Raw genomic sequence first — 55,783 nt, forward strand, 5'->3', positions numbered from 1 at the left:
TTACGCAGACGCGAACATGGAATGGATCGACGGCAACATCGGCTCCAAGCTGACCATGAAATACCCTGCAGTTATCATGAAAGGCCCACGCGCCAAAGGTACTGTCCTGTCCATCGCGGTAGCAGGCAAAGGCCAGCACCAGGACGCAGGTGCGAAAATGATTCACTTGGCACCGGATTGCACATCGACCATCATTTCCAAATCGATCTCCCGCGACGGCGGAAAAGTAACCTACCGCGGTCTGGCCCAGTTTGGGCGCAAGTCGGAAGGCTCCAAGTCCAACATCAAGTGCGACACGCTGATTCTGGATAAACTGTCCACGTCCGACACGATCCCGTACAACGAGATCATGAACGACAACATCACGCTGGAGCACGAAGCGACTGTCTCCAAAGTGTCCGAAGACCAGCTCTTCTACCTGATGAGCCGCGGCCTGACAGAAGCCGAAGCGACCGAAATGATCGTCATGGGCTTCATCGAGCCATTCACGAAGGAACTGCCGATGGAGTATGCGGTGGAGATGAACAGATTGATTAAGTTTGAGATGGAGGGAAGCATCGGATAGGTAGATGTTAAGCGTATCAAGGGCTGTGTGGTTTCTGTTTCTGGTGTGATACCGATTTGATACCATTCAGCTCTCAAGTACGCTCATGACCCCGTGCTTTCTTTCGACATAAAGATGGGCCGTAGATGTTTGCCGTTTGTTTAATATTATCGACTGTCTTATTAGTTCTTGACCAGGTAAATGTCTACGATTTTGTTTATCAAGTATGACGCATAAAATGTATAATGCGAGTAGTGGTATGGAGCCGCACCAGCAAAAACATAAAATCCATCATTGAATCCGTATATTTTTTGTGCGGATTCTTTTTGTTATTTCCGTTAACATATCCGAAATAAACTGGGGAAATGGAGTGTATCCTACACTGCCTGATGTCCTAGGGGTTGTTATGCTTCTTGTAAAAGGGGAAGGTGAGAGTGCGTAAGTTTACACTTAATTACATAAGTTTACATTTAAGGAATGAACTGCTGTGAAGTTGAGTTATTTAGTAAAATGGATAGTGTAGAACGGGACGTGTCAGTGAGAATCTGGCACTTTTATTTTTTGTTCGAAAAGAGAACGTATGATCTTGTTTGGGAGGGATTTTGTGTTCAGGCCTACTAACTTATCAAATCAAAAGTTTTTGGATGCATTTCTAGCTCAAGAAGACAATCAACAACTATACCAAAGAGTGATTGCTTCACCGGACGATACGCAGAAGAGAAATGAATTGAATAGTAGGATTCAGGAGTTTTACGCTGAGCTTCAACTAATCAAATATATTTCATCACTCATCCGTTTTACAGCTATCGAGTTGGCTGTTCGTAATCAAAAGATAGGCAAGGTATTCCAACCTACAGATGAAATTGAAAGGGTGATAGACAGCCTTGTTAGTGACACTGGCAAAAGTGAGTGGGAGAACAAAGCTAAGTGGGGGGATGTAATAGCTGACAAACGAGTTTTGGATGCTGTTCAAACTCTCACAGAAAAGGAAAGGGAGATACTTGCACTTCTATATTTGAGGAATCTCAAAGAGGCGGAGGCTGCGACCCTGTTAGGCACAAGCCAGCAAGCAGTTTCTAAAACAAAGAAACGAGCGTTACTGAAGCTTAGAAAACAGCTAGAGGGAGGCGAAAATACATGAGCCTGTTAACGCTAGTAAAGCGAGCGCAAAATAATGATGAAAGTGCAATGGTAGAGATCATAGAAAGATTTGAGCCAAAGATTCGCAAGTCGTTGAAATTCACGGATATAGGTGTACGTGAGGACATACGCCAAGAAATAATCTTTCGGATGATTAGAGCTGTCAAAACCTATAGCACAAAAAATTGCTTATGATAAGCAAAGAAAAAATTTTGAGTTCGGGTTGTTATTTTTCACCTTCGATTCACTTTAATGAATACCAAGTTAATCACCGCGCGGAAAATTGCTTGGAATAAATTTTCGGAGGAAGATAAATTATGGCACGTACAAAATTGAAACAATACGTTGATACGATTACTGTTGACCAAGACGACCTTGATGATCTTGCCGAAGCTATGTCGGACGTTCTCAAATACGGTGTAATCCAAATGGATGATAACAAACTGGCGAATATGGCTTCACTTACGGCGTCTGTAATTGGGATCGTATTTAATCTTGCCCGACCTCTCAGCATCGCGGTAGGTGTTGTTGGTTTGGTTGCATCCTTATCACCGAATTTGAAGAAACAATTAGAAGATAATATTCGGATTGCGATCGACGATATGCATGATACTCGGCGTTTCATGAAACGAAATGGATACAGAAAGGCTAAGTTGGAATTCCCATTTATGGACTATGAAGACATTCGACTGATCACAGGTAGAGGAAATATTCTTCGACTACAGGATAAAAATGGTCGTTGGGAACAACCGTAATTAATACAAAAGGAGATATTCGGTTCAATAGCCGAATATCTCCTTTTGTTCTTTGGACATGATCTAAGTATTGCAGGGAGTAATAAGTTGTATGGTGTCAAATTATTTGTTTTTTGCTGAATTGAACACTTCGTGGATTTCTAAGTCAGGATTATTTTCAATTTTATAAACAGGGATATCGTCAGATGATGATTTTCCGTAAAATACCATATACGTAGTACCAGAGAGATAAATTGTCCCTATATCCTGTTTATTTGCATAAACATCAATGGTATACGTATGAACATTTTCTTTTACTTCATTTGTACCAGAGTTATTTGCATCAGACTCCCTTTTAATTCTGCGAAGTTCCATTTTGGAAAAATCATTGAGTACTTTTTGAATTTCTTTTGGGTCAGTAATTTCTACTTTTTCATTTTCTTCATGGTTATGAATAGTAAGCGAGGTTATCTTTTGCTTATCAAATAAGGCTAGTTCATCAAATGCCCAGACTTTCAATCCAGGAAAATAGATGAGGTTACTGAGTGCAATAATTCCGATGAGAGATAAAATAAGGATATTAAATTTTTTCAAGGGTGACATCTCCTTTATAAGTGCATCCCCTCAACAAAAAAGGAAATGCATACTTTTATGGAAAATTAACATATAATTTGAAGTATTACTTAATGTTATCATTTTACAGAAATTATGAAAATACCCCATTTTTCCTAAATCGTAATTTTAAAAAGAACGAAGATGATCTGTTTAGGCATGGAGAAAAAGGACCAAAATTCATGGGCCAGGAAAATGACAGAAAGCCTATTTGTACACAATACCATCCCTAAGGGGAAACTGCTTTGGTTAATGGACCATTCCACTAATGATGGAAGCTTATGCTGTGCTTTAGCAATTTTGCACAACGGTAGTTGTAGTTGTTACAAAGTCAGAAGCTGAAAAGCCAGCACAAAAATCAAAAACAGACTGAGACCAAAAAAAGTGTAAGCTCTGGCTTTATCTTTGTTCCGTGCGAGTGTTCCTAAAGAAAACATGAGAACAACCAAGCCAAACGTATTTAAGATTTCCAAAAAAGGAACATCGAATAGAAGGGAAGTTACTGCAATCACAATGACGATTATTGCAGTGATGGGAAACCAGAGAGGGTACTTGCTCAAAAGAAACACCTACTTCCTTTTTTGGTGAATTATAACATATGTATCAGCATGTTGCATGGGACACAACACATGATTTGTTAAGAACTGGCGGGACGAGAGCGAAATCCTCGCACGGGTAAACAAACAGTTGCTGCGCTCCTTTCCATGCAAGAAAATCGCGGCAGTCACCTGCCAAACTGCCTGTACAGAACGTGACCATTTCCATCCCCTATAGCAAAAGCGATCGCCATTTAATCAAAGAGAAATAAAGATACCATCCAAATGTAACATTCGTGGATGGTACCCGGTTAACCTTACCTAAAGAAGCAGCGACGACGGCGACGGCCACAGCGGCGACGGCGACAGAAACAAGACATGATTCCACCCCCTCATTGCTTGCTTCTATATGTGTACGCAAGAGCTGCCAAAATGATTGGACGAACCATTATGGACATGTAACACAATTTTGCGTTATGGAAAAACAAAAAAAGCCCCAAAAGGGAGGGAAGGGGACAATAGCCCGCGCCGCGCTCTCCGGGGTTTTTCGTGAGGCACACCGCTCACCGCGTAACCTTTCCATCAGATAAGCAACAATCTCTTGCTCCGACTTGCCCTCGCGCAGCATAAAAGCTGCATTACACCGGACACCCATCAGCAGATCGTTTGCTCGTTGCACCTGTAGCAGATTGGTCGTGTCCGGCTTAATCCCGACCTTTGGATAGATCTGCTTTGAAAGCCATTTCTCTGCCTCATCAGCGGGAAAAACGAGTACGTTCGCCAAAAGAGCAAGACCTTCGCTGATGACGAACGGGGGAGAAAGCAAAAAACTGACGTTCTGTTCACCGTAGCTTTTTTTGCACCAGATTTTCTTCTTTTAACACATATTCCGCGAGGTGACCGGGGTAACCTTCGTGGCAAACCACATACAAAAGGTCCGCCACATTGAATGGGACGCTTGTACTAATGAGAATGCTGGAACGATAGTTGCCTTTATAATGAGACAACGCCCGAAAAGGTTTATCTATGAACGTTTCCACCTCAATCTTTTCATTTGCTGGCAACTCTATATAGGCACGCAACCGCTGGCGAGACTCCATCACAGCCATGTGAATAAGCTCAGGCAATAGCTCCATCTTGTCTGTGGGCAACTGATAATGCTCTTTCCATTGTTTCAGGCGAGTTGCCACGCTGCCGTGACCTGGCAAAGCTTCATCGTACATCGAGTACGCCTGTTCGAACGTTGTTTCAGGAATCCATTTGACATCGAGATCAAACAGCAGCGATACTTCCTCGCTCATCGTAAAAACTTCACCATTCAGACGGCGAGACACCGTTTCGAATGCTTTTAGCTGTTTTTTAAAAAAGGTTGTTCTTTGTGGCTCAAATCCTTGGTCGTCGATCGTGCGGGTTTTTATTACCTTGTCGATTCTAAGAGCCAGCGTTACGTAGTTCCTGAAGCCAACTGGTGTTCAAATCACTCACCTCGCCATTTTTTGGAATAATAACACTAATTTTATACGATTCGGGAATGATTGAAAAAGTATTCATTGGCAGGGCAGGCGAGATCGCGTGAGCAATGTTCAGGCGTCATAATGCTGACTTGTTTATTACCTAAGTAAACACTGTTGCAACAGGGGGCACTAAGAACTACCTAAGTTCGATGCACTCGCAAACAAAAGGAGTAGGGCAAGAGCCTCGACGTCTCATAAGGTATGAGCCCGACTAAAAAAATCCCCGCTACTTGTAAAAAGTTGGGGGAGATTATGCAGCCCGGGCCAGGTCGTGTGCTGGTCCCAGGCTGCGTTTTGCTGGCAAGCGACTCTTTTGTTATTTCACGTTGCCCGGCTGAGCAGCCGAGTCTCATTCTTCCATGGTGGACAAATCGCCCGTTGGCAATCCTAGCTCCCATGCTTTCAGCACGCGGCGCATAATTTTGCCAGAGTTGGTTTTTGGCAGTGTCTGTCTCACCTCGATCAGACGCGGTGCTGCATGCGCAGCCAAACGTGTCCTCACGAACTGCTTGATCTCTTCTTTCAGCGCGTCGCTTTCTTCATAGCCAGCCCGCAGCGAGATGAACGCCTTGATGACTTCTCCGCGCAACGGATCAGGAACGCCGATGACGCCTGCTTCCGCAACGGCCGGATGCTCGACCAGCTTGCTCTCGACCTCAAACGGCCCAACCCGTTCTCCAGACGTATTGATGACGTCGTCCACGCGACCTTCAAACCAGAAGTACCCGTCCGCATCTTTGTAAGCGGAGTCTCCTGTCACGAACCAACCGTTCAAGAAGTATTTTTCGTATTTATTTGGATGATTCCAAATTGCGCGAACCATAGCCGGCCATTTCGGCTTGATAGCCAGGTTGCCCAGCCGATCGGGGGGAAGCTCGTTTCCTTCGTCGTCCACAATCGCCATCGTGATGCCCGGCAGCGGTTTCCCCATGGAGCCGGGCCGCATCGGATTGCAGCGGAAGTTCGCGCACATGGAGGAGCCGGTTTCCGTCATCCACCAGTTGTCGTGGATGCGCACTTGCAGCGTTTCCAGTCCCCAGCGGATCACTTCCGGATTCAGCGGTTCTCCGGCGGACAGCACGTGGCGTAGCTTGGACAGATTATATTTTTGCAAAGGCTGGCGGTCGCCCTTTGCCATCAGCATGCGAAAAGCGGTGGGAGCGCTGAACCAGACAGTCACCCCGTACTTTTCCAGCGTCGAGTACCATTCGTCCGCGTCAAAACGTCCTCCGCGGATCACGACGGTCACGCCGTTCAGCCACGGCGAAAGCACGCCTCCGGAAGTGCCCGTTACCCAGCCTGGATCAGCGGTACACCAGTAAATGTCGTCTTCGCGCAGGTCGTACACCCATTGTCCTGCCAGCTTCTGGTGGATCATCGCGTCATGCACGTGCAGGACGCCTTTCGGTTTTCCCGTAGACCCGGATGTGTAGTTCAGAATCATGCCGTCTTCGCGATCTACCCATTCGATAACGTACTCATCACTTGCGCTGTTCACCAGATCACGGTAGAGGATCTGGTTCGCTTCGGCCGTTTCCGGCGCATCGACGAGAATTATATGCTGCAGTTGCGGCAGCTCCTGCGAGCGAATGCGCGAGGCCAGTGCAGCCGTCGTGACGACGACTTTGGCGCCGCTGTCTTCCAGCCGGTCTTTTACCGCTTCTTCCATGAATGCTTCAAACAAAGGACCGGCAATGGCTCCGATGCGGAGAATACCGACCAATGCGATATACAGCTCAGGGCTGCGCGGCATGAAAAGGAAAACCCGGTCGCCCTTTGTCACGCCGAGCGCGCGCAATCCGTTTGCGAAGCGCGAGCTCAGCTCCATCACGTCGCGAAACGTGTAGCTTTCCTCGCGCTGGCGATCCGTGTAATGGAAGGCGATGCGCTCTCCCCGCCCTTCCATTACATGGCGGTCAATCGCCTCATACATGATGTTTACCTTGCCCGTTTCAAACCAGGTAAATTGCCGCTCGACTTGCTGCCAGTCCATCGTTCGTACCGCTTCCTCGTAGTTGTTGAGATTTGCCCGCTCATCCAGCATCAAAATTTGCTCTCTCTCCACTTGGCCCCCTCCTGGTATGCACATGTAACGTTATACGTTCTGTTCTATAACAACACACAGTTATTATATAATAATATTCTGTATTATAGCAGAGAAAATTTCGGCAATTCGGAAATGTGGACTTGTGCTGAGGGCATCGGGGTAGGGAATTTCATGCGACAGAAACGGGAGAAGTTTGGAGAGGAAGGAGATTATCGGGAGAGATAAATAAGAAAAAGCGCATCAATTTCTTGGTGTTTTTGTAGTTTTGGGTATGAATTCTGAAGCCTTCATGCGAGTGGGGTTCCCCTAAAACCCAGCTGCAATATATCTTGCTTTTTTATAGCAGTAGCTTGATCCCTGGGTATCCCATTTGACAGATGAGATCTTGTTATGTAGAACTTGCAGAAAGCTAGATAATATGATGAAGTAATCGGGTTGTCTCAAGAAGGTCAATTGTCGACTGCAATGGTGTTGCCCTGCTTTTGAGGATGATATGTAGGTGGATGTAGAAATGAAAAATGCCAGAGCTGTTAGAGAACCGAGTGAGTAATCGGGCTCTTAAGAACAGCAAGTTGAAAGATAGAATGACAAAACTGGAAAGTATCGAGTGTAAAAATCTTTGTAACGTAACAATAAGAAACCCTGAATATACGAAAGAACACCCGAGTATCATGATATTGTTTGCAAAAAAGTAAAAATAAGTTATTATATTTCTTGGAAAATAATCATACTTTTAGGGAGGGAAATATGAGGAAATTTGGAATGTCACTGCTAGCATTATGCCTTGTATTAGGAGTACTCTCAGGAAATGTAGTAGCTAAGACGACTGGAAGCCATGTGGAAATGCCAAAACAGCGAATATTTAGTGATTTTAATGACTTTAAACTAGCTGTAAAACAAGCAGACGAATATCAGCAGCGCAATGTATCTAAGCAAAATATATCCAAAGCTAATGACATAGAGGATTTGAAAGATATTATGCGAAAAGCAAGTAATGAGAGAGCAAAGAAAAAAGATCTTAATGCATTAACTCAATATATTCTTGAACATGCTGAAGATGCCATAATTTATAATCCAAATTTAAACTCTGTATCAACCTTCTCATCTAATGGGGATGTTTCGGTTTATAGACCAGTAATTGCTTACTATTCATCCTCTAAGCGTACACAGGTTGTGGGCACTATGGTGTGGGATTCCACTACGCACATTCTTGATGGAAACAGCCGAGTCGGGGATGTAGGAGGAAATGACGCGCTAGCTCTTGCTTTTAGCAATGTATCAGATAAGGCTTTAGGCGGAATATTATCCTGGGGTATATTTACGTATGATAGATATGGCACTGAATCATTTGTATCGTATGATGCAACGGAAACAGTTAAAAGCGGTTCGTCCTGGGCAGTGAGTTTTGAAGGACAGGATAGAATTCATAAAAATAAAAATAATGCATTAGATTACACTTGGAACTCTGCGGAGATTGAAGTGTTGTTTGATTCGAATTTTTATAATTTAACTGGTGTTGTGAACATGACATATGCCCATACATGGGATACAACAGAATTAACTGGTTTTTCTATAGCTTCTGGTGATCCACCGATTGTTACTTATAACTTTTCTAAAAAAACCAATGCGTGGAAAAATACCGGGAAATATGGTTCTTATTAATTATTATACAAAAACAGCACGATTGTTAAGCGTGCTGTTTTTTTCTGAAATCGCAAATATTAGTTATATTATAGTGTAACTGGAAAAACAGGTTAGGAAAACTAAAGGAAGTGACAAGCTTGGACGCAAAGAACGCGCATTACTGGATCACTGTGATATTCGCGGGGCTGGTATTTTTGTTAGTGCTCAACTACATCCCCGCCCAAGACACTGTACAAGAACAAATCTTTGCAGAGAGAGGATATAAGATTGTAAGCCAATCAGAAAGCATCGCTACTGAGTTCATTTTCGACCCAACATGGGTTCCCCAAGCAGGAGAAAGCAAAACTATTGACTTCATTTTTTACGATGCTAACAATACTCAAATCTATGTTAGCGAGGTCAAAAATAATGGACAAATGACATATGTAAATTTGAAATTCAGCTCAAATTACAATAAAGAGGGAGGGAAGTTTGTCACTTCTACTGTGATTCACAAAGACAACGGCCAACTGAATTATTCGGGGGTTCTAATCAAGCCGCGCTTTTATGATGTGCAAAACAACGAAGAACTTGCCATGGAGTATAGCACTGGGATAGGGCCAGATGACTTGATAACGCTAGGTTTTGGGAAAAAGGAAATGGAACAGTTTAGCGGGAAGAAAATAGCTGTAAAACTAAGTAATTTAAACTTGGTTCAATATCGAAAAATATAGCTTTTCAAGGAGGAACGGAATCGCTGTCTTGTCAGTGAAACAGTCGCCACCGTTTGACCACAGATGGCGGAAGCAAAACTAAACGGTCCTTTTTTCAATTGTTGCCCACCGAGATCAGAGTTTTAAAGTCATGACTTTAAAACCCCGAATATGCGAGAGTATGTTGCTGCCACTTCCTTCGCAAAGACAGCCCCTTACCAAAAAAAGCGCCAAGAAGAAGGCGCGTTATGCCCCCTCCTGGCGCTCTCCCATCGAAACAACACTACCCCCTGCCCTGCAACCGGCTGCACAGCTCATCCAGCGGTTGAATAATTGATAATAATTGCTCCGAGGATGAATCCAGTTGGTCGGCGGACTGGGAGAAAAGCGTGACTTGCTCCTCGATCTTATGCAGTTGCTGATTGATGCTGGATAGCGATTGGTTGATTTCTTTGGAAGAAGCGTTGGACTTGTCGGCGAGCTTGCGCACCTCGTCGGCGACGACGCCGAAGCCGCGGCCGTGCTCTCCGGCTCTGGCAGCTTCGATGGCGGCATTCAGGCCGAGCAGGTTGGTTTGGGCAGATACGTCGGAGACGAAGCGGCTTAAGCTTTCGATTTCTTCGTTTTGCTGCTTGAGCACGCGCATCGATTGGACGATTTTCTCATTGTATTCCGCTAGCGTGGTGGCGGATTGGGCGAAGACGGAGGAGATTTGCAGCGCGGCTTGGGTAGTCGTTGCCAGTTCGGCGGCCATTTGCTCCATGTTGTTGCGGTAGGCGGCGTTTTCGCGCATCGTTTCGCCGATGTACTGCTCCAAAATGATAGCGGAGTCGAAAAACACCCTTTTGGACAGCGCCTGGTAAAAGGCGTCTGGATCGGGGAGGGCGTGCAGCCGTTCTGCAAATAGCCGCAAATAAAGAGAATAGCCTCCCAAAAACCAGGAGGCAGACAAACCGATCCGGGCATGCGTCGAGCCGATGCGTTGACGGCTGGCGATATAACTTTCGTCAATGACATGGCTCGCCAATGTTTCGATGTAGTCGTACTGCATGCTTTTCAATCTGTCTACCGCGGCATTGGCGTGAATCAGTTGCCGCAGGTGCGAATGCCGCTCCAGCTCCTCGTAAAAACAGTCCACGATTTCGTGCAAGTGAGCCTGAAAAAACCCCTTCTGACTGGCTAACAGATCCAAATCCGCCTCTGTCAAAGCGTAAAACTCCAGTAATTCGCTCCACTTCTGTTCCACTGTAATCATGTTGACGACCCCTTTTTCTTGTCTGCTTGTCTGATATGTTTTGGTAAACACTATTCAAATTCTATCAGAAAATTCATGGGAGAATGAAGGGATTTTGAGAATAGTTTGCTAATTGGTTGAAAAAAGTCCGGGAAAAACGCTTCGGAAGCGTCGAAAAGGGCCAGAAACCGAACAAAAAAAGCGAACCTAAACAAGAATCTAAAGACAAACCAAAAAGCAGGTCATCCGAGGAAGGCATCCCTCCGTGAGCATGTCTTTTTGCGGGAGACACTTGCTTGACCGAGGGCAGCACCAGCGCTTGGCTTGTACATTCCTTTGGGGCAGTGCTAAAATAAATAAGTATGGTTGAACACGCTGCATCGCCAATAAGACACGCACGCAAAGTATACTTACTTTTACGGGCATGCTTTTTTGGGGCGATCACGCTTGAGAAAAATCCATCTCGACATAAAGGCAACGGAGAAAGACGGCGGAGGTCCGGGCAAAAAGACTGGCGAAGCCAAGTTTTCGCCTGGGGAACCGCACATTTTTTTCTTGTTGAAGCGGGGATATACATATGCTAGTAACAGGGCAACTGATGCAACATTGCGAGCGTTTTTGGGGGAGCCGGGGAGAGCTGTATCAGGCGGAAGAGGCGGATGTGCTGATTGGCGTCTATCCGGCGTCGCGCAGGCGCGGATGGTGGACATACGTTACGCTGGAGCTGCACAAAACGGGAGCGAGCGAATGTATGCTGTATTCCTACCGCTTTCAAAAGGAAATGATTGCGCACCTCGCAACGATCGCTTCGCAGGTGATTCGTCAGTGGGAAAAAGAGCGGACGCGCGTGCAGGCAGGAGATGTGTTTATGCTTGCCGACGCTATTGTGGAGGGCTCTGTGCTGAATCACGCGGTTCTTACTCCAGCCTTTTTTGAGGAAGTCGGCTTTGAATATTATACAAACGGTACGGATGTAATCCGGTTTATGATGCTGCATGCGATTGCGGAATCGGAAGCCCGGTATGTAGAGAGCTTTGGACTGGATGCACTGCAGGAACGGTTTGCGGACGTTGGTGTCGATTCCCTGCATGTATTGCGTCCCCCTGCCATCTGAGAAGGGAGCGAGCGGGATGAAAGAGATTCGGTTGAGAGTGACCGTAGTGGTTTGGCATGAAGGCAAAATTTTGGTGATCCGGGAAAAGAGCAAGAAAGGGATTTTTTACAGTTTGCCGGGCGGAAACGTGGAGTATTTGGAAGCGATACCAGATGCGACGAGAAGAGAAGTGTGGGAAGAAACGGGATTGCTCGTCGAAATGGAGCGTCTGCTGTGGGTGGATGACCGGATTGACCAGGAAGGCAACGGAAAGCACACCGTAGGGATTGCCGTGCTGGCCAAACTGGTTGGCGAGGAGACGACGCCAATCCCCGGTGGGCTGGAGGATGAGGAAATCGACTGGGCTGGCTGGGTGACGCTGGAGGAGTGGCGGGCGCTGCCGCAGTACCATAGCGCGCGGCCTGACCAGGTTTTGCAAGCGTTGAGCGACCCGGTTTATCGTCCGGGGTATATGGGGAACATGCTGGATCAGACCAATTGAACGAAAAGACGCGTGAGCACCGTCCTGCAAAAGCGGGACGGTGCTTTTCGTTGTTTCCCGGGTTCTCGCCGAGGAGCTGCTTGTGCGCCCCGCCCCGCCTGACCGGAAGCTACTTGTTATTCGCCGTTTTGCCGTTAGTCGACGGCGCTTTTTGCTTTTGCTGTATGGACGCATTTTTCCCTCTGGCAACGGCGAAAACGACGATGACGGCGGCCAGCACGGCTCCCGGCGTGAACGGCTCGGAGAGGAGCAGCCAGGCGGCGAGGATTGAGAGAAACGGCTGCAAGTACTGGGTCTGGCTGACTCGCGCAACTCCGCCCAGCGCCAGTCCGTGGTACCAGGCAAAAAAGCCGAGGAACATGCTGACGACGCTGATGTAGCCGAAGCCTGCCCAAACGGTCCAGGTGGCGTGCTGCAATTGCTTAAGCAGCGGCCCGGCGATGGGCACGACGAGAAATGGAAAGGCGATGAGCAACGACCAACTGATGACTTGCCAGCCGCCCATTGTTTTGGAAAGCTGTCCGCCAACTGCATAGCCGACTGCAGCGGAGATGACGGCGCCGAGCAGGGCGAGGTCGGCCCATTGCAGGGCGCTGAAGCCGGAGAAGACGGCGTAGCCGATAATCGTCAGGCAGGCGACGCCGCTGGAGATCCAGTACATTTTCGCAGGGCGCTCTCCGGAAAAAAAGGCGGCGGCTCCTGCGGTCGCAAGCGGCAGCAGGGCGATAATGACCGCCCCGTGGGTGGCGGGGACGCGCTCCATCGCCCACGAGGAGAAAAACGGAAAGCCGATGACGACCCCTGCCGAGACGAGGACTAGCTGCTTGAGCTGTGCCCAGGTTGGCAGCGGAACGCGTTTCAGCCAAAGAACGAGGGCGGCGAGCAGCGCGGCAATGAGTGCGCGGCCGAGGCCGGCTGACACGGGCGATAGGGTGGTGACGACGACTTTTGTCGCGGGCAAGGTCAAGCTGAAGCTGCACACTCCGAGCAAGCCGTAGAGCAAGCCTGCTTTTTCGGGGGGCATGCTGTTGCCTGGAATTGGTGGTTTGGATGGCTGGCATGTGCTCGTGCTTGGTAGCATCGTGTCGCTGTTTGACTGTCCCTGCACACCTCTGTCCGCTGCCGACTTGCCACTCAGTTGTGCGGGCAGGCGACTGTTCCATATCGAGTCACCGCTCGACTGCGCCAGCGCACTCATTTTCAACAACTCGCCATCATCCATCACTGCCCGAGCCCCCACACCCGCCACATTCCGCATCCAGCCAGCTCTCCCCAGCGAACCTCCTGCTTTCATCTGTATCCCGTCCTTTGCTTGTAAAAAATGCGAACTGTTTTTCCAGCTTAGTGGAGGACAGTCAGGAACGGTAGAGCCAATTGGCGGCAGGAGGAGTAAGCCAATTTGTCGAAGCAGTGGCACAAAGACATGGGGGGAGGCGTAGGAGGATGGAATGGAAGCCTGACAAACATGCGGGAGCCCCGGTGTATCAGCAAATTACGAAGAGACTGGAGCAGCAAATCGTTTCCGGCGAGCTGCCGCCCGGGGCGTCCCTGCCTCCCGAGCGGGTATTGGCGAGGCGATACGGCGTCAATCGCGGGACGGTGTCGGCGGCCTATGAGGAGTTGCGCGCGATGGGGCTGCTGCAATCGTGGCAAGGGAGCGGGACATGGGTAAGCCGCCATTTGTGGGGAGTCCGGCAGATGCCGAATTGGTACAAGTACACAAATGGCGGGGCGTTTTTGCCTGCCTATCCGCTGGCGAAGCGCATCCAGGAAGCGTGTCTGGACGAGGGGATTATCAATCTGGCAAAAGCAGAGTTGCACAGTTCGATGATCCCGTCGCTGTCCGCAGAAAAATTGGGTGGGCTACAGCACATGAACCTGGAGCTTGGATACGCCCAGCCAAAAGGCGACCCGGCGCTGCGCGAGGTGCTGGTGGCGCATTTGGCGGAGAACTACGGGATCGAGGCATCGAGCGAAGAGATTTTGGTGACCTCGGGTGGGCAGCAGGCACTGCACCTGATTTCGCAATGCCTGCTGAATCCGGGAGATGCCATTGCCATGGAGGGGCCTTCTTACTCGTATTCGCTTCCGCTGTTCAGCTCCGCGGGCTTGCGCCTGTATCGCCTGCCGCAAGATGAGCAGGGCATCATCACAGAGGCGGTTTCGGCGCTGCACCGCGAGCAGCGCATTCGTATGGTGTTTGTCAACCCGACCTATCACAATCCGACCGGGATCGTGATGAGCGAAGCCAGGAGAGCGCAGCTTCTGGCCGTATGCCAGGAGCAGCGGATTCCGCTGGTGGAGGACGACGCCTACGGGGCGCTTACGCTGGCGGGCCAACCCCGGCCTCCCAAGCCAATCAAGGCAATCGACCAGTCCGGCAACGTGCTGTATGTAAACAGTTTGTCGAAGACGATCGCGCCCGGGCTGCGCATCGGCTGGCTCGTCGGGCCGCGCTCTGTGGTGGAGCGGCTGGCCGATGCCAAGCAGCAGATGGATTTCGGCACGAGCAGCATTTCCCAGCAGTTGGCGCGGCATTTTTTGCAGGAAGCATGCTGGCGCGGCCAGTTGCAAAAGCTATCGGCCTACTTGCTGCAGCAGCAAAAAGCGATGCACACCGTACTCGAAACCGAAATCAAACAGTTTGCGGCATGGAACAGGCCAGGCGGGAGCTATCACATCTGGTGCCGACTGCACGAACCGATCGAGGAAAAAGAGCTGCTGGATGCGGCGATCAGAGAAGGAGTCGTCTTTACACCGGGCGGCGTGTACGGCGCCGAGCCAGGCTGGCTGAGGCTGACCTATTCGTGGGAGGACGCGGAAAAGATCGAGGAAGGGATTCGCCGCCTGAAAAAAGTGCTGCAAACAAGCAGGCGTTAAGGAGCGCTTCCCTGGACCATACTAGGAAAATCACACCGGTATGGAAAAGGGGGAGTTCCATGGGATTTTCGCTCATCATCGGTTTTATCGAATCCCTGACCTCGTATTATTTGGCGCTTCTGCTTTGGTAATCGGACTGATCCTGCGTTTTCGCTACTATATCGCCTACCGCAATCGGCAACTGACCCGCGATGCGGCCTTCGCAAAAGGGGGAGGCTACGCGCTCATCATCTTGTCAGGGGTCGTGATTATCGCCCATATGATCGTTATTTGAATTGGCCGAAGCGGCGGAGGTACGTTTGCACATGTACGCGGATTTCCGCCTGCGCGAACAAGTCATCCCACTCGTCTTTGTGCGCTTTCCAGTAAGCGTACTGATGCCTGCGAAATTCTTCGCCAAAGCCGAAGATGTCGGTCGCGTATTTTTTTTGCATCATGGCAATCAGATTTTCCGCCCGATGCTTGAGCGTGTGGTTAATTTGTCCTTCTTTCTTCCTGATTTTTCCAGAGTAGGGCGATGGTCGAAGCTGTTTTCGGCCACGTTGCCCTCGCCGCGAATCAACAGCGTAATTACCGGCTTCCCGTTTTCGACCGATGTTTTGACGGTAGAGCGGGCGCCCTTTACTTCCATCGTAATGAAATGGGGCCTCTTGTCTTTGTCCAGTTGCTTGACGATCACTTCATCGCCTGCCAAAAACGTTCCGTTAATCCAGCGGAGCGTTTTTACTTCCTGATGCCGCTTTACATAATCAAAGCTGCCATTCATTTTCTCTGTGATTTCTTGTTCCCAATTCAAAGCAAAACCTCCTGAAAAGGAATACGAGTAGTGTTTTAACAAGCGTCCAAATATATGCAGGAGAAGAAAAAAGACGCAAGCAGAAATGAACCGCAGCCATTGCAAAAGGCCACGATCGGAGTATAATGAGAAATATAATTTGCTAGGTAAATATTTGCGTCGAAGGCTCGTGCCTATATTTTTTTGTCGAAAAGTTGCCTTCGGGCAAAAAAAGTGACTTGATGCACAAATTGGGGTGAGGACATATGCTAACCAGATCAAATTCGAGCGAAGCGGCCCAAAATCAGCAAGGCTGGAGAAATGAGGCTGCTGCGCCATCGCTGCCGGAGGTCCACCGCTCCATGAAAATCCCGGCCAAAGGCTCCTGGATTCGCAAGTTCCTTGCTTTTGCCGGCCCGGGCTATCTCGTGGCAGTCGGCTACATGGACCCGGGAAACTGGGCGACGGACATTGCAGGCGGCTCGCTTTTCGGCTATTCGCTGCTGTCGGTCATCCTGCTGTCCAACCTGATGGCGATCTTGCTGCAGGCATTGGCCGGCAAGTTGGGGATTGTGACCGGACGGGACTTGGCCCAGGCGTGCCGCGATCACTACAGCAAGCCTGTCGCCATGGGGCTGTGGGTGCTGTGCGAGCTTGCCATTGCGGCGTGCGACCTCGCGGAAGTCATCGGCGCCGCGATCGCGCTCAACCTGCTCTTCGGGATTCCGCTCGTGTACGGGGTGCTCATTACAGCTCTCGACGTGATGATCGTGCTGTTTTTGCAAAACAAAGGCTTTCGCTACATCGAATCGCTCGTAATCGCCCTGATTGTGACGATTGGCGCCTGCTTTGCGTTTGAGATGATTTGGTCGCAGCCGGATATCGCAGGCATTTTCGGGGGCTTTATCCCGACGGCCGAGATCGTGAAAAATCCGGAGATGCTCTACATCGCCATCGGGATTTTGGGAGCGACGGTCATGCCGCACAACCTGTATCTGCACTCGTCCATCGTCCAGACGCGCCAGTACGAGCAGACGACATTGGGGAAAAAAGAAGCGATCAAATACGCGACGCTCGATTCGACGATTGCCCTTGTGTTCGCGATGGCGATTAACGCCGCGATTTTGATCTTGTCGTCCGCGACCTTTCACAAGGCAGGCATGACGGACGTGGCCGATATTGCCGATGCATACCATTTGCTGGCGCCGTTGCTCGGAACTACGCTCGGAAGCATTTTGTTCGGCGTCGCGCTGCTTGCGGCGGGCATGAACTCGACTTTGACCGGGACACTCGCCGGACAGATCGTCATGGAAGGTTTTTTGAACTTGCGGATTACGCCTTGGCTGCGCAGGCTGATTACCCGCCTGATCGCGATTGTGCCAGCCGTCATTGTCACCGCGCTGTACGGCGAGAGCGGGGCCACTGACTTGCTGATTTTGAGCCAGGTCATCCTCTCCTTGCAGTTGTCCTTCGCTGTTGTGCCGCTGGTCCAGTTCACTAGCGACAAGGCGAAGATGGGCGAGTTTGCCAACGCCGGATGGCTGAAATGGCTGGCCTGGATCGTGGCCACAGTCATCATGGGGCTGAACCTGTATTTGCTTTTTCAAACGTTTTTCGGATAAACAACGGAAATCCTCTCTGTTTGCCAGGGAGGATTTTCCTTATTTACGCAACCTTTTCCCGGCTGGCTCGTATGAAAAATAGAAGCATTTTTTGAAAGGAGTGACAGGATATGGACGTGCTTGAAACCGTCTACATGGTTTGCCTTGTGAGTGGCATTATTTATACCGTCATATCGCTTTTATTCGGCGATACGGTCTCGGATTGGCTCGACCAGCTTCATCTGCCGCTGTTTCAGCCAATCACTTTTGTAAGCGGCCTCACCGCTTTTGGCGGCGCCGGGTATATTATGTCCCGGTTTACCTCCTTGTCTGATCTGGTCGTGTTTGCTTTGGCCGTGGTCATTGGGGCGGGGCTTGCGGTCTTCGCGTACTTCCTCTGGGTGAAGCCGATGAGCAAGGCGGAAAACTCGACGGGCTATTCGATGGCCCAGCTAGGCGGAAAGCTTGGCGAGGTAGGTACGACGATTCCGGCAGAAGGCTTGGGCGAAGTGTTGCTGCCCATGATTAGCGGGACGACCTACCACATGGCAGCCAGTCTGGAAGGAAAAAGCATCCCGCAAGGAACCCGTGTCGTGGTGGTCGAAGTGCGCGACCATGTCCTGTACGTAATCCCTTTCTCTACTGACTCATAAAAAGGAGCTGAGCGAACATGTTTGAACCTGGCATTTTGACAACGGTCGGTGTCGTCGTCGCAGTCTTTCTCGTGTTAGGTATCGCGTTTTGGGCGCGGTATAAAACGGTTGGCGCCGATGAAGCCATGATCGTGACGGGAAGCTACCTGGGCACGAAAAACGTGCTGAGCGACGAATCCGGCCGCAAGATGAAGATCGTCCGCGGGGGCGGCGCGTTTATTCTTCCGATTTTTCAACAGGCCAATTTTTTGAGTCTTCTGTCTCATAAGCTCGATGTGTCCACTCCGGAGGTTTACACCGAGCAGGGCGTACCCGTCATGGCGGACGGCGTGGCGATCATCAAGGTAGGCGGCTCCATTGAGGATATTGCCACCGCAGCCGAGCAGTTCATGGGCAAATCAGACGAAGCGCTCCGCGCAGAGGCGCAGGAGGTGCTCGAAGGCTACCTGCGCGCGATTCTCGGCAGCATGACGGTAGAGGAAATTTACAAAAACCGTGAGCGCTTTGCCCAGGAGGTTCAGTCGGTCGCGGCGAAGGACCTGAAAAAAATGGGACTGTCCGTCGTCAGCTTCACGATCAAGGATGTTCGCGACAAAAACGGCTACCTGGCGGCGTTGGGGATTCCGCAGATCGCGGCCGTGAAGCGGGACGCGACGATTTCCCAGGCCGACGCAGACAAGGAAGCGCGGATCAGACAGGCCCAGGCGGAGGAAGAAGCGCGCAAGGCCGAGCTGTTGAAGGAAACGAACATCGCCGAAGCGGAAAAAGAAAAAGAATTGAAGGTGGCCGCCTTCAAGCAGGAGCAGGACAAAGCGCGTGCCAGTGCGGACCAAGCCTACAAGCTGCAAGAGGCTGTCGCCAAACAGCAGGTAACGGAAGAGGAAATGAAGATTGATCTCGTGCGCAAGCAAAAAGAGATCGAGCTGGAGGAAAAAGAAATTTTGCGCCGCGAGCGGCAATATGACGCGGAAGTGAAGAAAAAAGCCGATGCGGACCGCTACTCGGTGGAGCAGGCGGCAGAAGCGGAAAAGGCGAAAAAGCTGAAAGAAGCGGATGCGCTCAAGTACCGGATCGAGGCAGAGGCAAAAGCGATGGCGGAACAGAAGCGACTCGAAGGTCTGGCGATCGCGGAAGCCGAAAAGGCGCGAGGAACCGCCGAGGCAGAAGTTACCCGTCTCAAGCTGGAAGCCGAAGCGGAAGGGAAGGAAAAGCTGGCGGCAGCATTCGAAAAGTTCGGGCATGCGGCCGTCCTGGACATTATCGCCAAGATGCTGCCTGAGCTGGCTGCGAAAATTGCCGAGCCGATGAAAGCGATCGACAAGGTGACGATTGTGGATGCAGGCGGCGGCCAGGGCGACGGCGTCAACCGGCTGAGCGGCAACGTCACCAAGCTGATGGCGCAACTGCCAGAGATGCTGAAAGACGTCTCCGGTCTAGACATGAACAAAATGATTAGCGATTTCATGCAAAAGGGCTCTGCCCCAGCCAATCCTGCTGCCGCTCCTGGCCAGCCATCCGCTCCATCCGTCTCTAACCTGCTGGCGGGAAAAGCCGCAGAAGACAAGGCGCAAGCAGCCAAACCGACGGATCATCAAGCATAGAAACCAAGGCATAACCCAAGCATAGAGAGCCACATCAAAATGCATCAAAACGCATCGCAAAAATCCCCCTTCGCTTACAAGGGGGATTGCTGTTTTTAATCGGCCCTGTCCACCTGCTTCAAGTTGCCGGAGTGCTTCATCAGCTCACTGACGGTCACGAAGCGGTAGCCGCGTTTTTGCAGCTCGGGCAAAATCTGTTCCAGCGCCTGTACGGTCTGCTTCCGGTTTCCGCCGTAGTCGTGGAACAGGACGATGTCGCCATTGCGGGCGTTGCCCAGCACCTTGTCGACGATTTTTTTGACGCCGGGGTCTGTCCAGTCGCGCGTATCCTGGTGCCACGACCACATGACAATCAAAAAGCCGGCCTGCTTCGCGGTATGGACGACAGACTCGCTGTAGTATCCCCCAGGCGGACGGAACAGTGTAGGCCTGACTCCGGTTGCGGAGAAAATCGCCTCCTGCGTTTTTTCTACCTCGTCGCGCAGCCGTTCGGGAGTGAGCTTGCGAATGTCGGGGTGGTTGAAGGTGTGATTCGCGATCTCGTGCTGATCCTGGGCGAGCGAGCGAACCAATTCCGGGTATTGGCTGACGCGCGAGCCGACTACGAAAAACGTCGATTTTGCCTCATACTTTTTCAACAGGGCAGCGATCTCCGGGGTGTACCTCGGGTCGGGGCCGTCGTCAAAGGTGAGGGCGATCACCTTGCTGTTTGTCGGCACCTCCCAGACGATTTCGCCGCGCGTCTCGTAGTATTCGCGATTTTTTTCACGCAGCGCCAAAGCGGACTGGCTATAGGTAGTAACGAGCAAGACGGCACAGGTGATGAGCCAAAAGCGCATATGTTTTTTCATCGGTGGCACCTCTCATTGAATCTATCTCCCGTTACTATGCGCCAACCGTTCGGGAATATTCTTTTCAGTCCTCGTGGAAAAGACACTTGTACTTTTTGGGTGGATACATTAAGCTAGTAACAGACTTCCTGAACGAAAAAGAACGGACAAGAGCGGATAGATGGAGGAGTAGAGATGAAAGTAGCAAAATTTGGTGGCACTTCCCTGGCGAATGCCGAGCAAATAAAAAAAGTATGCAGCATCGTTTTGGCTGATCGAAAGCGGCGGATTGTCGTCGTTTCGGCACCTGGCAAAAGACATAAGGACGACACGAAAGTAACCGACCTGTTGATTCGCTACGCCACCCGTTTTTTGCAGGACGGACAGGCGGACGCGGAAAAACAGGCTGTTTTTGAGCGCTATCGGGAGATCGTGGCGGAGCTGGGACTGGGAGAGGAAGCCGGGCAGCAACTGGAAAGCGAGCTTGATGCGGTGCTGAGCAACCGAAAGGGGCTGTCGGCTGAACGGTTTATGGACGCGGTCAAAGCCGCAGGAGAAGATACGTGTGCGAAGATCGTGGCGCACTACTTGCGGAGCCTGGGCGAAGAGGCCAGCTATGTGAATCCGAAAGACGCCGGAATGCTGGTGACAGATGAAGCGGGCAACGCCCACGTCTTGCCGGAGGCGTACGAGCAGCTTGCCGCGCTGCGGGAGAGAAAGGGGATTACGGTCTTTCCGGGCTTTTTCGGCTATGCGGCGAGCGGGGAGCTGGTGACGTTTTCGCGTGGAGGCTCGGATATTACCGGCTCGATTCTCGCTGCGGCGGTGACTGCGGACGTGTACGAAAACTTCACCGACGTAGATTCGGTGTACGTCGTCAACCCCAATCTGATCGCCAATCCGCGAAAAGTGAAAGAAATCACGTACCGCGAGATGCGCGAGCTGTCCTATTCGGGCTTCAGCGTCTTTCACGAGGAAGCGCTCATTCCGGCGTACCAGGCGGACATTCCCGTTTGCATCAAAAATACAAACAACCCGTCTGCGCCGGGAACGATGATCGTAGCCGAGCGTCCCTACGCGACAAACCGGGTGTCGGGGATTGCCAGCGACAGCGGCTTTTGCAGCATCTACGTCAGCAAGTTTTTGATGAACCGCGAGATCGGCTTTGGGCGCAAGCTGTTGCAAATTTTCGAGGAGGAAGGCATTTCCTACGAGCATACGCCTTCTGGCATTGACAACATTTCCGTCATCCTGCGCGAAAAAGACCTGACGGAAGACAAGGAGAAGCGGATTATCGAGCGCATTTTCCGCGAGTTGGAAGCCGATGATGTCGCGGTGCAGCACAGCCTCGCGCTCGTCATGATTGTCGGGGAAGGCATGCGTCAATCGGTCGGCACGACCGCCAGAGCGACGACTGCGCTCGCGGCGGCGAAAATCAACCTGGAGATGATTAACCAAGGCTCGTCTGAGGTCAGCATGATGTTCGGCGTCAAAGCGGCCGAAGCGAACCGCGCCGTCATCGCCTTGTATCAGGAATTTTTTGGAGACGACGCGGAGTCGGCAGACGAGGTGTCTGCCACTTCTGTTGCGTCCGTAAGCGTGTAGTCGCGCGCAACGAATCTGCCGTCCTGCCATTGGTAGACGCGCCAATCGGGAACATCCGCGGCCAGGCCGACAATCCAGTAGGACAGCGATGGGTAGTGCCAGCCCGCCGCATCCCGCGCGGAAGGGATGGGAGCGGTGTGCGGATGGGTGTGCAGGACGCCCAGCCATTGCAGATGGCGCTTGCGAATGTCGCCAACCGCCTGGAGAAACGCAGGGCCATCCCAGGAAAAGACGTGCTTGTCCAAAGAGATCGGCATGGAAATGAAATCGGTAATCGCTGCCCCTCTGCCAACGAGCAGGGCAGAATATTCATAGGGAAACGCCTCTTGTGCAGCATACAGGAGGCGTTTCGCTACTTTTCGCTCCAAACATATTTTGTTATCCTTAGACGCAAAGGGTTCACCTAACCAGTCCGTTGATTGCATGAGGAATCGTCCTCCTTCTGCTCTATTCCATTAAAATCCGGAGGTTTTTTGTGCCATGAGTACGATACATGTGGGAGTCTGCGGGTGGGGCGACCATGACACATTGTACGGCCAGGGTGTACGGAGCCGTGACAAGCTGGCTGTTTACGCCAGCCACTTTCCGATCGTGGAGGTGGACAGCTCCTTCTACGCCATTTTACCACAGCGCAATTACGAGTCGTGGGTCCGGGATACGCCGGACCGCTTTGGATTTATCGTGAAGCCGCATCAAGCGATGACCGGCCATCTGCGAGGGGATGCCCCTGTCAACCGCCGCGAGCTGTTCGCGCAGTTTGAAGAGAGCATCCAGCCGCTGGTGGAGGCGGGCAAGCTGAAGGCGCTGTTGTTTCAGTTTCCGCCGTGGTTCGATTGCACGCGCGAGCACGTCCAGTACGTCCAGGCTTGCCGTCAGGCGCTGGCCGCTTATCCGTTTGCCGTGGAGTTTCGCCACCAGAGCTGGTTTGAAGCGCGTTTTGCGGAGCGCACACTGGACTTTTTGCGCCAGATCCATGCGGTGCACGTCCTGTGCGACGAGCCGCAGGTGGGAACAGGTTCGGTCCCGATCGTGCCAGCCGTCACGCATCCTGCTCTGGCGATTGTCCGGTTCCACGGGCGCAACAAAGCAGGGTGGCGCGATCCGGGCGAAGGCCAAAACTGGCGCGACGTGCGCTACCTGTACCGCTACAGCGAGCAGGAGCTGACAGAGTGGCTCGTCCACATTCGCAAGATCGAGCAGGAAGCGGATGAAGTTTGCATTTTGTTCAACAATAACTCTGGAGGCGATGCGGCAGCGAATGCCAAGCAGTTTTCAGACATGCTCGGACTCGATCCGAGCGGTTTGAACCCTCGACAGATGGAGTTGTTCTAAAAGGAAGAAAGAAGGGGAGCCATGCTTGTAGCTATCGCTGCGTTGTTTTTGCTAATTGGGGTAGTCGCTGGCGTGATCGGCAGTATCGCCGGGCTGGGCGGCGGCATCTTTTTTGTGCCAGCGCTGATGTTTTTCGCCAACTGGTATGAGCCGGGTTCGATGCCTCCGCAGGTGGCGGCTGCGACTTCCTTGCTCGTGATTGCGGTGACGGCCTTGTCGTCATCCATCTCGTACATCAAACAAAAAAAGGTCGACATGCAGAGTGCCCTGCTTTTTTTTATCGGCAGCGCACCGGGTGCTATCGTGGGTGTCTACCTTAATACATTACTAGCAACAGAAGATTTTACACTGCTGTTTGGCCTGTTTCAGTTGTGCATGTTCGTGGTCCTGATGGTCAAGGACAAACTCCGGCCGCGCCAGATCAACTGGGAAGTGAAGCGGCAGTTCGTCGACAACGAAGGCAAGGAATACGAGTATGGATATAGCAGGTGGAGCGTCATTACGATCGCCTTTTTTGTCGGGATCACGTCCTCGCTGTTCGGCGTGGGTGGCGGCGTGCTGATGGTTCCGGCGATGATGCTGCTGTACCGTTTTCCTCCGCATATCGCCACAGCTACCTCCATGCTGGTCATTTTTTTCTCGGCGGTGGTTGGCTCGGTGACGAACATTTTCCACGACCATGTGAACTGGCTGTACGCCGCCATGCTTGCCCCAGGCGCATGGGCGGGCGGAAAGCTGGGCGCCATCGTGGCGAGCAAGCTGAAAGGGCGCACAATCGTCCTGTTTTTGCGCATCTTGATTTTGGCGATTGCGGTACAAATGATAATAAAAGCGGTTATCGGATAACGAAGAGAGACAAAGGGAGGGGAAAGTCGTGGCGGACACCTGTACCTTGCATTTGCTGCACACCAACGATTTGCACAGCCATTTCGAAAAAATGCCGCAGATTGCGACTTGCCTGAAAACGCGCCGCGAGCAGTGGGAGAGCCAGCAGGAGCATGTGCTGACCGTCGACATCGGGGACCATATGGACAGGATGGACGTCCGCTCGGAGGCGAGCTTCGGGAAAACGAATGTGAGCGTCCTGAACAGATGCGGCTACCAGTACGCGACGATTGGCAACAACGAGGGGATCACGCTGCCGAAAAGCAAGCTCGATTCGATGTACGAGCAAGCCGGCTTCACCGTCATCGTCGGCAACCTGCTGGACAGAGCGACGATGGCCCCTCCGGCCTGGGCTGTCCCGTATGCGATCCACACGTTTGGGGAGCTGCGCATCGCCTTGCTCGGCATGACCATCCCTTTTTCCTCCTATCAGAACATGGGCTGGGAAATCCGCGAGCCGCTGCCTGTTTTGCGCGAGCAAGTGGCCGCCTTGCGTTCTTCTGTCGATATCGTCATCCTGCTGTCTCACCTCGGCTACCCGACCGATTGCCGGCTTGCGCAGGAGGTCGAGGGACTGGATGTGATCCTCGGCGGACATACCCATCATACGCTGCCGCATGGCGAACGGGTGGGCAACACGCTGATCGCCCAGACGGGCCGCTTCGGCGAGCACGTCGGCCACATCAGGCTCGTCTGGGACCGCGCGGCCAAACAGATCGCAGACGTTTCGGCAGAGCTGTTTGAAACCGGGCAGTACGAGCCGGACCAGCGGCTGCTCGCTTTTTTGCAAAAAGAACACGAACGGGCCCATGCGAGCCTGATTCGGCCGATTGCCAGGCTGGAGCGGGATTTGCGCGTCAACTGGACGGAGGAGACTCCGTTCGGCTCTTTTTTGGCAGCCAGCATTCGCAAGTGGACAGGGGCTGAAGTGGGAATTGCCAACGGAGGGCTTTTGCTGTCTGACTTGCAGCGCGGCAGCCTGACTTTTGCCCAACTGCTGAAAAGTGTGCCTCATCCGATCAACGCCTGCGCCGTGACGCTCACCGGCAGTCAGCTCGCTGCCGTGCTGGAGCAGGCGATCCAGCCGCAGATCGTGCATCGCGAGCTGCGCGGCTGCGGTTTTCGCGGCAAAATCGAAGGCTGGATGGCGGTGGACGGGCTGCGCATCCGGTATGAGGACTCCGAGGAGCCGCATATCGTGGCGATCGAGGTCAACGGCCAGCCGCTGGCAAGGGAGCGGGAGTATCGGGTCGGAACGGTCGACATGTTCATGTACAACCGCCTGTTCCCCGATTTGCTGCAGGGCAGGGAGATCGAGTATTTTCTTCCGGAAATGCTTCGCGAGGTGATCGCCAGCACGATTACCGACACAGCGCTTGTGCAAAACGCTTTTTTGCCGAGATGGGAAAAAGTGCCCTCGCCCGGTTCTGGGCATGCTATCGAGAGAAGCAAGGGGGATGAGCGATGAGGTTTATCGACGAAGTTTACGAACTGTACAAAGGACACTTCAATGGCGACGAGGAGGATATTACGGCAGTGGTTGTCGGCGTTTTGCACGAGCAGACGCGCGACGACCTGCTTGAGCTGGTGGAGGGCATGGACGAGGAAGAGCTGTTTCACATGCTGGCTACGTACATGATCGAAGTGATGAAGCGCAAGGTCGCGATGGAGGATGAACAGTTCCCGGCACCGCTCGTGCATTGAATGCGCCGCTTGGCGGCACACACTTTTGGCTCCTGTGTCATAGGATGGTAACGCAAAAGCAGGAGAGAAAAGGAGGGAGCGGGATGGTCGAAGTACAGCCTATCCACTTTCCGGAAGGGACGGCGATCGCAGTCACCGTGCGGCTGCCCAAGACGACATTGCTTGCGGTGACGACAGACAAAGGCTACATCATGTGCGGGGCATTGGACGTGGGCTTGCTGAATGAACGGCTGGCCAGCCGCGAAATTATTGCGGGCAGAGCCGTCGGCGTCAAGACGATCGACGAGCTGCTGGACGCGCCGCTGGAATCCGTGACGACGACAGCAGAGGCGCAAGGAATCACGGCCGGCATGATCGGGCGGGAAGCCGTCGTCAAAATGCTGTAGCATACACAGATAACGATACACGCTGAAACAAGGACGCCTTTGTCGATGAGACGAAGGTGTTTTTTGTGGGCGCGATTTCTTGGGAGCTAGAAATTTTTTCATGTAGAATTACGTCGAATCACGCTATAATAGGGGTACTCTGATGAAAGGCGAAGGTTGGAAATGAGACTGAAATCCATTCATAAATGCCAGCCGGGCGACAAGCTTGCCCGTTCCATCTACGCAGAAAACGGAACGGTACTCGTTGGGGCGGGAGTAGAGCTGACCCAGCGAATGATCGAGCGCCTCAAGAGCAAGAACATCAACAGCCTGTACATAGAAGATACTCGCACGGACGATATCATGGTGGATACAGTCATTTCCGAAGGCACGCGCAGACAGGCGATGTCCATTATTCACGATACGTTTCGCAGTGTTCAGGAAGTGCCGCAAAAATGGCAGCAACTGTTAACGGACAAAAATCTGGGCCGCCAGTTGAGGCAAGTCATGTCGGCTGTCGCTGACGAACTGAAAGGCAGCAAATCAGCCATGAACCTGCTCGCCGACGCATGCGCCTTCGATAACTACATTTTCAGCCATTCCTTCAACGTCGCGCTCTACAGTACGGCACTGGCGATCAACACAGGCTGTACGGAAAGAGAGATTTTGGATATCTCCATCGGCGGCATGCTGCACGACATCGGCAAGATGCACATTCCGGATGAAATCCTGAAAAAGCCGGGCCGCTTGACGACAGAAGAGTTTGAAGTGATGAAAAAGCATGCCGAAATCGGCTTCGAGATGCTGCGCAGGCAGGACGACATCCCGCTGCTCGCCGCGCACTGCGCCTTCCAGCACCACGAGCGCTGGGACGGCTCCGGGTACCCGCGTCATCTGAAAAAAGAAGAGATTCACCCTTTTGGCCGCCTGATGGCCGTCGCTGACGTATTCGACGCCTTGACCTCGCATCGCGTCTACCGCCGGGGGATGCTGCCGCACGAAGCGATGGAAGTGCTCTATTCCGGGTCAGGCGTATTGTTTGACCAGTTATATGTCGAAGCTTTGCGCGACACGATTGCGCTCTACCCGGTAGGCTTGAGCGTGACGCTCAACACAGGCGTATCCGGCGTGGTTGTGGATTCCAACAAAGGCATGCCAAGCCGGCCCATCATCCGCATCTTGGTCAATGAAGAAGGGCAGGATCTGGCGCAGCCGTATGAATGCGATTTGTCGAAAATGCTTTCGCTGATGATCGTGGCGTGTGGCGACCTCGTCTAGCCAGTTCACAGCCACTCTTTTTTCTTGAACAGGATGAACATCGTCAAGCCGATCGCCGCCATGCAGCCAAGCACGATGTAGTAGCCGTAAGGAGAGTGCAGCTCCGGCATGAAGTCGAAGTTCATGCCGTAAATCCCTGTGACGATCGTCAGCGGCATGAAAATCGTGGTCAGGGCGGTAAACACGCGCATGATATCGTTTGCCCGCCCGGCGAGAGCTGCCTGGTAGGCTTCGCGCAAGTTTCCGATCAAGTCGCGAAATGTCTCGAAGTTTTCCACGATCTTGCTCGCATCCTCCAAAATATCGCCAAAGTACTTCCGCAGCTTCGGCCGAATCAGCGGGAGTTCTTTTTTGTGCAAGGCATCAATCAAATCCCGTTGCGGCACGAGCATTTTTCGCGCGTACAAAATCTCGCTGCGCAGCCCGATGATCTGGTCGAGGTGGGATTTGCGGGTGTTCATCAAAATTTCCTCTTCCAGCGCTTCAATCAAGTCCTCGATTTTTTCCGTCACATCAAAATACCGATCCACAATCTGATCGACGAGATGATACAAAAAAGTGTCCGGGTGGTTCACTTCTTTTTCCCGGACGATGGGGAGCATGGAAGCGAACTCTGGCGCTTCCTGCTTGGTCACGGTAATGATCGCATGGCTGCCGAGAAAAATATTGATCTCCCGCAGGAAAATGTCCTGATTGTGGAAGGCGATGCCGTTTAGCACCATGAAATAATGGTCGTCGTATAGTTGCAGCTTGGGCCGCTGCTCTTCTTCGTCGATGCAGTCCTCGACCGCGAGCGGGTGAAGCCCGAACAGCGGCTGCAAAATATCGAGGTCGAAGGGAGAAGCGTCAATCCAATAGAAGCCTTTTCCGGGCACTGCGACAGCTTCCTCCACGTCATCTATTTCCGTTATGAGGCCGTTTTCGATCAGTCGTATCTTCATGCGTGCATCTCCTGCCAGTAGAGTGAGGGGATGGCGGCAGACGTGGCAAAATACGTGTGAGAATCAGCTCATAGGCAGAGCGCAGCGCTTCGCGGCTGGGGGGAGCCTGTGCGGCCCGCCGTTTTTTTGGCGTATCCACCCTTGTCTCGCCTCCTTGTTTGGCTGTCATTCTCATACGTATGACAATCGGCTCGTCTGCTTGCCAGAGACGGTCAACGTTCTTTGGAATAGTGTACCGCACTTTCCTGCATCTAGCCATTTTGGAAACGGGGCAGTTTTCGCAAAAATAACGGCATGGCCTGGCGATTTTTCTAACATACTACGAACGATAGCGAAAACGTAAAAAGGTGGATGCATATGTGGAAGGGTAAACGAGTAGGGATGGCAGCCGTGCTGGCGTGGGGGTTGATCGCGGGAGCAGCAGGGCAACCGGTTAGCGCTCGGGAAGCGCGCCAGGTTCAGCCGCCGCCGAGCGTGTATGAGGAAATTCAGATCAAACGGCAAGATGTCACAGGAGACGGGCGTCCGGATGTCGTGACGCTGCTCGGCCACCGCTTTGCCGCTGACAGCCCGTACTATGAAAAGCTGAAGGTGATGGTGCAAGATCCGGTGGCGAAAAAGACGGTGTTTTTTACGACGCCGTATGGCGGGTATCAGCCGGACATGGCTTTTTGCGATTTCATCGGAAACGGCACGAAACAAATTTTGCTCCAGGCGCCGACGGGCGGCAGCGGCGGAACATCGGAGTTTTACCTGTTTGGCAACAAGGACAACAAGCCTGTCGTTTTGCCGGTGCCGCAGCCGCTGACGATCACCGGTTCGTACCAGGACAACTACAAAGTGCCGATTCACATCAAAGAGACGAACCATACCACCGTTCTCGACCTGACTGACCGCAAAAAAATATACGACGAAAACGGGGTGTACAAGGACGGAAAGCTGCTGACGCCGACCGAGGTGATGCCGAACAGCTTCAGCGTGCTTACGCCTGTGGACGAGAACCGCGACGGCGTCTGCGAGCTGAAGGGCGTGCAGCGGGTGAGCGGCGTAGCCAACGCCGACACGATTGCCTACGTCGAGTCGCTGTGGAAATGGGACAAGACGGGCTGGAAGCTGCAAAAGGCAGAAGTGAAAAAAGCAGAGATGTAGAGCGTGGAGGGGGCCTTCCTTTTCAAGAGAAAGGGCGCTCTCTTTGTTTGGGGCGTGGTTTACACGATAGAAGAATCGGGTATATAATTAAAAGGATATGCCAATTGGAAATTATTCGTTTACTCTACCTAATATGGTTAGTCCAGCCATTTTTTATTCGGTAAAAAGGAGTTCGGCGTATGAGTACATGTCCATTTTCCAGCCTGTTTGGATTGAAAGGAAAAGTCAAAAAGGAGTCGTTTTTCCAGGAGCGCAAGGAACAGGGAAAAGTACAGCTTCACGGGCAAACCACCCTCTCCAGGCAACTGGCGCTGATCCATCTGACAGAGGAGGACTTGTCGATTGTCAAAGCGCTTCAACCGCTTATCGTTCGCAATATTGACAAAATTGTAGACTTCTTTTATTCGAATATTGAAACTGAACCACTGCTCATGAGCATTGTGGACAAAAACAGCACCATTGCCAGACTGAAGGGCACACTGACCCGCCATATCACAGAGATGTTCAACGGCTGTATCGACGCCGCGTACATCGAGCAGCGCAGCAGGATCGCCATCATTCACATGCGGATCGGACTGGAGCCGAAATGGTACTTGAGTGCGTTTCAAAATTTGTTCATATCCATTATGGATATTCTGCATAAAAACATCGCGGACAAGGATGAGTTCGTGCTGGCGCTCACTGCGGTGAGCAAAATTCTCAACATCGAGCAGCAAATCGTGCTGGAAGAATACGAGAATGAACATGAGCGTGTTCGTCGCGCCGAGCAGGCCAAAAAGGACGAACTGCGGGTTTTGCTGACCAATTCCGCGCATGAGCTGGCAGCCGTCTCGGAGGAAAACAGCGCGTCCGTCGAGCAACTGACGGAGCAGTCGCGCGAAGTGCTTCGCTACGCCGAAAACGGCACGGATTTTTCCAGCAAGGCGCAGGAGCTGTCCCGGGAGGGCAAGGAAAAGCTGGAGAAGCAGCAGGAGCAGATGGGGCTGATCCAGCAGAGCGTGAAGCAAATTTCCGAAGAAATGAACACGCTGGAGGACAACGCGGAAAAAATTCGCGGAATTGTCGACGTGGTGACGGCGATTGCCGAGCAGACCAATCTGCTGGCGCTCAATGCGGCGATCGAAGCCGCGAGAGCCGGAGAGCAGGGGCGAGGCTTTGCGGTCGTAGCCGACGAGGTGCGCAAGCTGGCCGAGCAGACGAAAAAATCGGTATTCGGCGTGCGGGAGCTGATCGAGAAAACGAATCAGCAAACGACTGTCCTGTCATCGGTCGTGCTGGAAATCCAGGGGCTCGTGAAGTCGAGCACAAAAATGACGGACGAGACGAATGCGTTTTTCGAGGGCATTATCAACGCTGTCTCCGACAGCAAGGAGCAGAGCTCGCACATTCAAAAAGAGCTGGAAAACTTCTTCAAGGTCATGGAGGATATGAACCAGGCTGTGGCGCAAGTAGCCAGCTCCGCGGACGAGCTGTCGGAGATCACGGAAAATTTGTAGGCGAAGAAAAAACAGTACGGCCGTCGGTGGGGGGGCGTACTGTTTTTTTCATGAGCGTGTGTTCGTTGCGTCAGGTCGCAGAAGTGGTCGGGTGATACTGCCGGGAGTTTTGCAGCGGCGGCGTGTAGACGTTGAGCGAGTACACCGGCGCGTCTGTGTTGTTGCGGATGGCGTGAATTTCGCCGGGGGCGACGTAGTAGCAGTCTCCGGCGCTGACATGGGTTGTCTGGGCGCGAAACACCTCTCCCTCGCGATCGGCAGGAAGGTAGACGACATTGGTGAGCGTCCCGGAAATGATCCATTCCCAGCCAAAGGAATCGCCATGGTTGTGCGGGACAGACTCCTGCATGCTGGGCAGATGGATCAGGACGACTTCGACGTGCGTCGTCTGGTACAAAATTTTGCGTCCGTAGGGGAGATGTTCAGGCTGGGGAATGTGGGACGCGATATCTTCTGGGCAGAGCGAAAGGGAAACGAGCGCCTGCCTCAGCTCAGCGTGACTGGGGAAAACGAGGGAGCCAAATGCTTGTTCCAAACGTTGCAAATTCATGACAAACCTCCTGAGGCGAAAAGAGATCTTCCCCTTACCATATGAGAAACAGTTGCAGTCTGACGTAGGGGAAGCGCGTTTTTTTGCGAAGGCCAGTCAAACGATTTGGCGTGACAAGGCAGCTTGCTTCGCTCTATCATGGGGATACGGCAGTTGGTGCCGCACGAAGACGGTGAGGGGACGGCCCCCGTCAAAAGTGATTGTCCAAGTTCAACAATGGTTTGTACCCAACTCAACACATGAGGAGGCATGCGCATGTCAACTGCCACAATCAGTGTACGCACCCTGTAGCGGGGGGCGTCTGTCCGAACCGCCTGCGACTGACAGGAGGTTTGGCACACATGAACGTAAAACATTACTTGTACGTCAATGCGCTGTCTTCGCTTGGCTCGCGAATGGATTTGATCGCGTGCAGCGCGTTGATTTTCACATTTGAGCATAGCGCCTTTTGGCTGACGGCCTTTTTTGTCGCCCGTCAGGTAGGCGGCATGCTGTTCAGCCCGTTTGCGGGCATGCTGGCTGACCGGATGGACCGCAGGCATGCCATGATCGCAAGCGATATCGGAGCAGGACTTGCGCTTCTCGCAATCATCGCTGCTCCGCATCCGTATGTCGTGGTTGCCGCAGCGTTTCTCAAAGGCATGCTGTACACGCTGTTTACGATCAGCTTTCAGGCTTCGCTGCCGCAGATGTTCGGGATGGAGCGGCTGGTGTGGGTGAACGGGCTCAAGGTGCGCCTGGAATCGCTCGTAGGCATGGCGGGCTTTGTGCTGGGGGGCTTTTTGACTGACCGTGTTGGCTACGCGCTCGTCATTGGCGCAGATGCAGCCAGCTTCTTCCTCTCGGCTTTGCTCTTGACCCGGATGCGCTGGGAGAGCCGGGCATGGCCGAAAAGCGGGGCGGCTGGCGAGCGCTCTGCCGGAGACAGCGGGGGGAAGCAAAAGGAGCGTGGCATGCGGGCAGCCGTCAGGTATTTGCAAAGCGCGCCCGTATTGCTTGCCATCAGCCTGCTGGCTGCGCCGCTGTCGATCAGCACGGCTTCGCATAACTACGGTTTGCCGTTTTTGGCAGATCAGATTAGCCACGGGGACGCGACCTTGCACGGGATGATGTGGTCAGTCATGAGTGTCGGCGGCCTGCTCGGCGCTTATCTGGTGGCGCGCATTCCCGTTGTGCCTTGGCCTGGGATGCTGGGGGCGCATTGGCTCCTGGCTGTGTTCATCGTGCTTGCGTTTGCCGCCGACGGTGCGGTTTGGGCGCTGCTTTTGCTCGCGGGCGCGGGGCTTTTTGGCGGAGCGGCTCAAGTATTGGAGAGCACGCTGTTGCAGCAGGCCAAAAACGAGGTGCGCGGCAAGGTGCTGGGGGTACAGGGCTTGTTTAGCCGCAGCGGGTTTTTTGTCGGATTTTTGGCGGCGCCCGCGATTTCCGCTGTCTTAGGATTGGCAGCGATGGTCGCCGTCGCGCAGGCGCTTTTGGCTCTGGCACTGCTCGGTCTGGGATGCTATGTGCGCAAGGCACAGCAAGCGGGCGGCGCTCGTCGCGGGTAGTCTTTTTTCCCGTCACTCACCATAGGATGTACCAATTGGGAGGTGACGGGAGTGGCTATATTTCGACCCCGTCGGCGTTGGAGAAACCCGCTTTCCCGAACGAAAGCGTTTTTGATCGCGCTGGTGATTTTTTTTGTGCTGTCGATTCAGACGCTCGTTTTTTTGCAGCATCGGCTGGAGCCGACACTGTTGATCCTGGCTACTCAAAAAGCAGAGCAATTGGCGAAGGAAGCGATTACGGATGCGGTCACCAAGCGGATTTCCCAGCAAGGCGTCGACTTCAACCAGATCGTGAAGATCGAGAAGAACAACGAGGGGCAAATTCAGGCGTATCAGTTCAACTTCAAGGAGTACGCAAGAATTGTCGGCGAAACCACCTCGCGCGTCCAGAACAAGCTCCAGGAGTTCGAGACGGAAAAAGTGGACCGCACGATTCCGCTTGGCCTGGCGACAGGGAATACGTTTCTGGCGCAAATGGGGCCGAACTTGCCCGTGACCTTCGTGCCGATCGGCTCTGTGAAAACGAAGCTGGAGACAGAGCTGAAGGAGGCGGGCATCAACATGGTGCTCGCCACGGTCTACATTTTCGTAGAGGTCGACTTGCGCATCGTCATTCCGTTTGCGACCGAGGAGCAGACGGTTACGACGAAAATCCCGATCACGCACTCCCTCATCATCGGCGACGTGCCGCAGTATTTGTACAACAATCCGGAAGGCAAGCCGGATGTGCCGCGTGCGCCCATGGAAGGTATGGACGACAGCCCGTAGAAGGCGCGGCGGAAACGAAAAAAAGCGGCAGCGTGCGAGCTGTCGCTTTTTTCATGGAGATGGCTGCCCTTGCTTACTGCTCCGCCCAGGTGGCAGTCAGCTCGATGACGCCTTCCTGGCCGCTGAGCGGGCCGCCGATCATCGACCAGGACTGTTTTTTCTCGACGTTGCCTCCCTGAATAATGATGTTTTAGTCGTCGATGGTTTGCCCGGCGTCAGAGAGGTTTTGCGTCTTGAAGTAGTCTTTGTACAGCTTGGTTACGGCTGGCATGCTTTCCTTTGTGCTGAAAATGAGCAGGACAGACTTTTTGCCGTCTTTCATTTCGGAATGCGAGGTGCTAATTTCGGCGACCTCCGGGAGCGGGAAATCGGCTGGGAGATATTCCGGCCGCTTCTGTTCAGAGGCAGGCTGGGCAGCAGTGTCGCCGGAAGTTTGCTGGGTCGGCTGTTGCGCAGTCTGCTGTGCTGGTTGCTGCGCTGACTGTTGCGGTGTTTGCTGTTCCGCTTGCTGTGCTGGTTGATCCACTGAAGCTGGCTGGCTGCACGCACTGATCGCCACTGCTGCGAAGAGCGACAGAGCGACGTGCGCCCACGCTTTCTTTTTCATCACGTATCATCAGCTCCTCTTCATCATACGTAGAAAATATTACTATGTCATTTTTGGTTCTCCATATGGAAAAAGTCTTGTTTCCAGCATTCGGAAATCGGGGGAGCAGCTTGTTTGCTATACTGAAAAAAGCGGCTTGCGAGCGCAAGAGATGGGAACGGACCGAAGACGAGGGGGCTGGAAAGGAAATGAACAGACGCTTTGCAACAGGCATCATTTTTGACATGGACAATACGCTGCTGCACTCGAAGATCAATTTTGCGGAAATGAAGCGGGCAATTTTTCAGTTGTGGACGGAGCATGGTCTGATAGAGCCGACCTTCGACTGGCACAGCCATACCGCCTCGCAACTAATCGAGCTTGGCCGAAAGTCGGGCAGGCTGACCAGCCAGCTCGAACAGGAGATGTGGGGAGCCGTCACGGCAATCGAAAAGGCGGGAATGCACGAGGCTGTTCTCGAGAACCATGCCCAGGAAGTACTCGCGCAGCTCATGGAGCGGCATCATTTGTTCATTTTGACCAACAACGCCTACGCTGCCGCAGAGGAAGCGCTGCACCAAACCGGTATTGCGGGCTGCTTCGAGAAGATTGTGGCGCGCGAGCAGATGACGACCTTGAAGCCGCACCCGTCCGGGATTCATTACATTCGCAGGCAGTATCCCGATATGCCTGCTTCGGCCTGGACGATGGTCGGGGATTCCTGGATTGACGGAAAAGCCGCGCAGGACGGGGAGGTGGCGTTTATCGCCTACCAGGGACATGCGCAAGACATGGAGCGCCATGACGTGGCACCGCAAGCGTACATTGCGGATTTGCGCGAGCTGCTGACTATGTTGTAACAAAGCTTGCAGGCAGGAGAAAAACACTTCTGCCTAAAAAAATGACAGCGAACGTGAAAAATGTGCTATACTTTGCCTAACTGAATACCAGCCTTCAGGGTAGGGTGAAATTCCCGACCGGCGGTAATGACGAACGCACGTCTGAGCCCGCGACTCGCTATCGCAGTTGGATAGCGACTGACTTGGTGCAAATCCAAGGCCGACGGTAAAGTCCGGATGGGAGAAGGTATTGGCATAACCTCGGAGCTGTTTTTTCAAAAACAGGCATTTGCGAGGTTTCTTTCCCTACGCCCTGAGCATGTTCTCACGGGCGTTTTTTGTTCCGCAACTTCATAGCGAAAATCTTCAGGGCAAGGTGAAATTCCTGACCGGCGGTAATGGCGATGGCGAACCATCGTCTGAGCCCGCGACTCGTGGACCGTGACGGTTTGCGACTGATCTGGTGCAACTCCAGAGCCGACGGTAAAGTCCGGATGGAAGAAGAGCTGACTGCGCTTTTTGGCATCGTTATTTTTGCAAAAAACGAATGCGAGAAGGCTTCTTTCCCTGTGCCCTGAAACGCTTGAGGTTTCGAGGGCTTTTTGTTTTGGCTGGAATCCAGGCAGGAAAAAGGAGGTTTTACATGGAGCAGGACAAGCGGTTCATGGCATTGGCGCTGGAGCTGGCGCGCTCGGCCCACGGCCAGACCAGCCCCAATCCACTGGTCGGTGCAGTCCTGGTGAACAACGGAGCAGTTGCAGGCATGGGCGCGCATTTGCGTGCCGGGGAGCCGCATGCGGAGGTGCATGCGCTGCGCATGGCAGGGGAAAAGGCGGCTGGCGCTACTTTGTACGTGACGCTGGAGCCGTGCAGCCACTTCGGAAAAACGCCCCCTTGCGCCGATGCGGTAGTGGCGGCGGGGATTCGCCGGGCTGTGATTGCGACGCTGGACCCGAATCCGCTCGTGGCTGGAAAAGGCGTGGAGAAGCTGCGCGCCGCAGGAGTGGAAGTGCTCGTCGGGGTAGGCGAAGCGGAAGCGAAAAGGCTCAACGAGGTGTTTTTCCACTACATCACGACGAAGCGCCCGTTTGTGACGGTGAAAACGGCGAGCACGCTGGACGGCAAAATCGCTTCGGTCACAGGACACAGCCGCTGGATCACGGGCGAACGGGCGCGCGCGGAGGTGCACGAACTGCGGAGACAGCACGATGCGATTTTGGTCGGGGTAGGAACCGTTTTGGCGGACGATCCGCTTTTGACGGCCAGACAAGGGGAGCAGTTGTATGGGCGGCAGCCTGTGCGGATCGTCCTGGACAGCGAGCTTCGCACGCCACTTGCAGCGCGCGTGATCGAAAATGCGGATGCGCCGACCTGGATTTTCACGACAGAGGCGGCTCCGCCAGAAAAGCGTGCGGCATTGGCGGCAAAAGGCGTCAGGCTGTTTGTGGCAAGCGGACAAATTTCGGTGGAAAACGTACTGGATACGCTGGGCGAGTGCGGGATTACTTCGCTGCTGGTTGAAGGCGGGCAGGCAGTGAACGGGGCGTTTTTACAGGCGCGCGCGATTCAGAAGATCGTCAGCTACGTGTCGTTGAAGCTGATCGGCGGAAGCGGCGCGCCCACGCCATTTGGCGGACCGGGCTTCGCCACGATGGATCAGACTGTCCGGCTTGCGGATGCAACTGTCGAGCTGCTGGATGAGCAGGACGTGCGCATAAGCGGTTATCCGCTATGGGAAAAGTAGCTGGAAGCAGGTTTTCCGTTTTCTGCGCATTCGCGCCAGAGAGCAGCAGTCGCCAGACGACGGGAGCAAATTTTTGTTCAGCAAGCACAAAGAGGAGGAAAAGGCCGATGTTTACCGGACTGGTGGAGGAAGTCGGAACGTTGGAATCCAGCACAGGCAACGGGCAGGCGAGTCGGCTGGTCATTCGGGCGCAGCGGGTGCTGGAAGGCGTCAAGCTCGGCGACAGTATCGCCGTCAACGGGATTTGCCTGACGGTCACGTCTTTTTCGGCTCGGCATTTTAGCGTAGATGTCATGCCGGAGACGATGAAAAAGACAACCCTCCGTCACCTGCGCACAGGCCAGCGGGTCAATCTGGAGCGGGCGATGCGGCTGGGCGACCGCTTTGGCGGGCATATCGTCTCCGGGCATATCGACGGAACGGGCACGATTTTGTCCCGAGAGCCGCACGCCAACGCTGTGCTGTTTCGCATCGAAGCCGCGCCGGAGCTGTTACGATACGTCATCAGGCAAGGCTCGATCTGCGTCGATGGCATCAGTCTTACGGTCGTGGACGTTGCCGATGCGCATTTTTCGGTGTCGATCATCCCGCATACGCTGGCAGCAACCAGCCTGCACGATCGGCGCGCGGGCGATCAGGTGAACCTGGAGACAGATATTATCGGCAAGTACGTCGAGCGGCTTTTGGGCTATCGCGGCAAGCCAGCAGGCGGCAATCAGACCGAAGCAAAAGGCGCGAAAATCAGCATGGCTTTTTTGCAGGAAAACGGATTCGTTTGAACGAGGAGGGACAAGCCCATGTTTCATCGCATAGAAGAGGCGCTGGAAGATTTGCGCCAAGGAAAAGCCATCATCGTCGTGGATGACGAGGATCGGGAAAATGAAGGGGACTTCGTCTGCCTGGCGGAAGCGGCTGCGCCGGAGATGATTAACTTTATGGCGACGCACGGGCGCGGTCTTGTCTGCGTCCCGGTGACGGAGGAACAGGCCGCGCGGCTTGCGCTCACCCCAATGGTCAGGCACAACACGGACAAGCAAGGGACGGCGTTTACCGTGTCGATTGACGAGGTGAGCACGCATACAGGCATCTCGGCGCAGGAGCGTTCGCAGACCGTGCTGGCGATGCTGGACGAGCGGAAGACGGCAGAGGACTTTCGCAGGCCGGGGCATATTTTTCCGCTGATTGCGAGAGCCGGGGGCGTTTTGCGGCGGGCGGGCCATACCGAAGCGGCGGTGGACCTCGCCCGGCTGGCGGGGAGCGTGCCCGCAGGTGTCATTTGCGAAATCATGAACGAGGATGGCTCGATGGCGCGGTTGCCGCAGCTCGTGGAGATCGCTCGCCGCTTCGACTTGAAGCTGATTACGATTGCCGATCTGATCGCCTACCGGATGCGCACCGAATCGCACGTGCGAAAAGAAATCGAAGTGAGCCTGCCGACGAGCTATGGCGATTTTCGGATCGCCGCCTATACGAACGAGCTGGACGGCAAAGAGCACGTGGCGCTCATCAAGGGCGAGATTGATTCGGCCAAGCCCGTTCTCGTCCGGGTGCATTCCGAGTGCCTCACAGGAGATATTTTCGGGTCCCACCGCTGCGATTGCGGCCCGCAACTGCATGCTGCGCTGGAGCAGATCGAGGCGGCGGGCTCCGGCATCCTTTTGTACATGCGTCAGGAAGGCCGCGGCATCGGGCTTATTAACAAGCTGCGCGCCTACAAGCTGCAGGAGGAAGGGCTGGATACGGTGGAGGCGAACGAAAAGCTCGGATTCCCCGCCGATCTGCGCGATTACGGCATCGGGGCGCAAATTCTCCGCGACCTGGGCGTGCAAAAAATGCGGCTTTTGACCAATAACCCGCGCAAAATCCGGGGGCTGGACGGCTACGGGCTGAAGGTGGAGGAACGGGTGCCGCTGCAAATGCAGGCACATCCGCACAACAAACGGTATTTGTCGACCAAACAGGAGAAGCTGGGACACCTGCTTCATTTCAAAGGCTAAGGAGAGTGGAGAAGATGAGAACATTTGAGGGACATTTGGTAGGAACGGGCTTGCGCGTAGGGATTGTAGCAGGAAGATTTAACGAGCTGATCGTCAGCAAGCTGGTAGGCGGTGCGCTCGATGCGTTGAAGCGCCACGGCGTAGAGGAAGACAACGTAGACGTGGCCTGGGTGCCGGGCGCTTTTGAAATTCCGTTGATCGCGAAAAAAATGGCCGAGTCGGGGCGCTATGACGCGGTTGTGACATTGGGCGCGGTCATCCGCGGAGCGACTCCGCACTTCGACTACGTCTGCAACGAAGCAGCCAAAGGCGTCGCCTCGCTGTCGCTTTCCACCGGGATTCCGGTCATTTTTGGCGTGCTGACGACGGACAACATCGAGCAAGCGATTGAGCGCGCCGGCACAAAAGCGGGCAACAAAGGCTGGGAAGCGGCAACGGCAGCGATTGAAATGGCGAACCTGTCCAAGCAGTTCGCCTAAGCGACACGAATCGCTTGTCTGGGTGCGAAACGGGGGCTGCGGCTCCCGTTTTTTCGTTTGCCCGAAAGCACACATAGATCCCATTCTTGATTCATGTTATTTGGCTGATATTTTTTGTGAATGAAGTGCTAAACCAATGAAGGAAAGTAAAGGGAATGCCTGGTAGGAAGAGTAATGTAATTTTTTTTGTGTAAATGGGTTTTTAACAGGTGAATAGTTACGTCAACGGCTTTACATGGAGGAGCGGGCATGATAGATTCGTTAGCCATGCTATGCATGGTTGACTGGCATCGCCCAATCGCAAGGAATCATGCCCGCAGAGGCTCCATGTCAGGCCGACCTAACAGCCTCTTTATGCGGACAGTTCCCCTTGCAAGCGGCTTCCAAAATGGATGGCCAGTTGCGATATACATTCTTTCCAGCACCGAAGTGGCATGGTTCATTTATTTGATGCCTCCATGGTTGCCAGTTAGATAATTTTCCGTAAGGCATCGTCAGCATTATGTTTGGCATAGCCTAAATGATCGTCCATTTCCGCTTCAAACAACTGCTGGATGGTGTCACGGAAGAGGTTCTTGAGCATCTCATGAACGTCCTCGATGGCTCGGCAATCTTTCGCTAATGCTTTGATCGTCATGGTTAACGCCCGATGTATTCAAAAATAATGATATAGAGGACAAGGAGAAGTAAGAAACTAATTATGGATACTGTTTTAGCGGTTTTAAATCTTGTATTGTTTTTTTCAGTTAATGCTTTCATTACTTCAATAAGATTCCATATGAATGATAACGCTACGATAACCATTATTGATAGGTAGAATGATAAGTAGAAAATTTTCAAAAGTAATCACTCCCCAAAAAAGTTGGCCAATTATTGTTTCTGATTGTAATAAATTCACCATAACTAAAACTAGATCCTCTCTTACTTTGGGGAGGATCTAGTTTTAGTTATATAGATTAGTATCGAAACACAATACCGAAGTCTTCAACCTTAGTAACTGATGCCGGTTCAATAGCAAAACCTGCTGGATAGACAGCAAAGGCAACAGATCCCAAAGTCCAAGTTTGATGACCATATTCAAATTTTATGTTTACTGTACCAGACTCATTTTTTTCGACGTATACATATTGTGATATATACCCTTTGTGAGCATTATTACTTGGCATTGCTTCCAAATCAATTTTCGATCCTACGCCAACACCAGGATCCCAATCATCAGGGGTAGTATAGGTTGAACAACTCCATTTAGCTGAAGTATTGTTGTCAGGTCTATAACAATATCTGTATTCATGCTGCTGAACTTTTCCACGTGATGACATCGGGAGGAAGCATTTTGATGTAACTGGAAAACCAATACTCAAGCCGTCTGTAAGTTCCCATTCAGGACTTTTTGACCATTCGTAACTTCCATATAAATAAAACTTTTTATAACCAGTCATGTCACTATTTACCGAAAATGCGGTAGCGTTTAAATCTAGTATTCCACCATCTAAAGCTACTTGAGGTGTGATTGTATTCTTATCCATAAATTCTTCTTCTCTTACAGTTTTACTATTAGATGCCAACTTTTTAGCGTTGTTTTCAAGTAATTCTTTGAGTACATCATCTGGGAAATTCGCAAGTTCTTCTTCATGTTAACCCTATATCGTCAACTATACGATTGATTTCTTTTTTTGTTAAAGTAGTTTCTTCTTCCCATGACGGCGGTTGTTTAGCAGTAGAAGGAGCAACGAAAGTTAATAGGGATAAGCTCAAAGCCAAAACACTTAAGTAAAACTTTTTCACTTCCAACACCTCCATATTTGTAATTTGTTTGTAATATAACAAATATAGGTAAAAATTGAAATTTAAAGATTCATCACCATAAATCCGTGATAGACATTGAAAAAACGTAGATGTTCCTCCATCGTGGTTGTTGTCGAGACAAACCATTGAAAGAGAGGAAATCTAACGTTGTCTAACAAGTTTACCACAGGAGCGTCTTGCGCCTACCATGGTCTGCTTGGACGAATTTGCTCTACCAATAGGACACAAGTACGGTGTCACCCTCATGGATGCACAAAGTGGACATATCTGACAGGTCACAGAAGGTCGTTCACGTAAACAGGTTCGTAACGCTCTCATGAACTGGCCCTTTGCTACGCCTCCACAAGTTGTTGTGACCGACTTGGCTCATAGAATGGCTGAGATAGTTCGAAGCGTTTGGAAGGATGCAACTGTAGTAGCAGACAAGTTCAATGTCATTCAACTTTTCTCCAAATCACTAGAAGCTACGCGAAAACGTACCCATTCGCGGGCAACTCATCGCCGGGGGTAGACATGAACAACGTCTGCTCCACACATCTCCCGATAAACGAAAACCTGAGGAACAAGAGGAATTGAAAGCCTGGTTCAGTCGATTGCAAAAACAATTGTCCATTGGCGCGAGCCGATTCAGAATTATTTTTCGTTTCGGATCACGAATGCCTCTTACTCCACTCCCTTCAAAAGCACACGCCAATGGATAAAATCACCACGTATCGGTCAAAGTAAGAAGGATTTTCCTGCAGATCGAGGGGATTCAACATGAGGCCGACAGATTGGTGGAGAGAGCAAGTAACCAAGGTCGCAGAAGCCAGAAGGCACGAGCAGCCGTCTGGTCGCGGCGAACGCATCACGCCGCACATGGTAAAAGAACAATTGGCGAACGTGGATGACCTCAGCAGTCTGTCCTTGACGATCAATGAGGAAGAGGTACACGTTTTTTTTCTAGATACGATGGTAGATTTGACGCAAGTGTACGAAACCGTCTTTTTGCCGTTGCAACGCTCGGATGGAAAAGACCCGTTGCGGGTGTTGCCTTATGCGCAGCCGTGCCAGTCCGATGACATGGGCAGGCTGATGAACAATTTGCTGCGCGGCCATACGATCCTGTTTTTCCTGGACAGGGAGCTGATTTTGCACGTCAATACGTTTCAGGTCGAGCATCGCTCCATCACGAAGTCGGAGAGCGAGGCGACTGTGCTCGGGCCGCAGGATTCGTTTGTGGAGATGCTGGAAATCAATCTGTCGATGCTGCGGCGCAGGCTGACCACGCCGAATCTGAAAATACTCGCCTACACGATCGGCACCGAGACGAAGAACAGGGTAGCCGTGCTGTACCTGGAAAATATCGCGAATGACGAAAACGTGGAGCGGGTAAAAACGCGGATTCAAAACGTCGAGTACCAGGGCTTTGTCGGGATGCCCGTGTTGAAGCAGATGCTGGAGGACAAGCCGTACTCGCCGTTCCCGCAGTTCGGGCTGACGGGGCGGCCTGACAATGTGACAGCAGCGCTGTTGGACGGCCGCATCATCATTATGCTCAACGGCAGCCCGGATGCGGCGATTTGTCCCGCCTCCTTTCTGGAGATGTTCAGCAGCCCGGAAGACTTTTACAACCGCTGGTCGACCGCCAGCCTGCTGCGGATGATCCGCTTTTTCGGACTGTTTGTCACGATTTTGCTCACATCGAGCTACGTATCTGTCCTGACCTTTCATCCGGAAATGCTTCCTCCCGCTTTGTTGACGATTTTGTCCCAGTCGCGCAGCCAGGTTCCGTTTCCTCCTGTGATCGAAGTGCTGTTCATCGAGCTGGTCATCGAAGTTTTGCGGGAAGCCGGGATACGCATGCCGACGAAAATCGGGCAAACCATCGGTATCGTCGGAGGTATCGTGATCGGGACGGCCTCTGTGCAGGCGGGTCTGGCGAGCAACATTCTGATCGTTCTCGTGTCCATCTCAGCGCTGCTCTCGTTTGTGCCGCCGAATTTTTTGATGAGCAACGCCATTCGGCTGGTGCGATACGGCTTTATTTTGATGGCTGGCTTGATGGGGATGTACGGGCAGATGCTCATGCTGGCCTTTTTGTTCGCGCATCTGCTCAACCTGACCTCGCTCGGCACTCCGTGCATGGCGCCCGGCGTGCCGCGTCAGTGGACAGACTTGTTGAACGGCCTCGTGCGCGCACCGATGAAGTTCATCGTCTATCGCAACCGCATGTCCCGAGCAAAACGCAAACAGACGCGTCCCATTGGTGAGGAGTAGATAGATGGACAGAGGAAAGATTCACAGCCTGCGTCCGGTTCTTGTTGTAGGACTGGTAATCAATACGATGGTGGGGGTCAATTTGCTGTCCCTTGCCCATTATGCCAGCAAAATGGGATACAACCTGTGGTGGTCGCCGATTTTGATGGGGCTGATCGTCACGCTCACGATTTTTCCGATGATCGCTTTGTGCAGGCGCTACCCGGAGGACACGCTTTTTCGGATTCATGAAAAGCTGCTCGGCAAGTGGCTGGGCAGAGGGATCAACGTCGTGGTGATTGTCTACGCCATCTTGAACGCCTCTACCGCGAACGAAGGCTATGTGCGGCTTTTGCAGACGTCGATGCTGAACAACCAGACGATCACCGTGCCGCTGCTCGGCCTGACGCTCGTGATGTTTTACATTACCAACGGCGGAATCAAGCTGGTCGCCAGGTTTTGCTTGCTGGCGCTGTTCTTTACGGGCTGGATGCTCTTGCTGCTGCAATACGGCTTTCAGGAAGGGGGAATCACGCACATCTTTCCGCTGTTCAATACGGATCTGGCCAGCGTGCTGGACGCGCTCAACCAATCGTTCGGGAGCATGCTCGGGTATGAGGTGCTGCTGATTTACTATCCGTTTATTGTCGAAAAGAAAAAGGCGTTGAAGCACGTGCTGATCGGCGTATGGTCAGTGGTTTTGTTTTACGTGCTGGTGCTGATTACGAGTGTGGCCTACTTTTCCGAATGGCAGATGGCGAATCTCGTCTATCCGATCCTGAATCTGTTCAAGGCGGTGGAGCTGTCTTTCATGGAGCGGATCGAAAATCTCGGCATCGGCTTGTGGGTGTTTCTCATTCTCAGCACGTCCACGACGTATTTGTGGATGGCTCGCACGGGGATAGAAGACATGGCAAGAAAACAGCGGCTCTGGCATCTTCTGTTGCCGACGGCGATCTCCTACTACATGATTCGCGGCCCGCTTGCGGTGGAAGACCAACGGTTCATTTATGACTATGTGACCGTTTATTTGGGGTATGGCTTGATTTTGTGGCCGATCTTTTTATTGCTGCTGCACGCCCTGCGTTCGGGAAGGGGAGAGGGAGCATGATGAGGTGGATCTGTTGGTATTTGATATCGACGGTTTTTTCCCTGGCGCTTGCCGGATGCACGGGAGAGTTCGAGCGGCCAGCCCTCGAAGACATGGCGATGATCGGCGTCATGGGCTTTGACTACATCGACGACAAGCAAATGAACGTCGTTGTCGCCATCCCCGTTCCCGCCAGAGGAAAGGAATCGACACAAGTTTACTCGACCAAAGCTTCCATGACGAGCGAAGCGATGTTGAAGCTCGCCACAAAATCCGAACGGACGATGACGCTGTCACAGCTTCGCGTCATTTTGTTCAGCGAGGAGCTGGTGCGCAAAGTCGGCATCGGCAAAGTCGTGCTCGACCTGTACCGGAATCCGATTGTGGGCGAGAACGTATTCATCGCGATTGTCAAAGGCAAAGCGGAAGATATCATCAGGGGCGAGTACCGAAACAAGCCGGAAGTGAACACGTATTTGAACGATTTGCTGCGTCCGCGGGTGGAAACGGCTTTTTCGTCTTTTTCTACGATCCACGACTTTGTGTTCATGATGACCAGCAAGACGGGCGATCCGAACTTGCCCTATTTAATCAAGCAAAACGGAAACATTCAGATCGCCAAAGTCGCTCTGCTGCGCAAAGACAAGCTGATCGGCTTCTACTCGCAGCGCGAAGGCAAGCTGGTGCAATGCTTGCTCGGACAAAAGCGGCTTCCCCGCGTCAAGTTTGAGCTGACGGAGCAGACGAACGAAGGCGAGCGTCTGGAAGAGATCATTTTCGATTTTGTCTGGTCCAAGTCAAAAGTGCGGAGCAACGGCAACCAGAAAAAGCCCGTCATTGACATCAACCTCGAACTGCGGGGAATGGTGGTAGGCTACGATGGCAAGAAAAATTTGGACAAACGACCGCAAATGGAAAAGCTCGTGAAGCAGATGGAAGCGCTGATTAAACGGGAGACCACTGTGATGCTGAAAAAATTTCAACAAGAGGGCGTTGATCCGGCCGGAATCGAAGAGAGCCTGCGCCAGAAATACTACGGAAAATGGACGCGGGAAAAAGGGCTCGCGCTCTATCAGCAGGCCGGATTCAACATCAAGGTCAAGCTCGATATACTCGGCTACGGCACGATCAAGTAAGCGTGGCCGCTCGCGTTATCGCAACCGTTTCAGCTCCCGCCAGATCGCTTTCAGCGTCGGGCGGTCCCATTTTGGCCGCTTTCCGTACAGAAAATGGGTCAAGCCGCTGAACATCAACTGCTGGTCTTCTGTGTACGGGTACCAGTTGAACTCGCGTTTTTTCGAGCCGGGGTCGTGAATGACCGAGATGCTGTGCGTGAACGCTTGCAGCCCGGCTGGCCCGCGGTAGCGGCCGATGCCGCTCTCTTTGACCCCGCCGAACGGGAGGTGCGGATTGGCGTAGCTGATGATGACGTCGTTAATGCACACGTTGCCGCTCAACAGCTTTTCTGCTACGCGCTGCGCTCTTTGTTTGTCAGACGACCAGACAGACGCATTCAGGCCGTAGGGCGACTCGTTTGCCAGGCGGATAGCTTCTGCCTCGTCGGAAAACGTCATGATCGGCAGGACAGGGCCGAATGTTTCTTCCCGCATGATCTTCATGTCCGGCGTGACGTCTGTCAGGATGGTCGGGGGGATGAACATGCTGTCGGTTTGCGGCAGCCCGCCTGTGACGGCTTTGGCTCCGGCGGCGAGCGCTTCCTCGATATGCGCCCGGACGATGCCGAGCTGCTCACGCGAAGTCATCGAGCCGACTTCCGCCTGAGCGGGAAACCGTTGGCGCAGCGCTTTCGTTTTTTCCGTGACCAACCGCAAAAACTCGGGGTACACACGTTCGTGCACGTACAGCCGCTCAACGGACATGCACACCTGGCCGGAGTTCGTAAAAGCGCCCCAGATCGCTCCGTTTGCCGCCCTCTCCAGATTCGCGTCTTCGAAGACGATCATCGGGTCTTTTCCGCCCAGCTCCAGCGAGACCGGAATCAGATGCTCCGCTGCTGCGGCCATAATTTTTTTGCCTGTGGCGGCCGAGCCTGTAAAAAAGATTTTGTCCGGGCGGGCCGCCACCAGCCGACTGCCGACCTCGCGTCCCCCGTGCAGGACGGTGACGACTCCTTCCGGCAGCCCGGCAACGGCAAACAGCTCTTCGATGAGCAGGCCAGTAGAAGGAGTGACTTCGGACGGTTTGAGAATGACCGTATTTCCCGCGACAAGCGCGGACAGCATCGGGATGATCGCCAGTTGAAACGGATAGTTCCACGGCGAAATGACCGCGATTACCCCCATCGGCTTGTAGTGAATGTACGATTTTTTCGGCCAGAGCACGAGCGGGGTCGGCACGGGCTGGGCAGCCAGCATTTGCGGCGCGTGCTTCTCGTAAAAGCGGATCGTATCGGCAGTGACAAAAATTTCGGTCATGTACGCTTCGATGGTCACTTTTCCGGTGGCCTGGCTGATTTTTTCCGCCAGTTCTTCGCCGTGCTCGACGAGATAGTGGCGCAGGCGCGTCAAGTAGCGCAGCCGTTCGGACAGGGAGGTAGCGGACCACGCTTCAAAGGCGAGCCGGGCTTTGGCGACTGCCGCGTCTACCTGGGCGGGACTGGCTTCAGTCACGGAGCCGAATGTCTCGCCCGTGGCCGGATTGCGCAGAGGGAGTACGGACATTATCAATCACCTCGTTCGACAGGATGGGTGGCAGGTGAACCAGAAGAAAAAAGCGACTCGAGAACATGGTGGAGAGCAAGCTGAAAGCGGCTGATCGCTTCTGCGGCCGTTCGGGATTCGTCCAGCAAGCTTTGCAAGATCATGCCGTCGATCACGGAATAGAGGATCGAGCTTGCCGCGCTCACCTCCACGGCAAGCGCGGCTCCACGCTCCGTCTGCAGCCGCTTGAGCATGCGGGCAATCAGGTCGTGCAGTCGGTTTCGCGTGTGGTGCACCTGCTCCAAAAAGACAGGGGTGTACAGCGCCTGCGCCTGCAAATCGTACCAGAGCCGATGCAGCTTGCGGTCTTCCAGCAGGCTGCGGCCGAGAACGGCAGCGAGAGCCGGGAAAAAGTTGTCCAGGGGAGCGGCAACCACTTCGCGCTCCAGCTCGGCGATGAAGCGTTCCTTGTAGCTGGCGATCACTTCGAGCAGCAATTCTTCCTTGCTGGCAAAATAATAGTGCAGGATGCCGAGCGAGACGCCGGATTCCTTGGCGATATCGCGCAAGGAGACGTGGGCGTAGCCTTTTTCCGCGAGGCAGATCGTCGCCTGCTCGATTAAAAAGGCCCGCTTCGCTTCCGCTTTCGCCTGGCTTTTCGAAGGGGGAGTCATGCTGTGCACCTCGTTTTTGGACGATCGTCCAAATTTTGATTTGATTGTAATGCGTCCGTCTTGCTCCTGTCAACGCCCGAATGGGCACACAAAAAAGAAGCGGCTGTGCTACCGCTTCCTTTGTCGTTCCCAGCGCTTTAGATACGGGTAAGGGTCGAAAGCCCAGTCAGCTCCCCCAGTCTCCCGATACATGCCGTAGTGCAGGTGGGGCGGGAATTTTCCGGCGGTGCCAGGCTTGCCGTAGCCGGAGCTGCCGACGTATCCGATCACTTGCCCCGGCTCCACGATGTCGCCGGGCTTCAGTCCCTTTTTGAACGACGACAGGTGGGCGAAGTAATGATACACATTGCCCATGTCGCGCATGCCGATCCGCCAGCCGCCATAGCGGTTCCAGCCGATGACCTCGATCACTCCGTAAGCTGTGGAGAGCACGGGCGTCCCGTGTCGGGCGAAAATGTCGGTGCCTTCGTGAATCCGCCGCCCTCCCCAGCCGCGCGCGTCTCCCCAGGTGCTGCGGTAGCTGTAATCGTACCTCGCCGGGATGGGAAAATGACGCTCGTCCAACTGTAGGTGCTGGTATTTTTCGTACACCTGCGCGAACTGCCGGATCGTTTTCACCGAGCGATCCCGCTGGTAGTAAGACCAGACGCCGATTTGCCAGTCATCCGCAGAAAAGCCGTACTGCGCCAGGTAATGAATGAGAGAAGTGAGTGCGTCGAGATCGTTGTTGCGGTCGGCGAGTCCATCCCCGTCGCCGTCCATGCCCATCCCGCCGAAAAACTGGATCGACACCGGATTCGTGTCCTCCTGGTCGGGGTTCATGCTGCCCGTCCAGCGATCACTCGGGATATCAACGGCAGTCAGCCGCGAGGACGATGCCTGGTTGTCCGTTTGCTTTTTGCGTATTTTCATCGTGCGCTCGTACTGATCGATAGCCGCCAAATAGTTCCAGGGAATGCCGTACAAAGACTCCATGCGCCAAAAAAGCTGCAGCCGTTCCCGCAGGAGAGGGTCTGCCTGGTTGGCAGAGGAGCCTTTGGCGAAGGCAGATTCCAGCGGCGAAATGACTGCTGCCACGCATAAGCTGATCTGAATGATGAGGCGGAAAACTCGCATGCCGACTCCCTCCAGCCCGGGTAGTTTCCGTTGTAGTTTCTGCCAGTCTCTGCGGATTATCCGCGAGACTTTTTGGAAGCGGCCGCTGAACTTCTCCGCGCAGCGCAAGCTTCTGGTGTATGATGCAAGGAAGAAATGCTTTTTCAAAAACGGAGGGAGAAAAAATGAAGCTGGTCATTCGGGCAAATGGCCCGCTCTTCCTGGAGTCGCTCGTGAAGCCGCTGCAGCGCATTGCAGGCAGACAGTGTGCGGGATCGTCTGCGTTTTCGGCAGGTGACGCAGTGGACGCCGGGCGCATTTTGGACATGGCGGAACCGTATCGCCCGTATATGGAGGAGGAGCGCTGGCAGTGGGAGACGGCTGCCTTGCGCGAGCTGATGGCAGACCATGGCGCCGGCTCGTGCGGGGGAGAGCTGTATGTGCAGCCGCTTGCCGTGCCATTCGGCCTGTCGCCGCAAGTTTTGTCGCTCGCATCCGGGCTTGTCGTGCGGGAGACGGATGGATTGGACGCAGCGCGAGACTTTTCGGCAGTCGCCATGCTCTGGCTGCAAGTGATGGGCGCAAAGCCGCTGCGGACGCTGGAAGGCGAGCTGCTACAGGTGGAGCATGACGAAGACGGCACAGCGGTGCTTTTGCTTGCGTCAGACGGCAGGAGTGAGGGCGAGGACGCGATCCCCGTTTTTCGCGAGCGCAGGCAGCATGCCGATGAGCATATCGACGAAGGCATGCTGCTGCTGCAAGCGAATGTGGACGACGCCAGTCCGGAGTGGCTCGCCTACCTCATGGAGCAATGCTTCAAGGCAGGGGCCAACGACGTTCATTTTTTGCCAGTCACGATGAAAAAAAGCAGGCCGGGGACCATGGTGCAGGTCATGTGCTATGCAAGCCAGTTGGACGCGATGAAAACGCTGTTGTTCGAGGAAACGACGACGTTTGGCATCCGCTACTTCCCTGTGGCCTGCCATCGCCTGGCGCGACGCCATGTCCGCGTAGAGACGAGCTGGGGCGAAGTTGCGGTCAAGCTCGGCTACCATCGGGGTCAGCGGGTGCAGGTCGCGCCGGAGTACGAGAGCTGCGCGGCGGTTGCCCGAGCCAATGGCGTTTCGTTGAAGCAGGTGCATCAGGAAGCGCTGGAATTGGCGACCCGTAAAAGTTCTGTTAAAAAATGGACAGAAAGGCAGGAGCGAGACGTGCCTCCAAAGAATTGAAAACGTGGAGTATCCAACCAAACATGTATGGAGGAGGCTCGTGTGATGAGCAAAAAAGTGTTGATCGTGACAGGGGATGCCGTAGAAGCACTGGAGGTGTTCTATCCGTATTACCGTTTGCTGGAAGAAGGCTACGAAGCCGTGATTGCCGCGCCCAGCGTGAAGACGCTGCACACCGTTTGCCATGACTTTGAAGCACACAGCGAGACGTACACAGAAAAGCCTGCTTATCAGTTGCCTGCGCACGCCGCGTTCTCCGACATCAATCCGGAAGCTTTCGACGCCTTGATTATTCCCGGCGGGCGAGCGCCTGAGTACATCCGGCTGAACGAAAGCCTAAAGCCGATCGTCGCCCATTTTTTTGAGGCGAACAAACCAGTTGCGGCGATTTGCCACGGCTCGCAAGTGCTTGCGATCGTGTCCGAGCATCTCGCCGGCCGCAAGCTGACCGCCTACCAGGCGTGCAGACCGGACGTAGAGGCGATGGGCGCGATTTACGAAAAAGAAACGCTCCACGTAGACGGCAATCTGGTGTCTGGTCATGCATGGCCGGATTTGCCCGGCTTCATGCGCGAGTTTCTCCGCCTGCTGCGCTAACGGATAGACAAACCAAAAACTTCCGCCGAATGTCGACGGAAGTTTTTTTTGCGTTTAGCGGCGTCCGACCAAGAGCCGCAGCACATTCGGCTGGTCGGGCAAGTCGCGGGTTCCTGCGCCGTAGCCGATAGCCTCGACGGTCATGGACGGCAGCGGGCCGAACTGCTCGACCAGCGCGGCGGCAACACCCGCTCCGGTCGGGGTGGTCAGCTCCTTGTCGATCCGCGTCTCGCGCAGCGGTATGCCGACCAAAAGCTCCATGGTAGCGGGGGCCGGAACCGGATAAAGACCGTGGGCGCAGCGCACGTAGCCGTTGCCTGTCGGGATCGGCCCGCAATGCAATTGCCCGATGTCCAACTCCTCCAGTCCGAGCGCGATGCCTACGACGTCGACGATCGAGTCGAGCGCCCCTACCTCGTGAAAATGGACAGTATCGACTGGGACGTTGTGAATTTTCGCTTCGGCGATCGCGATTTTTTCAAAAATAGCCAGCGAGCGGCGCGTTACGCGCGGGGCCAGCCCGGCTGCCTGAATCATGTCCACGATGTCTTTGTGGCTGCGGTGCTCGTGATCGTTGCCGAGCACCTTCAACGGCTTGAGCGGAAGGGCAGGAGCCTGGCTCTCGTCCACGACGTCCAGCTTCAGCGCGGAGACGCCTGCTTTGACGACCTTTTTCCACTCCAGACGGAAATCTCCTACGGGAAGCTTCCGCAACTCCTGCTCGATCCGGTCGCGATCAGCCCCGGCGTCGACGAGCGCGGCCAAAAGCATGTCGCCGCTTATTCCCGAAAAGCAGTCCAAATACGCAATGCGCACGAGAAACACTCCTTTTCAACCAGTCATTTCCTCTGTATCATATAGGGAAAGTATGTTCGTCTGTTTACTGATTCGTTGTCCAAAGTGTACCATTTGCCGATTCGGTTTGTCATGCGAGGAGTTGATCGGTTCGTGTTGTCATTCATTCATACGGCGGACGTCCATCTGGACGCGCCTTTACATATGCTGGCGGATCTTTACGAGCTTCGGCAGGACGATTTTCGCCGCACCCTGCAAACGATTCGCGACCTGGTTGCAGAAAAGCAGGCCGACTTTTGGCTGATTGCCGGAGATTTGCTGGAATATCACGGGGGCAGGCGCTCCACGGCCATGTTTTTGCGCGACCTGTTTGCGAGCATCGCCCCGATCCCGGTCTGCATCGCGCCGGGAAACCACGATCCGTGGCGGCCGGATTCGTTTTACCAGACGTTGGAGTGGCCGGGCAACGTGTACTGGTTTACGCCGGAGTGGGGCGCTTTTGAGTTTCCGGAAAAGTCATGCGTCGTATACGGCTGGGGATTTGGGCAGCCGCATGTCTACGAGTCGCCGCTCGCCTCTTTTCCAGGCAAGCTGGACGGCTATCGGCACCACCTGATGGTGCTTCATGCCAGCGTCCTGAACAGGGCAGGGGACGAGCACCAGCCGTACGCTCCGGTTACGTTGCAGGAGCTGGTCGAAACCGGAATGGATTACGTGGCGCTCGGCCATATTCACAAGCCGGAGCAATTTGTGCACCCGCAAACAAGGCAGCCGCTCGCCGCCTATCCCGGCTCGCCGGAAGGGCTGACGAGCAAGGAAGCGGGAGAGCGCTCTGTGCTGTACGGCGAGCTGGATGACGCCGGGAGGTTGACGCTGCAGGCGCTTCCGGTCTGCCAGCGCCAGGTTCGCAAAGTGACGATTCACGCCGCCGGGGCGGAAACGACCGAGCAGCTCGTCGAGGTGATGAACGCGCAGCTTGCGGAAATCGCCAGCACGGATCTTGTGTACGTGACCTTGACCGGAGAGCGGGCCGCTCATTTTGTGCCGGCGATTTCCGTCTTGGAGCAGCGCTTTTCGCGATTTTTTTCACTGGCGATCACAGACGAGACGTGGCCTGACATCGACGCAGACAAGCTGGTGGCAGAAGGCGGCGTATGGGGCAAATGGCTCGCCAAGCTGGCGGAGGCCGAGGCGAGCGCCAGAAACGACGAAGAGCGCGAAATTGCCCGGCTGGCGAGGCAGGAGGCGCTCGCGCGGATTGGGGGGAGCATCCGTTGAGGATCGAGGAAATATCGCTTACGGGGTTTGGAAAATGGCAAGGAGCCGACTTTCGCTTCGCTCCCGGACTGAACCTGTTTTACGCTCCCAACGAAGCGGGGAAGTCGACGCTGTTGCAAGCCATTTTCGCCGCCCTGTACGGGATGAAGCGCGATTACGTCAAAACGGCGCGCTATTTGCCTGCCTATGAAAAATACCGCCCCTGGCACCAGGGGGACTACGAGACGATCGTCACCTATCAGCTCGGGGGCAAGACGTACCGCTTGCACCGGACGCTGGCGAAAGAAAGGGAGCAGGCACGCCTGTTTCTCGACCCGGAGTGGACGGAGCTGACAGACGTGTACATGGAGGATCGGCGCAAGGAGCGGAACTTTCTGGAAAAGCATCTGGGGCTTACCCGCAGCCTGTTTACGGATTTGACCTGGATCAGACGGGAGCCGCTGGAAGCTGCCGAGCATCTCATGCCTGCTTTTGCAGATGCGCAGGAGGCAAGCCCGCACGTCCACGCCGTTTTGGCGGAGCTGGACCGGGAGCTTGTAAGCATCGGCAAAAAGGAGCGGGCGGAAAACACGCTGTTGGGCAAAGCGGCGTCGCGCGCAGCGAGCAAGGAGCAGGAGCTGGCTCACGCCGAAGCGGCATGGCGCCTGATCCGGCAACTGACGCAATCGATCCAGCTCTGGGAGGAGGAGCGCGAAAGACTCGAACAGCGGCACATCCGGCTGCGGGAACGTATGCAGAAGTGGCAGGAGCAGGATCAGCTTTGGCAAGAAAGCTGGCAGCGAAGCTATTCGCCCATCGACGCGCAAGATTGGCAATGGTGGCTTGCGCGGGCTGCGAGCGAAGCGGAGCGGCAACTGCACGAAAAAGCGCGCAGCTCGATCATGGCATGGGACGAGCAGACGCCAGACGGTGCGCAGGGAACAGCGGCGAGTCAAGCGCTGGGCGAACTGGAAGCGGATTACGAGCGCGGCACTTCGCTGCGCAAAGCGCGGGAGCAGCGGCATATGCGGCTGGCCGAGCTGGCTGTGCTTGCCCTGTCCACCGGGACGCGCAGCCAGGCGCGGACGCAGCGGCAAGGGAATCGGGCCAAGCGCAAAAAGGGAGCCGTACGCCTGTGGGGCGGCGCTGGGCTATTTGCTATCCTCGGCGCCGTCGGCCTGGCGACGGGGCATCCCGTCCTTGGCGGCAGTTCGCTCGGCTTGAGCTTGCTGTTGCTCGCACTCGGGATTTTCGTGCTGCAGGCAAAAGGGAGCGGACATGCTGTTGCGCCTGTTGCCGCCAGCGAGCAGTTGCAAGAAAGCGAGCGGCTGCAGCAGGAGATTGCCGCCATCGACGCTGAATGGGCGTCCCTTTTGGAGCGCTGGGATGTTCGGGATTGGGATACTTTTCTAGCAAAAAGGGAAGAGCTACAAAGAAGCGCGCAGGAGCAGCGGGCCGTCCGGCTGGAGAGCGATCTGGCCAAAGCAAAGCGGGAGGAAATGCTGCAAGCCGACTGGGGCGAGGCGGTGCGAGCGATTTTGCGGCAGGAAAAGCGGCAGCGCGAGGAAGCAGAGAGCGACTGTCTGGCGCAGTTGTCCCGGATGGAGGACGAGCTGCAAGAGCTGCGGGAAAAAATCGCCCGCGCCTATGGAGAGATGGCCGCCCATGAAGGCGTGTCCGTAGCGAGAGCCAGAGACGAATACGAAGAGGCTGCTATTGCGCTGCGTCGGTTGTTGCAGCGCCGGGACGCCCTCCAGCTTGCGCGGGATGCGTTGCAGGAGGCGCAAGGCGAATGGAAGCGCGACGTTTCCCCGGATGTGAACCGGATGGCTTCCGAGGTGATGGCGCAAATTACGGGGGGAGCCTACCGCGACGTGCGGCTCGACCCGACAGAGGGCTTCGCGGTGCGGCTGCTGGAGCCGACGCGCAACCTGATCGTCAGCCACGAGCAATGCTCCACGGGAACGGCCGATCAGCTCTACCTGGCGCAGCGGCTCGCCCTGCTGCAGCACATAAGCAAACGGACAGAGCCGTTGCCGCTGTTTCTGGACGACCATTTTGTCCACTACGATGACGAGCGCCTGCAGCGGACGCTGGCGTACATCGCCAAGCTGGCGGAGCAGCATCAGGTCTTTCTGTTTACTTGCCACGAACGGGAGCAGCGCTTGCTTGCGCCGCTCTTGCGCGGATCGGATTGGCACAAGGCGCATCAGCTCGGGTAATTGTTACCTGACTTGTGAAAGAGGTTGCCCCTTGTAATTCCAACCTCTATAATGGAGTTTGATTATGTCTCGTACCAAGATACATGAGGAGTGGGCCCTATGACGCAACGCAAGCCGGAGTGGCTCAAGATCAACCTTGTTTCAGGACCAGAACTCGCCAGCTTCAAAGAGCTGAAGCAAACCATGCGCAGCAAGACACTACATACCGTTTGCGAAGAAGCAA

Annotated in this window: 56 protein-coding genes, 4 pseudogenes and 2 riboswitches (2 of these 62 running past the window's edge); of the genes and pseudogenes, 39 read left to right on the forward strand and 21 right to left on the reverse strand. The window is 53.8% G+C overall.

Going from position 1 to position 55,783, the window contains the following annotated elements; all coding sequences use genetic code 11:
• The 4 genes from sufB to AC27IT_RS15125 all read left to right on the forward strand — a co-directional run.
• A protein-coding gene (sufB, locus tag AC27IT_RS15110) for a Fe-S cluster assembly protein SufB (protein ID WP_025844056.1) crosses the window boundary here: on the forward strand, positions 1 to 565 show its 3' portion. Its footprint begins 833 nt before the window's first position; the window shows 565 of its 1,398 coding nt (coding positions 834-1,398); its start codon lies beyond the left edge, outside the window; its stop codon occupies positions 563 to 565.
• A 583-nt stretch (positions 566 to 1,148) separates the two neighbouring features.
• Entirely contained in the window at positions 1,149 to 1,685 is a 537-nt protein-coding gene (locus tag AC27IT_RS15115; RefSeq protein WP_340673717.1) for a sigma-70 family RNA polymerase sigma factor, read from the forward strand.
• The gene (locus tag AC27IT_RS15120; RefSeq protein WP_327945006.1) at positions 1,682 to 1,879 is read left to right on the forward strand and encodes a helix-turn-helix domain-containing protein; all 198 of its coding nucleotides are present in this window, start codon (positions 1,682 to 1,684) and stop codon (positions 1,877 to 1,879) included. The genes AC27IT_RS15115 and AC27IT_RS15120 overlap by 4 nt, the downstream gene beginning before the upstream one ends.
• Positions 1,880 to 2,001: 122 nt before the next feature.
• On the forward strand, positions 2,002 to 2,439 hold the full coding sequence (locus AC27IT_RS15125; RefSeq protein ID WP_487091886.1) for a hypothetical protein: 438 nt from the start codon (positions 2,002 to 2,004) through the stop codon (positions 2,437 to 2,439).
• A 102-nt stretch (positions 2,440 to 2,541) separates the two neighbouring features.
• Here AC27IT_RS15125 and AC27IT_RS15130 read toward each other — a convergent pair whose 3' ends face one another.
• From AC27IT_RS15130 to acsA, 3 genes are all read right to left on the reverse strand, one after another.
• A complete protein-coding gene (locus AC27IT_RS15130) occupies positions 2,542 to 3,012 on the reverse strand; it encodes a hypothetical protein (RefSeq protein WP_327921630.1) in 471 nt (156 codons plus the stop codon).
• A gap of 1,396 nt (positions 3,013 to 4,408) precedes the next feature.
• Positions 4,409 to 4,867, reverse strand: coding sequence for a hypothetical protein (locus AC27IT_RS15135; RefSeq protein WP_487091887.1), 459 nt, complete (start codon positions 4,865 to 4,867; stop codon positions 4,409 to 4,411).
• 562 nt (positions 4,868 to 5,429) lie between these two features.
• On the reverse strand, positions 5,430 to 7,145 hold the full coding sequence (acsA, locus tag AC27IT_RS15140) for an acetate--CoA ligase (RefSeq protein WP_487091888.1): 1,716 nt from the start codon (positions 7,143 to 7,145) through the stop codon (positions 5,430 to 5,432).
• Between the two features lie 729 nt (positions 7,146 to 7,874).
• Here acsA and AC27IT_RS15145 point away from each other — a divergent pair.
• Positions 7,875 to 8,789, forward strand: a complete 915-nt coding sequence (locus AC27IT_RS15145; protein WP_283858220.1) for a hypothetical protein — start codon at positions 7,875 to 7,877, stop codon at positions 8,787 to 8,789.
• A gap of 110 nt (positions 8,790 to 8,899) precedes the next feature.
• Positions 8,900 to 9,484 carry a hypothetical protein gene (locus AC27IT_RS15150; protein WP_051353956.1) on the forward strand — a complete coding sequence of 195 codons (585 nt, stop codon included), beginning with the start codon at positions 8,900 to 8,902 and terminating at the stop codon, positions 9,482 to 9,484.
• A gap of 262 nt (positions 9,485 to 9,746) precedes the next feature.
• Here the strand turns inward: AC27IT_RS15150 and AC27IT_RS15155 are convergent, their stop codons facing one another.
• Positions 9,747 to 10,256 (reverse strand): methyl-accepting chemotaxis protein, encoded by a 510-nt coding sequence (locus tag AC27IT_RS15155; RefSeq protein ID WP_373926060.1) that lies wholly within the window; start codon positions 10,254 to 10,256, stop codon positions 9,747 to 9,749.
• Between the two features lie 12 nt (positions 10,257 to 10,268).
• Positions 10,269 to 10,718: pseudogene (locus tag AC27IT_RS15160) on the reverse strand (protoglobin domain-containing protein); the annotation flags it as partial.
• Between the two features lie 556 nt (positions 10,719 to 11,274).
• Here AC27IT_RS15160 and AC27IT_RS15165 point away from each other — a divergent pair.
• Together AC27IT_RS15165 and AC27IT_RS15170 are read left to right on the forward strand one after the other, a co-directional pair.
• Entirely contained in the window at positions 11,275 to 11,811 is a 537-nt protein-coding gene (locus tag AC27IT_RS15165) for a suppressor of fused domain protein (protein ID WP_005829356.1), read from the forward strand.
• Positions 11,812 to 11,827: 16 nt separating this feature from the next.
• Positions 11,828 to 12,292: an NUDIX domain-containing protein gene (locus AC27IT_RS15170; RefSeq protein WP_005829358.1), complete on the forward strand. Its 465-nt coding sequence runs from the start codon at positions 11,828 to 11,830 to the stop codon at positions 12,290 to 12,292.
• Positions 12,293 to 12,401: 109 nt separating this feature from the next.
• On the opposite strand, the gene AC27IT_RS15175 is transcribed toward AC27IT_RS15170, so the two are convergent.
• Entirely contained in the window at positions 12,402 to 13,586 is a 1,185-nt protein-coding gene (locus tag AC27IT_RS15175) for a DMT family transporter (RefSeq protein ID WP_487091889.1), read from the reverse strand.
• 149 nt (positions 13,587 to 13,735) lie between these two features.
• Here AC27IT_RS15175 and AC27IT_RS15180 point away from each other — a divergent pair, with 149 nt between their 5' ends.
• Both AC27IT_RS15180 and AC27IT_RS15185 read left to right on the forward strand, forming a co-directional pair.
• A complete protein-coding gene (locus tag AC27IT_RS15180) occupies positions 13,736 to 15,172 on the forward strand; it encodes an aminotransferase-like domain-containing protein (protein ID WP_026558095.1) in 1,437 nt (478 codons plus the stop codon).
• Between the two features lie 40 nt (positions 15,173 to 15,212).
• Positions 15,213 to 15,446 carry a hypothetical protein gene (locus AC27IT_RS15185; protein WP_283858217.1) on the forward strand — a complete coding sequence of 78 codons (234 nt, stop codon included), beginning with the start codon at positions 15,213 to 15,215 and terminating at the stop codon, positions 15,444 to 15,446.
• Here AC27IT_RS15185 and AC27IT_RS15190 read toward each other — a convergent pair.
• Positions 15,439 to 15,672: a Ger(x)C family spore germination C-terminal domain-containing protein gene (locus tag AC27IT_RS15190; protein WP_197186797.1), complete on the reverse strand. Its 234-nt coding sequence runs from the start codon at positions 15,670 to 15,672 to the stop codon at positions 15,439 to 15,441. The genes AC27IT_RS15185 and AC27IT_RS15190 overlap by 8 nt on opposite strands.
• Complete coding sequence (locus tag AC27IT_RS15195) at positions 15,615 to 15,968, reverse strand: Ger(x)C family spore germination C-terminal domain-containing protein (RefSeq protein ID WP_309479308.1); 354 nt, start codon at positions 15,966 to 15,968, stop codon at positions 15,615 to 15,617. Before AC27IT_RS15195 ends, AC27IT_RS15190 begins: the two co-directional genes overlap by 58 nt.
• A gap of 245 nt (positions 15,969 to 16,213) precedes the next feature.
• On the opposite strand from AC27IT_RS15195, the gene AC27IT_RS15200 reads away from it, so the two are divergent.
• The 3 genes from AC27IT_RS15200 to floT all read left to right on the forward strand — a co-directional run bounded on the left by AC27IT_RS15200 (position 16,214) and on the right by floT (position 19,802).
• A complete protein-coding gene (locus AC27IT_RS15200) occupies positions 16,214 to 17,569 on the forward strand; it encodes an Nramp family divalent metal transporter (RefSeq protein ID WP_081414769.1) in 1,356 nt (451 codons plus the stop codon).
• A 110-nt stretch (positions 17,570 to 17,679) separates the two neighbouring features.
• The gene (locus AC27IT_RS15205) at positions 17,680 to 18,201 is read left to right on the forward strand and encodes an NfeD family membrane protein (RefSeq protein WP_005829372.1); all 522 of its coding nucleotides are present in this window, start codon (positions 17,680 to 17,682) and stop codon (positions 18,199 to 18,201) included.
• A 17-nt stretch (positions 18,202 to 18,218) separates the two neighbouring features.
• A complete protein-coding gene (gene floT / locus AC27IT_RS15210; protein ID WP_487091890.1) occupies positions 18,219 to 19,802 on the forward strand; it encodes a flotillin lipid rafts scaffold protein FloT in 1,584 nt (527 codons plus the stop codon).
• Between the two features lie 95 nt (positions 19,803 to 19,897).
• Here floT and AC27IT_RS15215 read toward each other — a convergent pair whose 3' ends face one another.
• Positions 19,898 to 20,653, reverse strand: coding sequence for a polysaccharide deacetylase family protein (locus tag AC27IT_RS15215; RefSeq protein ID WP_025844120.1), 756 nt, complete (start codon positions 20,651 to 20,653; stop codon positions 19,898 to 19,900).
• Positions 20,654 to 20,827: 174 nt separating this feature from the next.
• Here AC27IT_RS15215 and AC27IT_RS15220 point away from each other — a divergent pair, with 174 nt between their 5' ends.
• Positions 20,828 to 22,237, forward strand: coding sequence for an aspartate kinase (locus AC27IT_RS15220; RefSeq protein ID WP_005829378.1), 1,410 nt, complete (start codon positions 20,828 to 20,830; stop codon positions 22,235 to 22,237).
• Here AC27IT_RS15220 and AC27IT_RS15225 read toward each other — a convergent pair.
• Positions 22,162 to 22,605 (reverse strand): M67 family metallopeptidase, encoded by a 444-nt coding sequence (locus AC27IT_RS15225; RefSeq protein WP_025844118.1) that lies wholly within the window; start codon positions 22,603 to 22,605, stop codon positions 22,162 to 22,164. The genes AC27IT_RS15220 and AC27IT_RS15225 overlap by 76 nt on opposite strands.
• 112 nt (positions 22,606 to 22,717) lie before the next feature.
• Between AC27IT_RS15225 and AC27IT_RS15230 the strand changes: the two genes are divergently transcribed.
• The 6 genes from AC27IT_RS15230 (at position 22,718) to AC27IT_RS15255 (ending at position 27,801) form a co-directional block, all read left to right on the forward strand.
• Positions 22,718 to 23,569, forward strand: coding sequence for a DUF72 domain-containing protein (locus tag AC27IT_RS15230; RefSeq protein ID WP_005829383.1), 852 nt, complete (start codon positions 22,718 to 22,720; stop codon positions 23,567 to 23,569).
• A gap of 21 nt (positions 23,570 to 23,590) precedes the next feature.
• Entirely contained in the window at positions 23,591 to 24,415 is an 825-nt protein-coding gene (locus AC27IT_RS15235) for a sulfite exporter TauE/SafE family protein (RefSeq protein ID WP_005829385.1), read from the forward strand.
• 28 nt (positions 24,416 to 24,443) lie between these two features.
• The gene (locus tag AC27IT_RS15240; RefSeq protein WP_007787461.1) at positions 24,444 to 25,922 is read left to right on the forward strand and encodes a bifunctional metallophosphatase/5'-nucleotidase; all 1,479 of its coding nucleotides are present in this window, start codon (positions 24,444 to 24,446) and stop codon (positions 25,920 to 25,922) included.
• Positions 25,919 to 26,158 carry a DUF6154 family protein gene (locus AC27IT_RS15245; protein WP_005829389.1) on the forward strand — a complete coding sequence of 80 codons (240 nt, stop codon included), beginning with the start codon at positions 25,919 to 25,921 and terminating at the stop codon, positions 26,156 to 26,158. Before AC27IT_RS15240 ends, AC27IT_RS15245 begins: the two co-directional genes overlap by 4 nt.
• An 83-nt stretch (positions 26,159 to 26,241) precedes the next feature.
• Entirely contained in the window at positions 26,242 to 26,544 is a 303-nt protein-coding gene (locus tag AC27IT_RS15250; protein WP_005829391.1) for a YunC family protein, read from the forward strand.
• A 162-nt stretch (positions 26,545 to 26,706) separates the two neighbouring features.
• A complete protein-coding gene (locus AC27IT_RS15255) occupies positions 26,707 to 27,801 on the forward strand; it encodes an HD-GYP domain-containing protein (protein ID WP_025844117.1) in 1,095 nt (364 codons plus the stop codon).
• A 5-nt stretch (positions 27,802 to 27,806) separates the two neighbouring features.
• Here AC27IT_RS15255 and corA read toward each other — a convergent pair whose 3' ends face one another.
• Entirely contained in the window at positions 27,807 to 28,742 is a 936-nt protein-coding gene (gene corA / locus AC27IT_RS15260) for a magnesium/cobalt transporter CorA (protein WP_005829396.1), read from the reverse strand.
• A gap of 357 nt (positions 28,743 to 29,099) precedes the next feature.
• On the opposite strand from corA, the gene AC27IT_RS15265 reads away from it, so the two are divergent.
• Both AC27IT_RS15265 and AC27IT_RS15270 read left to right on the forward strand, forming a co-directional pair.
• Positions 29,100 to 29,891, forward strand: a complete 792-nt coding sequence (locus AC27IT_RS15265; protein WP_025844116.1) for a hypothetical protein — start codon at positions 29,100 to 29,102, stop codon at positions 29,889 to 29,891.
• A gap of 179 nt (positions 29,892 to 30,070) precedes the next feature.
• Entirely contained in the window at positions 30,071 to 31,387 is a 1,317-nt protein-coding gene (locus tag AC27IT_RS15270) for a globin-coupled sensor protein (RefSeq protein ID WP_005829401.1), read from the forward strand.
• Positions 31,388 to 31,457: 70 nt separating this feature from the next.
• On the opposite strand, the gene AC27IT_RS15275 is transcribed toward AC27IT_RS15270, so the two are convergent.
• Complete coding sequence (locus AC27IT_RS15275) at positions 31,458 to 31,937, reverse strand: cysteine dioxygenase (protein ID WP_340673189.1); 480 nt, start codon at positions 31,935 to 31,937, stop codon at positions 31,458 to 31,460.
• Between the two features lie 341 nt (positions 31,938 to 32,278).
• Here AC27IT_RS15275 and AC27IT_RS15280 point away from each other — a divergent pair, with 341 nt between their 5' ends.
• The 3 genes from AC27IT_RS15280 to AC27IT_RS15290 are packed head-to-tail and all read left to right on the forward strand — an operon-like array spanning position 32,279 to position 34,431.
• Positions 32,279 to 33,484 carry an MFS transporter gene (locus AC27IT_RS15280; protein ID WP_487091891.1) on the forward strand — a complete coding sequence of 402 codons (1,206 nt, stop codon included), beginning with the start codon at positions 32,279 to 32,281 and terminating at the stop codon, positions 33,482 to 33,484.
• 42 nt (positions 33,485 to 33,526) lie between these two features.
• The gene (yunB, locus tag AC27IT_RS15285) at positions 33,527 to 34,252 is read left to right on the forward strand and encodes a sporulation protein YunB (RefSeq protein ID WP_035316748.1); all 726 of its coding nucleotides are present in this window, start codon (positions 33,527 to 33,529) and stop codon (positions 34,250 to 34,252) included.
• A 32-nt stretch (positions 34,253 to 34,284) separates the two neighbouring features.
• A complete protein-coding gene (locus tag AC27IT_RS15290) occupies positions 34,285 to 34,431 on the forward strand; it encodes a hypothetical protein (protein WP_290426396.1) in 147 nt (48 codons plus the stop codon).
• An 11-nt stretch (positions 34,432 to 34,442) separates the two neighbouring features.
• On the opposite strand, the gene AC27IT_RS15295 is transcribed toward AC27IT_RS15290, so the two are convergent.
• Positions 34,443 to 34,859 carry a hypothetical protein gene (locus AC27IT_RS15295; RefSeq protein ID WP_290426403.1) on the reverse strand — a complete coding sequence of 139 codons (417 nt, stop codon included), beginning with the start codon at positions 34,857 to 34,859 and terminating at the stop codon, positions 34,443 to 34,445.
• Positions 34,860 to 35,047: 188 nt separating this feature from the next.
• Between AC27IT_RS15295 and AC27IT_RS15300 the strand changes: the two genes are divergently transcribed.
• From AC27IT_RS15300 to ribH, 5 genes are all read left to right on the forward strand, one after another.
• On the forward strand, positions 35,048 to 35,698 hold the full coding sequence (locus AC27IT_RS15300) for an HAD family hydrolase (protein WP_007777814.1): 651 nt from the start codon (positions 35,048 to 35,050) through the stop codon (positions 35,696 to 35,698).
• An 86-nt stretch (positions 35,699 to 35,784) separates the two neighbouring features.
• Positions 35,785 to 35,930: riboswitch (FMN riboswitch) on the forward strand.
• 105 nt (positions 35,931 to 36,035) lie between these two features.
• A riboswitch (FMN riboswitch) is annotated at positions 36,036 to 36,187 on the forward strand.
• Between the two features lie 133 nt (positions 36,188 to 36,320).
• Entirely contained in the window at positions 36,321 to 37,421 is a 1,101-nt protein-coding gene (ribD, locus tag AC27IT_RS15305) for a bifunctional diaminohydroxyphosphoribosylaminopyrimidine deaminase/5-amino-6-(5-phosphoribosylamino)uracil reductase RibD (protein WP_429787823.1), read from the forward strand.
• Positions 37,422 to 37,528: 107 nt separating this feature from the next.
• Positions 37,529 to 38,200 carry a riboflavin synthase gene (locus AC27IT_RS15310; RefSeq protein WP_005829414.1) on the forward strand — a complete coding sequence of 224 codons (672 nt, stop codon included), beginning with the start codon at positions 37,529 to 37,531 and terminating at the stop codon, positions 38,198 to 38,200.
• An 18-nt stretch (positions 38,201 to 38,218) separates the two neighbouring features.
• The gene (locus tag AC27IT_RS15315) at positions 38,219 to 39,418 is read left to right on the forward strand and encodes a bifunctional 3,4-dihydroxy-2-butanone-4-phosphate synthase/GTP cyclohydrolase II (protein WP_005829416.1); all 1,200 of its coding nucleotides are present in this window, start codon (positions 38,219 to 38,221) and stop codon (positions 39,416 to 39,418) included.
• A gap of 14 nt (positions 39,419 to 39,432) precedes the next feature.
• On the forward strand, positions 39,433 to 39,897 hold the full coding sequence (gene ribH / locus AC27IT_RS15320; RefSeq protein WP_005829418.1) for a 6,7-dimethyl-8-ribityllumazine synthase: 465 nt from the start codon (positions 39,433 to 39,435) through the stop codon (positions 39,895 to 39,897).
• Positions 39,898 to 40,249: 352 nt separating this feature from the next.
• Here ribH and AC27IT_RS15325 read toward each other — a convergent pair.
• The 4 genes and pseudogenes from AC27IT_RS15325 to AC27IT_RS15340 all read right to left on the reverse strand — a co-directional run.
• Positions 40,250 to 40,396, reverse strand: a pseudogene (locus AC27IT_RS15325) (IS256 family transposase); the annotation flags it as partial.
• Positions 40,391 to 40,534: pseudogene (locus AC27IT_RS15330) on the reverse strand (IS256 family transposase); the annotation flags it as partial. The pseudogenes AC27IT_RS15330 and AC27IT_RS15325, both read right to left, overlap by 6 nt.
• A 319-nt stretch (positions 40,535 to 40,853) precedes the next feature.
• Positions 40,854 to 41,423 carry a hypothetical protein gene (locus tag AC27IT_RS15335; protein ID WP_487091892.1) on the reverse strand — a complete coding sequence of 190 codons (570 nt, stop codon included), beginning with the start codon at positions 41,421 to 41,423 and terminating at the stop codon, positions 40,854 to 40,856.
• A gap of 103 nt (positions 41,424 to 41,526) precedes the next feature.
• Positions 41,527 to 41,682 carry a hypothetical protein gene (locus AC27IT_RS15340; RefSeq protein WP_487091893.1) on the reverse strand — a complete coding sequence of 52 codons (156 nt, stop codon included), beginning with the start codon at positions 41,680 to 41,682 and terminating at the stop codon, positions 41,527 to 41,529.
• Between the two features lie 307 nt (positions 41,683 to 41,989).
• Between AC27IT_RS15340 and AC27IT_RS15345 the strand changes: the two are divergent.
• From AC27IT_RS15345 to AC27IT_RS15360, 4 genes and pseudogenes are all read left to right on the forward strand, one after another.
• Positions 41,990 to 42,214, forward strand: a pseudogene (locus AC27IT_RS15345) (transposase); the annotation flags it as partial.
• Positions 42,215 to 42,462: 248 nt separating this feature from the next.
• Positions 42,463 to 43,962 (forward strand): spore germination protein, encoded by a 1,500-nt coding sequence (locus AC27IT_RS15350; RefSeq protein WP_025843845.1) that lies wholly within the window; start codon positions 42,463 to 42,465, stop codon positions 43,960 to 43,962.
• A 4-nt stretch (positions 43,963 to 43,966) separates the two neighbouring features.
• Entirely contained in the window at positions 43,967 to 45,052 is a 1,086-nt protein-coding gene (locus tag AC27IT_RS15355) for a GerAB/ArcD/ProY family transporter (protein ID WP_025843844.1), read from the forward strand.
• Positions 45,049 to 46,167, forward strand: a complete 1,119-nt coding sequence (locus AC27IT_RS15360) for a Ger(x)C family spore germination protein (RefSeq protein ID WP_487091894.1) — start codon at positions 45,049 to 45,051, stop codon at positions 46,165 to 46,167. Before AC27IT_RS15355 ends, AC27IT_RS15360 begins: the two co-directional genes overlap by 4 nt.
• A gap of 15 nt (positions 46,168 to 46,182) precedes the next feature.
• On the opposite strand, the gene AC27IT_RS15365 is transcribed toward AC27IT_RS15360, so the two are convergent.
• From AC27IT_RS15365 to AC27IT_RS15375, 3 genes are all read right to left on the reverse strand, one after another.
• Positions 46,183 to 47,712: an aldehyde dehydrogenase family protein gene (locus AC27IT_RS15365; protein WP_025843842.1), complete on the reverse strand. Its 1,530-nt coding sequence runs from the start codon at positions 47,710 to 47,712 to the stop codon at positions 46,183 to 46,185.
• A gap of 2 nt (positions 47,713 to 47,714) precedes the next feature.
• Positions 47,715 to 48,365 (reverse strand): TetR/AcrR family transcriptional regulator, encoded by a 651-nt coding sequence (locus tag AC27IT_RS15370; RefSeq protein WP_221842884.1) that lies wholly within the window; start codon positions 48,363 to 48,365, stop codon positions 47,715 to 47,717.
• Between the two features lie 108 nt (positions 48,366 to 48,473).
• Positions 48,474 to 49,481, reverse strand: coding sequence for a M23 family metallopeptidase (locus AC27IT_RS15375; protein ID WP_005829427.1), 1,008 nt, complete (start codon positions 49,479 to 49,481; stop codon positions 48,474 to 48,476).
• Between the two features lie 164 nt (positions 49,482 to 49,645).
• Here AC27IT_RS15375 and larC2 point away from each other — a divergent pair, with 164 nt between their 5' ends.
• Positions 49,646 to 50,689, forward strand: coding sequence for a nickel pincer cofactor biosynthesis protein LarC2 (gene larC2 / locus AC27IT_RS15380; protein WP_025843840.1), 1,044 nt, complete (start codon positions 49,646 to 49,648; stop codon positions 50,687 to 50,689).
• A gap of 45 nt (positions 50,690 to 50,734) precedes the next feature.
• Complete coding sequence (locus AC27IT_RS15385; protein WP_005829432.1) at positions 50,735 to 51,286, forward strand: DJ-1/PfpI family protein; 552 nt, start codon at positions 50,735 to 50,737, stop codon at positions 51,284 to 51,286.
• Between the two features lie 54 nt (positions 51,287 to 51,340).
• Here AC27IT_RS15385 and larC read toward each other — a convergent pair whose 3' ends face one another.
• Complete coding sequence (gene larC / locus AC27IT_RS15390) at positions 51,341 to 52,102, reverse strand: nickel pincer cofactor biosynthesis protein LarC (RefSeq protein ID WP_005829434.1); 762 nt, start codon at positions 52,100 to 52,102, stop codon at positions 51,341 to 51,343.
• Positions 52,103 to 52,234: 132 nt separating this feature from the next.
• Here larC and AC27IT_RS15395 point away from each other — a divergent pair, with 132 nt between their 5' ends.
• The 3 genes from AC27IT_RS15395 to lipA form a co-directional block, all read left to right on the forward strand.
• Positions 52,235 to 53,359 carry a metallophosphoesterase family protein gene (locus AC27IT_RS15395; protein WP_025843838.1) on the forward strand — a complete coding sequence of 375 codons (1,125 nt, stop codon included), beginning with the start codon at positions 52,235 to 52,237 and terminating at the stop codon, positions 53,357 to 53,359.
• A complete protein-coding gene (locus AC27IT_RS15400; protein WP_429791063.1) occupies positions 53,356 to 55,560 on the forward strand; it encodes an ATP-binding protein in 2,205 nt (734 codons plus the stop codon). Before AC27IT_RS15395 ends, AC27IT_RS15400 begins: the two co-directional genes overlap by 4 nt.
• A gap of 99 nt (positions 55,561 to 55,659) precedes the next feature.
• On the forward strand, positions 55,660 to 55,783 hold the 5' portion of the coding sequence (lipA, locus tag AC27IT_RS15405) for a lipoyl synthase (RefSeq protein WP_005829441.1). The gene runs 785 nt beyond the window's last position; only the first 124 of its 909 coding nucleotides appear in the window; it begins with the start codon at positions 55,660 to 55,662; its stop codon lies beyond the right edge, outside the window.

Source organism: Brevibacillus sp. YAE8 (assembly GCF_057543335.1).

What these genes read in the sequence shown, in the direction of transcription:
- AC27IT_RS15165 (WP_005829356.1), top strand. Translation starts at nt 11,275, where the DNA reads ATGCTAGTAACAGGGCAACTGATGCAACATTGCGAGCGTTTTTGGGGG.
- AC27IT_RS15145 (WP_283858220.1), top strand. Translation starts at nt 7,875, where the DNA reads ATGAGGAAATTTGGAATGTCACTGCTAGCATTATGCCTTGTATTAGGA.
- AC27IT_RS15385 (WP_005829432.1), top strand. Translation starts at nt 50,735, where the DNA reads ATGAGCAAAAAAGTGTTGATCGTGACAGGGGATGCCGTAGAAGCACTG.
- AC27IT_RS15125 (WP_487091886.1), top strand. Translation starts at nt 2,002, where the DNA reads ATGGCACGTACAAAATTGAAACAATACGTTGATACGATTACTGTTGAC.
- AC27IT_RS15300 (WP_007777814.1), top strand. Translation starts at nt 35,048, where the DNA reads ATGAACAGACGCTTTGCAACAGGCATCATTTTTGACATGGACAATACG.
- ribH (WP_005829418.1), top strand. Translation starts at nt 39,433, where the DNA reads ATGAGAACATTTGAGGGACATTTGGTAGGAACGGGCTTGCGCGTAGGG.
- AC27IT_RS15315 (WP_005829416.1), top strand. Translation starts at nt 38,219, where the DNA reads ATGTTTCATCGCATAGAAGAGGCGCTGGAAGATTTGCGCCAAGGAAAA.
- AC27IT_RS15205 (WP_005829372.1), top strand. Translation starts at nt 17,680, where the DNA reads ATGGACGTGCTTGAAACCGTCTACATGGTTTGCCTTGTGAGTGGCATT.
- AC27IT_RS15370 (WP_221842884.1), bottom strand. Translation starts at nt 48,365, where the DNA reads ATGACTCCCCCTTCGAAAAGCCAGGCGAAAGCGGAAGCGAAGCGGGCC.
- AC27IT_RS15295 (WP_290426403.1), bottom strand. Translation starts at nt 34,859, where the DNA reads ATGAAAAAGAAAGCGTGGGCGCACGTCGCTCTGTCGCTCTTCGCAGCA.
- corA (WP_005829396.1), bottom strand. Translation starts at nt 28,742, where the DNA reads ATGAAGATACGACTGATCGAAAACGGCCTCATAACGGAAATAGATGAC.
- AC27IT_RS15230 (WP_005829383.1), top strand. Translation starts at nt 22,718, where the DNA reads ATGAGTACGATACATGTGGGAGTCTGCGGGTGGGGCGACCATGACACA.
- AC27IT_RS15135 (WP_487091887.1), bottom strand. Translation starts at nt 4,867, where the DNA reads ATGAGCGAGGAAGTATCGCTGCTGTTTGATCTCGATGTCAAATGGATT.
- AC27IT_RS15280 (WP_487091891.1), top strand. Translation starts at nt 32,279, where the DNA reads ATGAACGTAAAACATTACTTGTACGTCAATGCGCTGTCTTCGCTTGGC.
- AC27IT_RS15265 (WP_025844116.1), top strand. Translation starts at nt 29,100, where the DNA reads ATGTGGAAGGGTAAACGAGTAGGGATGGCAGCCGTGCTGGCGTGGGGG.
- AC27IT_RS15185 (WP_283858217.1), top strand. Translation starts at nt 15,213, where the DNA reads ATGGAAAAGGGGGAGTTCCATGGGATTTTCGCTCATCATCGGTTTTAT.
- AC27IT_RS15350 (WP_025843845.1), top strand. Translation starts at nt 42,463, where the DNA reads ATGAGGCCGACAGATTGGTGGAGAGAGCAAGTAACCAAGGTCGCAGAA.
- floT (WP_487091890.1), top strand. Translation starts at nt 18,219, where the DNA reads ATGTTTGAACCTGGCATTTTGACAACGGTCGGTGTCGTCGTCGCAGTC.
- ribD (WP_429787823.1), top strand. Translation starts at nt 36,321, where the DNA reads ATGGAGCAGGACAAGCGGTTCATGGCATTGGCGCTGGAGCTGGCGCGC.
- AC27IT_RS15365 (WP_025843842.1), bottom strand. Translation starts at nt 47,712, where the DNA reads ATGTCCGTACTCCCTCTGCGCAATCCGGCCACGGGCGAGACATTCGGC.
- AC27IT_RS15175 (WP_487091889.1), bottom strand. Translation starts at nt 13,586, where the DNA reads ATGAAAGCAGGAGGTTCGCTGGGGAGAGCTGGCTGGATGCGGAATGTG.
- AC27IT_RS15335 (WP_487091892.1), bottom strand. Translation starts at nt 41,423, where the DNA reads ATGGATAAGAATACAATCACACCTCAAGTAGCTTTAGATGGTGGAATA.
- AC27IT_RS15270 (WP_005829401.1), top strand. Translation starts at nt 30,071, where the DNA reads ATGAGTACATGTCCATTTTCCAGCCTGTTTGGATTGAAAGGAAAAGTC.
- AC27IT_RS15200 (WP_081414769.1), top strand. Translation starts at nt 16,214, where the DNA reads ATGCTAACCAGATCAAATTCGAGCGAAGCGGCCCAAAATCAGCAAGGC.
- larC2 (WP_025843840.1), top strand. Translation starts at nt 49,646, where the DNA reads ATGAAGCTGGTCATTCGGGCAAATGGCCCGCTCTTCCTGGAGTCGCTC.
- AC27IT_RS15310 (WP_005829414.1), top strand. Translation starts at nt 37,529, where the DNA reads ATGTTTACCGGACTGGTGGAGGAAGTCGGAACGTTGGAATCCAGCACA.
- AC27IT_RS15180 (WP_026558095.1), top strand. Translation starts at nt 13,736, where the DNA reads ATGGAATGGAAGCCTGACAAACATGCGGGAGCCCCGGTGTATCAGCAA.
- AC27IT_RS15360 (WP_487091894.1), top strand. Translation starts at nt 45,049, where the DNA reads ATGATGAGGTGGATCTGTTGGTATTTGATATCGACGGTTTTTTCCCTG.
- AC27IT_RS15275 (WP_340673189.1), bottom strand. Translation starts at nt 31,937, where the DNA reads ATGAATTTGCAACGTTTGGAACAAGCATTTGGCTCCCTCGTTTTCCCC.
- AC27IT_RS15355 (WP_025843844.1), top strand. Translation starts at nt 43,967, where the DNA reads ATGGACAGAGGAAAGATTCACAGCCTGCGTCCGGTTCTTGTTGTAGGA.
- AC27IT_RS15220 (WP_005829378.1), top strand. Translation starts at nt 20,828, where the DNA reads ATGAAAGTAGCAAAATTTGGTGGCACTTCCCTGGCGAATGCCGAGCAA.
- AC27IT_RS15120 (WP_327945006.1), top strand. Translation starts at nt 1,682, where the DNA reads ATGAGCCTGTTAACGCTAGTAAAGCGAGCGCAAAATAATGATGAAAGT.
- AC27IT_RS15170 (WP_005829358.1), top strand. Translation starts at nt 11,828, where the DNA reads ATGAAAGAGATTCGGTTGAGAGTGACCGTAGTGGTTTGGCATGAAGGC.
- AC27IT_RS15255 (WP_025844117.1), top strand. Translation starts at nt 26,707, where the DNA reads ATGAGACTGAAATCCATTCATAAATGCCAGCCGGGCGACAAGCTTGCC.
- AC27IT_RS15375 (WP_005829427.1), bottom strand. Translation starts at nt 49,481, where the DNA reads ATGCGAGTTTTCCGCCTCATCATTCAGATCAGCTTATGCGTGGCAGCA.
- AC27IT_RS15245 (WP_005829389.1), top strand. Translation starts at nt 25,919, where the DNA reads ATGAGGTTTATCGACGAAGTTTACGAACTGTACAAAGGACACTTCAAT.
- AC27IT_RS15215 (WP_025844120.1), bottom strand. Translation starts at nt 20,653, where the DNA reads ATGAAAAAACATATGCGCTTTTGGCTCATCACCTGTGCCGTCTTGCTC.
- AC27IT_RS15155 (WP_373926060.1), bottom strand. Translation starts at nt 10,256, where the DNA reads ATGCGCGAAAACGCCGCCTACCGCAACAACATGGAGCAAATGGCCGCC.
- AC27IT_RS15235 (WP_005829385.1), top strand. Translation starts at nt 23,591, where the DNA reads ATGCTTGTAGCTATCGCTGCGTTGTTTTTGCTAATTGGGGTAGTCGCT.
- AC27IT_RS15250 (WP_005829391.1), top strand. Translation starts at nt 26,242, where the DNA reads ATGGTCGAAGTACAGCCTATCCACTTTCCGGAAGGGACGGCGATCGCA.